General features: G+C 63.9%; 50 protein-coding genes and 2 riboswitches (2 of these 52 only partly in view). Of the genes, 10 read left to right on the top strand and 40 right to left on the bottom strand.

Going from position 1 to position 57,156, the window contains the following annotated elements:
* The 7 genes in view from selD to AB3N21_RS15510 are tightly spaced (at most 7 nt apart) and all read right to left on the bottom strand, a layout consistent with a single transcriptional unit that may run on beyond the window.
* Positions 1-1,831 carry the 5' portion of a selenide, water dikinase SelD gene (gene selD, locus AB3N21_RS15540; protein WP_367936062.1) on the bottom strand. Its footprint begins 329 nt before the window's first position, so the window shows 1,831 of its 2,160 coding nt (coding positions 1-1,831); its start codon is at positions 1,829-1,831; its stop codon lies beyond the left edge, outside the window.
* Between the two features lie 6 nt (positions 1,832-1,837).
* Complete coding sequence (locus AB3N21_RS15535) at positions 1,838-2,224, bottom strand: Na+/H+ antiporter subunit G (protein ID WP_367936061.1); 387 nt, start codon at positions 2,222-2,224, stop codon at positions 1,838-1,840.
* A gap of 7 nt (positions 2,225-2,231) precedes the next feature.
* Positions 2,232-2,501 (bottom strand): K+/H+ antiporter subunit F, encoded by a 270-nt coding sequence (locus AB3N21_RS15530; protein WP_171174697.1) that lies wholly within the window; start codon positions 2,499-2,501, stop codon positions 2,232-2,234.
* Positions 2,498-2,995, bottom strand: coding sequence for a Na+/H+ antiporter subunit E (locus AB3N21_RS15525; RefSeq protein ID WP_171174695.1), 498 nt, complete (start codon positions 2,993-2,995; stop codon positions 2,498-2,500). Before AB3N21_RS15525 ends, AB3N21_RS15530 begins: the two co-directional genes overlap by 4 nt.
* Positions 2,992-4,542, bottom strand: a complete 1,551-nt coding sequence (locus tag AB3N21_RS15520) for a monovalent cation/H+ antiporter subunit D (RefSeq protein WP_367936060.1) — start codon at positions 4,540-4,542, stop codon at positions 2,992-2,994. The genes AB3N21_RS15525 and AB3N21_RS15520 overlap by 4 nt, the downstream gene beginning before the upstream one ends.
* Entirely contained in the window at positions 4,539-4,889 is a 351-nt protein-coding gene (locus tag AB3N21_RS15515; RefSeq protein ID WP_367936059.1) for a Na+/H+ antiporter subunit C, read from the bottom strand. The genes AB3N21_RS15520 and AB3N21_RS15515 overlap by 4 nt, the downstream gene beginning before the upstream one ends.
* 1 nt (position 4,890) lies before the next feature.
* Entirely contained in the window at positions 4,891-7,767 is a 2,877-nt protein-coding gene (locus AB3N21_RS15510; protein WP_367936058.1) for a monovalent cation/H+ antiporter subunit A, read from the bottom strand.
* Positions 7,768-8,002: 235 nt separating this feature from the next.
* On the opposite strand from AB3N21_RS15510, the gene AB3N21_RS15505 reads away from it, so the two are divergent.
* On the top strand, positions 8,003-8,485 hold the full coding sequence (locus AB3N21_RS15505; RefSeq protein WP_367936057.1) for a rhodanese-like domain-containing protein: 483 nt from the start codon (positions 8,003-8,005) through the stop codon (positions 8,483-8,485).
* On the top strand, positions 8,482-9,303 hold the full coding sequence (locus tag AB3N21_RS15500; protein WP_367936056.1) for a PHB depolymerase family esterase: 822 nt from the start codon (positions 8,482-8,484) through the stop codon (positions 9,301-9,303). Before AB3N21_RS15505 ends, AB3N21_RS15500 begins: the two co-directional genes overlap by 4 nt.
* On the opposite strand, the gene mdoH is transcribed toward AB3N21_RS15500, so the two are convergent.
* The 9 genes from mdoH to AB3N21_RS15455 form a co-directional block, all read right to left on the bottom strand.
* Entirely contained in the window at positions 9,304-11,175 is a 1,872-nt protein-coding gene (mdoH, locus tag AB3N21_RS15495) for a glucans biosynthesis glucosyltransferase MdoH (protein WP_367936055.1), read from the bottom strand. It lies immediately after the preceding gene.
* A complete protein-coding gene (locus AB3N21_RS15490; RefSeq protein WP_367936054.1) occupies positions 11,172-12,674 on the bottom strand; it encodes a glucan biosynthesis protein in 1,503 nt (500 codons plus the stop codon). Before AB3N21_RS15490 ends, mdoH begins: the two co-directional genes overlap by 4 nt.
* Entirely contained in the window at positions 12,671-13,843 is a 1,173-nt protein-coding gene (locus AB3N21_RS15485; RefSeq protein ID WP_367936053.1) for an OpgC family protein, read from the bottom strand. Before AB3N21_RS15485 ends, AB3N21_RS15490 begins: the two co-directional genes overlap by 4 nt.
* Before the next feature lie 71 nt (positions 13,844-13,914).
* On the bottom strand, positions 13,915-15,285 hold the full coding sequence (locus AB3N21_RS15480) for a tetratricopeptide repeat protein (protein WP_367936052.1): 1,371 nt from the start codon (positions 15,283-15,285) through the stop codon (positions 13,915-13,917).
* A 181-nt stretch (positions 15,286-15,466) separates the two neighbouring features.
* Positions 15,467-16,651: a CaiB/BaiF CoA transferase family protein gene (locus tag AB3N21_RS15475; protein ID WP_367936051.1), complete on the bottom strand. Its 1,185-nt coding sequence runs from the start codon at positions 16,649-16,651 to the stop codon at positions 15,467-15,469.
* On the bottom strand, positions 16,638-18,257 hold the full coding sequence (locus AB3N21_RS15470) for a thiamine pyrophosphate-binding protein (protein WP_367936147.1): 1,620 nt from the start codon (positions 18,255-18,257) through the stop codon (positions 16,638-16,640). Before AB3N21_RS15470 ends, AB3N21_RS15475 begins: the two co-directional genes overlap by 14 nt.
* Positions 18,258-18,327: 70 nt before the next feature.
* Positions 18,328-18,810, bottom strand: a complete 483-nt coding sequence (locus tag AB3N21_RS15465) for a DUF302 domain-containing protein (protein ID WP_367936050.1) — start codon at positions 18,808-18,810, stop codon at positions 18,328-18,330.
* A gap of 257 nt (positions 18,811-19,067) precedes the next feature.
* Positions 19,068-20,021 (bottom strand): dihydrodipicolinate synthase family protein, encoded by a 954-nt coding sequence (locus AB3N21_RS15460; protein WP_367936049.1) that lies wholly within the window; start codon positions 20,019-20,021, stop codon positions 19,068-19,070.
* Between the two features lie 3 nt (positions 20,022-20,024).
* Complete coding sequence (locus AB3N21_RS15455) at positions 20,025-22,127, bottom strand: xanthine dehydrogenase family protein molybdopterin-binding subunit (RefSeq protein WP_367936048.1); 2,103 nt, start codon at positions 22,125-22,127, stop codon at positions 20,025-20,027.
* A gap of 148 nt (positions 22,128-22,275) precedes the next feature.
* Between AB3N21_RS15455 and AB3N21_RS15450 the strand changes: the two genes are divergently transcribed.
* The 3 genes from AB3N21_RS15450 to AB3N21_RS15440 are packed head-to-tail and all read left to right on the top strand — an operon-like array spanning position 22,276 to position 24,467.
* The gene (locus AB3N21_RS15450; RefSeq protein ID WP_367936146.1) at positions 22,276-23,058 is read left to right on the top strand and encodes an aspartate dehydrogenase; all 783 of its coding nucleotides are present in this window, start codon (positions 22,276-22,278) and stop codon (positions 23,056-23,058) included.
* Between the two features lie 39 nt (positions 23,059-23,097).
* Positions 23,098-24,048: a LysR substrate-binding domain-containing protein gene (locus AB3N21_RS15445; RefSeq protein WP_367936047.1), complete on the top strand. Its 951-nt coding sequence runs from the start codon at positions 23,098-23,100 to the stop codon at positions 24,046-24,048.
* A 59-nt stretch (positions 24,049-24,107) separates the two neighbouring features.
* Entirely contained in the window at positions 24,108-24,467 is a 360-nt protein-coding gene (locus tag AB3N21_RS15440) for a DUF1636 family protein (RefSeq protein WP_367936046.1), read from the top strand.
* Here AB3N21_RS15440 and AB3N21_RS15435 read toward each other — a convergent pair.
* The 9 genes from AB3N21_RS15435 to cbiE all read right to left on the bottom strand — a co-directional run bounded on the left by AB3N21_RS15435 (position 24,455) and on the right by cbiE (position 31,302).
* The gene (locus AB3N21_RS15435) at positions 24,455-24,946 is read right to left on the bottom strand and encodes a hypothetical protein (RefSeq protein WP_367936045.1); all 492 of its coding nucleotides are present in this window, start codon (positions 24,944-24,946) and stop codon (positions 24,455-24,457) included. The two genes, AB3N21_RS15440 and AB3N21_RS15435, sit on opposite strands and share 13 nt — an antisense overlap.
* A 64-nt stretch (positions 24,947-25,010) precedes the next feature.
* Positions 25,011-25,703 (bottom strand): CbtA family protein, encoded by a 693-nt coding sequence (locus AB3N21_RS15430; protein WP_367936044.1) that lies wholly within the window; start codon positions 25,701-25,703, stop codon positions 25,011-25,013.
* Between the two features lie 3 nt (positions 25,704-25,706).
* Positions 25,707-25,874, bottom strand: coding sequence for a CbtB domain-containing protein (locus AB3N21_RS15425; RefSeq protein WP_367936043.1), 168 nt, complete (start codon positions 25,872-25,874; stop codon positions 25,707-25,709).
* Between the two features lie 35 nt (positions 25,875-25,909).
* Positions 25,910-26,121: riboswitch (cobalamin riboswitch) on the bottom strand.
* A gap of 43 nt (positions 26,122-26,164) precedes the next feature.
* On the bottom strand, positions 26,165-26,908 hold the full coding sequence (cobF, locus tag AB3N21_RS15420) for a precorrin-6A synthase (deacetylating) (RefSeq protein WP_367936042.1): 744 nt from the start codon (positions 26,906-26,908) through the stop codon (positions 26,165-26,167).
* On the bottom strand, positions 26,901-27,629 hold the full coding sequence (gene cobA / locus AB3N21_RS15415) for a uroporphyrinogen-III C-methyltransferase (protein ID WP_367936041.1): 729 nt from the start codon (positions 27,627-27,629) through the stop codon (positions 26,901-26,903). The genes cobF and cobA overlap by 8 nt, the downstream gene beginning before the upstream one ends.
* Positions 27,626-28,954 carry a cobyrinate a,c-diamide synthase gene (locus tag AB3N21_RS15410; protein ID WP_367936040.1) on the bottom strand — a complete coding sequence of 443 codons (1,329 nt, stop codon included), beginning with the start codon at positions 28,952-28,954 and terminating at the stop codon, positions 27,626-27,628. The genes cobA and AB3N21_RS15410 overlap by 4 nt, the downstream gene beginning before the upstream one ends.
* Positions 28,947-29,741, bottom strand: a complete 795-nt coding sequence (gene cobM / locus AB3N21_RS15405; protein WP_367936039.1) for a precorrin-4 C(11)-methyltransferase — start codon at positions 29,739-29,741, stop codon at positions 28,947-28,949. Before cobM ends, AB3N21_RS15410 begins: the two co-directional genes overlap by 8 nt.
* Complete coding sequence (locus AB3N21_RS15400) at positions 29,738-30,106, bottom strand: cobalamin biosynthesis protein (RefSeq protein WP_367936038.1); 369 nt, start codon at positions 30,104-30,106, stop codon at positions 29,738-29,740. Before AB3N21_RS15400 ends, cobM begins: the two co-directional genes overlap by 4 nt.
* Positions 30,103-31,302 carry a precorrin-6y C5,15-methyltransferase (decarboxylating) subunit CbiE gene (gene cbiE, locus AB3N21_RS15395; RefSeq protein ID WP_367936037.1) on the bottom strand — a complete coding sequence of 400 codons (1,200 nt, stop codon included), beginning with the start codon at positions 31,300-31,302 and terminating at the stop codon, positions 30,103-30,105. Before cbiE ends, AB3N21_RS15400 begins: the two co-directional genes overlap by 4 nt.
* Between cbiE and AB3N21_RS15390 the strand changes: the two genes are divergently transcribed.
* Positions 31,301-32,032, top strand: coding sequence for a cobalt-precorrin-6A reductase (locus tag AB3N21_RS15390; RefSeq protein WP_367936036.1), 732 nt, complete (start codon positions 31,301-31,303; stop codon positions 32,030-32,032). The genes cbiE and AB3N21_RS15390 overlap by 2 nt on opposite strands.
* On the opposite strand, the gene cobJ is transcribed toward AB3N21_RS15390, so the two are convergent.
* The 8 genes from cobJ to AB3N21_RS15350 form a co-directional block, all read right to left on the bottom strand.
* Complete coding sequence (gene cobJ / locus AB3N21_RS15385) at positions 32,023-32,787, bottom strand: precorrin-3B C(17)-methyltransferase (protein WP_367936035.1); 765 nt, start codon at positions 32,785-32,787, stop codon at positions 32,023-32,025. The two genes, AB3N21_RS15390 and cobJ, sit on opposite strands and share 10 nt — an antisense overlap.
* Positions 32,784-33,512 carry a precorrin-2 C(20)-methyltransferase gene (locus tag AB3N21_RS15380; RefSeq protein ID WP_367936034.1) on the bottom strand — a complete coding sequence of 243 codons (729 nt, stop codon included), beginning with the start codon at positions 33,510-33,512 and terminating at the stop codon, positions 32,784-32,786. The genes cobJ and AB3N21_RS15380 overlap by 4 nt, the downstream gene beginning before the upstream one ends.
* A complete protein-coding gene (locus AB3N21_RS15375) occupies positions 33,509-34,138 on the bottom strand; it encodes a precorrin-8X methylmutase (protein WP_367936033.1) in 630 nt (209 codons plus the stop codon). Before AB3N21_RS15375 ends, AB3N21_RS15380 begins: the two co-directional genes overlap by 4 nt.
* Positions 34,138-35,277 (bottom strand): cobalamin biosynthesis protein CobG, encoded by a 1,140-nt coding sequence (locus tag AB3N21_RS15370; RefSeq protein ID WP_367936032.1) that lies wholly within the window; start codon positions 35,275-35,277, stop codon positions 34,138-34,140. Before AB3N21_RS15370 ends, AB3N21_RS15375 begins: the two co-directional genes overlap by 1 nt.
* Entirely contained in the window at positions 35,274-38,567 is a 3,294-nt protein-coding gene (gene cobN, locus AB3N21_RS15365; RefSeq protein WP_367936031.1) for a cobaltochelatase subunit CobN, read from the bottom strand. Before cobN ends, AB3N21_RS15370 begins: the two co-directional genes overlap by 4 nt.
* Positions 38,568-38,582: 15 nt before the next feature.
* On the bottom strand, positions 38,583-39,638 hold the full coding sequence (cobW, locus tag AB3N21_RS15360) for a cobalamin biosynthesis protein CobW (protein ID WP_367936030.1): 1,056 nt from the start codon (positions 39,636-39,638) through the stop codon (positions 38,583-38,585).
* A gap of 2 nt (positions 39,639-39,640) precedes the next feature.
* Positions 39,641-40,024 carry a DUF1636 family protein gene (locus AB3N21_RS15355; RefSeq protein WP_367936029.1) on the bottom strand — a complete coding sequence of 128 codons (384 nt, stop codon included), beginning with the start codon at positions 40,022-40,024 and terminating at the stop codon, positions 39,641-39,643.
* Positions 40,025-40,105: 81 nt separating this feature from the next.
* A riboswitch (cobalamin riboswitch) is annotated at positions 40,106-40,328 on the bottom strand.
* Positions 40,329-40,400: 72 nt separating this feature from the next.
* Positions 40,401-41,285: a LysR substrate-binding domain-containing protein gene (locus AB3N21_RS15350; RefSeq protein ID WP_367936028.1), complete on the bottom strand. Its 885-nt coding sequence runs from the start codon at positions 41,283-41,285 to the stop codon at positions 40,401-40,403.
* Positions 41,286-41,517: 232 nt separating this feature from the next.
* Between AB3N21_RS15350 and AB3N21_RS15345 the strand changes: the two genes are divergently transcribed.
* Positions 41,518-42,471 (top strand): NAD(P)-dependent oxidoreductase, encoded by a 954-nt coding sequence (locus AB3N21_RS15345; protein ID WP_367936027.1) that lies wholly within the window; start codon positions 41,518-41,520, stop codon positions 42,469-42,471.
* On the opposite strand, the gene AB3N21_RS15340 is transcribed toward AB3N21_RS15345, so the two are convergent.
* From AB3N21_RS15340 to AB3N21_RS15310, 7 genes are all read right to left on the bottom strand, one after another.
* A complete protein-coding gene (locus AB3N21_RS15340; protein WP_367936026.1) occupies positions 42,468-42,872 on the bottom strand; it encodes a hypothetical protein in 405 nt (134 codons plus the stop codon). The genes AB3N21_RS15345 and AB3N21_RS15340 overlap by 4 nt on opposite strands.
* Before the next feature lie 11 nt (positions 42,873-42,883).
* Positions 42,884-43,585, bottom strand: a complete 702-nt coding sequence (locus tag AB3N21_RS15335) for a hypothetical protein (RefSeq protein ID WP_367936025.1) — start codon at positions 43,583-43,585, stop codon at positions 42,884-42,886.
* Positions 43,555-45,123, bottom strand: a complete 1,569-nt coding sequence (locus AB3N21_RS15330; protein ID WP_367936024.1) for a caspase domain-containing protein — start codon at positions 45,121-45,123, stop codon at positions 43,555-43,557. The genes AB3N21_RS15335 and AB3N21_RS15330 overlap by 31 nt, the downstream gene beginning before the upstream one ends.
* Positions 45,124-45,229: 106 nt before the next feature.
* Positions 45,230-47,695, bottom strand: coding sequence for a VWA domain-containing protein (locus AB3N21_RS15325; protein WP_367936023.1), 2,466 nt, complete (start codon positions 47,693-47,695; stop codon positions 45,230-45,232).
* A gap of 300 nt (positions 47,696-47,995) precedes the next feature.
* Positions 47,996-49,315 carry an aspartate aminotransferase family protein gene (locus AB3N21_RS15320; protein ID WP_367936022.1) on the bottom strand — a complete coding sequence of 440 codons (1,320 nt, stop codon included), beginning with the start codon at positions 49,313-49,315 and terminating at the stop codon, positions 47,996-47,998.
* Positions 49,312-50,844 (bottom strand): trimethylamine methyltransferase family protein, encoded by a 1,533-nt coding sequence (locus AB3N21_RS15315; RefSeq protein WP_367936021.1) that lies wholly within the window; start codon positions 50,842-50,844, stop codon positions 49,312-49,314. Before AB3N21_RS15315 ends, AB3N21_RS15320 begins: the two co-directional genes overlap by 4 nt.
* Positions 50,845-50,938: 94 nt before the next feature.
* Positions 50,939-51,904: a LysR family transcriptional regulator gene (locus AB3N21_RS15310; RefSeq protein ID WP_367936020.1), complete on the bottom strand. Its 966-nt coding sequence runs from the start codon at positions 51,902-51,904 to the stop codon at positions 50,939-50,941.
* A gap of 100 nt (positions 51,905-52,004) precedes the next feature.
* On the opposite strand from AB3N21_RS15310, the gene AB3N21_RS15305 reads away from it, so the two are divergent.
* The 3 genes from AB3N21_RS15305 to AB3N21_RS15295 form a co-directional block, all read left to right on the top strand.
* A complete protein-coding gene (locus tag AB3N21_RS15305) occupies positions 52,005-54,392 on the top strand; it encodes an FAD-dependent oxidoreductase (protein ID WP_367936019.1) in 2,388 nt (795 codons plus the stop codon).
* Positions 54,389-56,803, top strand: a complete 2,415-nt coding sequence (locus AB3N21_RS15300; RefSeq protein ID WP_367936018.1) for an FAD-dependent oxidoreductase — start codon at positions 54,389-54,391, stop codon at positions 56,801-56,803. The genes AB3N21_RS15305 and AB3N21_RS15300 overlap by 4 nt, the downstream gene beginning before the upstream one ends.
* 190 nt (positions 56,804-56,993) lie before the next feature.
* On the top strand, positions 56,994-57,156 hold the beginning of the coding sequence (locus AB3N21_RS15295) for a DeoR/GlpR family DNA-binding transcription regulator (RefSeq protein WP_367936017.1). The gene runs 641 nt beyond the window's last position; only the first 163 of its 804 coding nucleotides appear in the window; it begins with the start codon at positions 56,994-56,996; its stop codon lies off the right edge, out of view.

Raw genomic sequence — 57,156 nt, 5'->3', positions numbered from 1 at the left:
GTCCGAATCCGGTCACATCCGTCATTGCATGGGCGCGGTGCAGTATCAGCGCGGCCTGACCCTGCGGCTGGGTCATAAGATCATAAGCGGCGGCAACGCAGGCGCCCTGTGCCTTGCCCGCCATTTCGGCCGCCATCAGCACGCCGCTGCCCAATGGTTTCGTCAGGATCAGCGTATGCCCCGGCTGTCCACCCGCCAGCGTGATCGGGTCAGCGTCACACAGACCTGTCACGGTAAACCCGATCGTCATCTCGTCACCCATCGAGCTGTGTCCGCCGACGATCTCGGCACCGGCGCCACGCATGATTTCGTTTGCGGTCGCCATGATCTCGGCCATCGTGCGTTGCTGCAACTCGGGCGACAGGCGCGGCAGGATGAGCGTGGCGGTGGCGGCCTGCGGGCAGGCGCCCATCGCCCAAATATCGCCTAGGGCGTGCACGGCGGCGATCCGGGTCATCAGCACCGGATCATCCGTCACGCTGCGCAGATGGTCCGAGGTGATCACCTGACGCGCGCCGCCGGTGCTGAGCAGCGCTGCATCATCACCGGGCAGGGGCGTGATGTCCTCGCGTGGCGCATCCGGCAGCGCCGCCAGCGCTGTGCGCAACGCCCCGCGCCCGACCTTGGCGCCGCAGCCGCCGCACATGGGTTTGTCGCCCAGAGCCTCGACCAGCCCAGCGGCATGGACGCGGTGCAGCGGAGCCGGTTTCATCTGCGGCAGGTCGCGAAACCTGTTCATGAATTTCTGGTCGATATGATCCTTCCACCGCCACATCAGCCCGCCGCTCAGCGCGGTTCCAAACCGCTCGGCCAGCGCCGACTTGCCGCCCAGAGACACCAGCTTTAGGTAATCCTTCTGTGGCACATACCGGCGCATCTGGCCTGCGCCGAGCGCCGCCCTGAGATTGTCAAACAGCACCGGTGCCTCGCGCACCGCATAGACACCTGCCTTGGGGCGCGGATCATCGTTCAGATGCGCGCAATCCCCGGCGGCGAACACATGCGGGTCGCTCGACTGCAGATGCCCGTTCACCGCGATATAACCGTCCTGCAAGGCCAGCCCGGTCTTGGCAATCCAGCGATAGGGCCGGGCGCCGGCGGCGCCGGTCACGAACTCGGCCTCGATCCGGCGCCCGCCGGCCAGTTGCAGGTGATCAGGGGCGATATAGTCGATCTGTGCCCGTTCAATCAGATCGACCCCCAGCCCCGCCATCGCGCGCCGGATCGAAGCGGCGGCCTTGGGGCCGGTCGCGCTCAGTGCGGTGGCGCTGTCGATCAGCGTGACCTTTGCGGATCGCCCGCGCGCCTTCAAGGCATGGGCCATGGCCATAACCAACTCGGCCCCGGCAACCCCACCACCGATCACCGCGACCGAGGCGGGACCGTCACCGGCCAAGTATTCAGCCCAGTGCGCCGCAAAAGGCCCCAGAGGTTTGGCCGGCACCGCGTGGTCGGCAAAGCCCGGCAGCGCCGGCATGTCTGAAGTGATGCCCACATTAACCGAGGCCACGTCGAAACCCACCGGCGGACGGCCCGGCACATGCACCTCGCGCCGGTCGAGGTCGATCCCGTCGACCCCGCCAAGGATCACCCTCGCCCCGGCGAAACGCGCCAGCCGCACCAGGTCGATGTTAAGTTCCCACCGCTCATAGTGACCGGCGACAAAGCCCGGCAGCATCCCGGAATACGGCGCCGTCGGGCCGGGATTGATCACGGTGACACGTGCGCCCGGCAGAGGGTTCATGCCCCATTTTCGCAGCACCAGTGCATGGGTGTGTCCCCCGCCGATCAACACCAGATCACGGGTCAGGGGCAGGGGAGGTGTGTGCATGGGGCCTCAGGTTGCAGTATGGTCCGGTACGTCTTCGTCCTGCTCGACCGCATGGGTGGCCCACAGCTCATCCTCGCCGGCGTCCGGTAGATTTTCGGGCGTTTCATGGCGGTGAATGTGCCATTTGGCAATGAACAGCGCCGTGATCGGAGCGGTGAGGAACAGAAATAGGGTGATCAGCAACTCATGCAGCGACACGTGCTGTTCAAGCAGGATCGAGTGGAAGATCGACGCCAGCAGCACCCCGCCCACGCCCAGCGTCGTCGCCTTGGTCGGTGCGTGCAGGCGCGACATCGGGTCCTTGAGCTTGATCATCCCGAAGGACCCGACAAAGCCGAAGATGCCGGAAACGATCAGGAAGAAGGCGATCAGGAGTTCGAACAGATACTGCATGGCTGCCTCACTCGATAATGTTGCCGCGCAGCATGAAGCGCGCATAGGCGACGGTTGAGACAAAGCCCAGCATGGCAATGATCATCGCGGATTCGAAAAAGATCTCGGTGCCAAGGTTCAGCCCGTAGAGGATCAGGAGTGCGATTGTGTTGATCACCATCGTATCCAGCGCCAGGACGCGGGTTCCCACGCCCTCGGCGGTGATGATCCGCCACAGACACATCATGATCGCCGCGCCGAAACAGGCGAAGGTGAAATAGAGCGCATAGGTGATCATTCGAAAATCTCCTTCAGGCGGCGTTCGTAGCGGGATTTGATCTGGTCGCGCACGGCGTCCGGATCGGGTGCGTCAAGGCAGTGAACCAGCAGGTTGTGGCCTTGGGCCGACAGATCACAGCTGACCGTGCCCGGGGTCATGGTGATGGTTCCGGCCAGAACCGTGATCGCCTCGGGCGTGCGCAGTTCAAGCGGTACGCAGATCCAGTTCGGCTCGCGATCCTCGTCCCGCTTGAACAGGATGATCCGCGCAACCGTGATGTTCGCCATGATGATGTCCCAGAGCACGACGAGAATGTACTCGACCACCATTGGCCAGTTGTGCAGCTTGGGCCGGTCCGGCCAGTAGGGTTGGGTGATGAACGGGATCACGATGCCAAGCAGCAGGCCGAACAACAGCGAATTGAGCGAGGGTTCATTTGCCAGAAGCTGCCAGACCAGCGTGAGCAGTACGGTCAGGTGCGGGTGGGGGAAGATGCGACGCAGAAGTTTCATTCCTTCTCCCCTTTCAGAACGGCCGTGATGTAATCCTGCGGCGCGAAGAGCTGCGCGGCAATCCCACCGGTATATTTCGTGGCTGGCCCGGCAAAGATCGTCAGCGCGGCAAGCCCGGCCACCAGCACGAAGACCGAAGCGAATGCCAGCCCGGGATAGGGTTCGGGCGCGGCAGGAGCGGGTGCCTCCTCAGGTTCTTCATTCACGACCTCAGCTTGCACATAGGCGGGATCGTGACTTTTCCAGAAAATCAGTGAACCCGCCCGGGCAAGGCCCACGATGGTGACGAAGGAGCCTCCGAGGATCACAGCCCAGATCGTGGCATAGTGATCCACATGCCGTGCGGCGTCCATGACCAGCAGCTTGCCGACGAAACCCGAAAGCGGCGGCATTCCCGCCATCGCGATGGCACTGACAAAGAAGATCGAGGCAATCAGACCCGTTTGCGCCATCGGGCTTTGCGGTATGATCGCGCCGCCGCGCCGCTCCATCACCATGTCCGCGATCAGGAACAGCAGGGCGGCGGCAAAGGTCGAATGCGCGGTGTAATAGAGCGCGGCCGCCGTCGCCTCGGGCGTGAACAGCGACACGGCGATCAGCAGTGTGCCCATCGAAGCGATGGCCCCGAACGCCGCCAGCCGCCCGATCTGCCGCGCGCCCAGAATGCCGATGGCACCCACGGCCAGCGTCAGCATCGCCGCAGGCAGCAGCCAGTCGCCCACCAGCCCCTCGGTCGTGGCAACATCGGGTCCGAAGATCAGCGTATAGACCCGCAGGATCGAATAGGCCCCCACCTTGGTCATGATGGCAAACAGTGCAGCGACCGGCAAAGGTGCGTTGGCATAGCTCGCAGGCAGCCAGAAATGCAGCGGCAAAACGGCGGCCTTGATGGCAAAGACCAGCAGCAGCAGCACCGCGCCCACACGCAGCAGGGCTGTGTCCTCGGGCGGGATCTCGGCCACGCGCACCGCCAGATCGGCCATGTTCAGCGTACCGGTCACCGCGTAAAGCGTGCCGAGCGCGAACAGGAACAGGGTCGAGCCCAGCAGATTGAAGGTCACGTATTGCACACCCGCCTTCAGCCGCACCGCACCGCCGCCATGGGTCATCAGCCCGTATGAGGCAATCAGCAGCACCTCGAAAAAGACGAACAGATTGAAGGCGTCGCCGGTCAGAAAGGCGCCCGTAACTCCCATCAACTGGAACTGAAACAGCGCATGGAAATGCTGCCCCCTTGTGTCCCAGCCCGATCCAATGGCGTAGAGAACCACCGGCAGGGCCAGCATCGCTGTCAACCCCACCATCAGCGCCGACAGTCGGTCGAGCACCAGCACAATGCCGAAAGGCGCAGGCCAGTTGCCCAGCTCATAGGTTTGAATCTCACCGGTCGAGGCCTGCGCCAGCAGGGTGGCGGCAATCGCCAGCAGGCCAACGCTGCCCGCCACCGAAAAGACCCGCTGCAGGTCCAGATGGTGACGCAGCACCATGATGATGAAGGGCGCAAGGATCGCGGGCAGGACAATCGGCGCAATGATCCAGTGGTTCATTCGTCTTCTCCTGCCTCTTCTGCCAGCGGCAGGTCGATATGATCGGTCTTCGAGGACAGATACGCGCTGAGCGCGATCATCACGATCACCGCCGTCATTCCGAACGAGATCACGATGGCGGTCAGCACCAGCGCTTGCGGCAGCGGGTCGGTATAAGCGACCTCCTTGTAGTTGTTCAGCACCGGCGGGGCGTTCAGCGCCAGCCGCCCGGTGGCAAACAGAAAGGCGTTCACCGCATAGGTCAGCAGCGACAGGCCAAGGATGACCGGAAAGGTCCGGCGGCGCAGGATCAGAAAAATGCCTGCAGCGGTCAACACGCCCACGGCGGATGCAAACAGCGCTTCCATATCAGGCCTCCTCCCTTTCTTGCTCGTCTTCCGGTTCAGGAGGGTCGTCCCGCTGCGGATTAATATCCATTGCGTGTTCCTGCACCATTCCCGGCTGCCAGGCAAAGCGCGACAGGCTGTCGAGGGCCAGCATCACCGCCCCCAGCACCGCCAGGAATACCCCTGTGTCGAACAGGATCGCGGTGGCCCATTCAAACTCTTCCAGCGGAGGCCAGTGAATGTAGCCGAAATCGCTGGTCAGGAAGGGGCGTTCGTTGAACCACGCGCCCACGCCGGTGGCCGCCGCGATCAGGACGCCCCAGCCAATGCTGCCGTGATAGTAGAAACGCTGCCGCTCGATGGCCCAGGTGTAGCCGCTCGCCATGTATTGCATCAGATAAGCGATGGCGACGACCAGACCCGCGATGAACCCGCCGCCCGGCTGGTTGTGACCGCGGAAAAAGATATAGGCGCCGACCATCAGCGCGATGGGCATCATCACGCGGGTCGCAACAACCATCATCAGCGGATGCGCGTCACCCGATTGCGGCCAGTGCGGCTTGCGGTTCAGCAGATAGGCGCGCACTTTGGTGCCCAGAACGCTCTCGGTCAGGGCAAAGATCACCAGCGCGGCGATGCCCAGCACGATGATCTCGCCAAAGGTATCAAAGCCGCGGAAATCCACCAGGATCACGTTCACCACATTGGTGCCGCCGCCGCCTTTGTAGGAATTGGCCAGATGGAAATCCGAGATCGTCGGCAGGGCAAAGTCGCGCAGCATCAGCGCATAGATCAGGCCGCCGGCGCCCAACCCGGCAAAGACCGAGATCACCGCATCGCGGACCTTGCGCGCATTGGTGCTGTCCACCGGCGTCACCGTTGGCATGAAGTTCAGCGACAGCAGCAGCAGGATCATCGTCACCACCTCGACCGAGATCTGGGTCAGCGCCAGGTCCGGGGCCGAGAGATAGTTGAACGCCATCGACACGATCAGACCCACGACTCCGATCAGCACCAGCGACAGCAGGCGGTTGCGGTGGAAATACATGATCGCAACCGTCGCGCCGACCAGGCAAATCCAGCCGATGATCGGAATGATCGTGGCGGGCAGTGGCACGCGCGTCGGAACGCCAATGGTGCCCGTGGAATATGCGTAGTAGCCCAGTCCCACCGTGAAGGCGACCATGATCGCGGCATAGCGGCTGATGACGCCATTGTGCAGCGTGTCCGAGAGTGTCCGACTGGCCCATGTCGCAGCGCCGATAACAGCGTCAAAGATCACCTTGGCCTCGGGCCGTGGTGCGGCGTTCCACAGGCGTTCAGCATGGCGGTGCAGCGCAAGCAGGATCAGGCCGCCGATGGTGGCGGCAATGGACATGTAGAGCGCGGGGGTGAAGCCATGCCAAAGCTTGAGCGAGTAGTACGGCAGCTTGTCCCCGCCGATCACAGCGGTCGAGGCGATTGCCACCAGCGGCCCCGCAATGGCCTTGGAAAAGAAGCCAATGGCAACCACCAGCACCACCAGAAATGCGGGCGCCAGCCACATGCCCACGCCCGGATCATGCGGGTGCGCCGGATAGTCGTCGCGCTTGGGACCAAGGAAAACATGCGCGATGTAGCGGAACGAATAAGCGGCTGAGAACAGTGCCCCGATCAGCGCCAGCCCCGGCACCAGCAGGTGTGAGCCGTTCCAGACGGTGTGCACGGTCTCCTCCAGCATCATCTCCTTGCTGAGGAAGCCGTTGAGCGGTGGTAGGCCGGCCATGGACAGGGCGGCGATCAGGGCGATGGTGAAGGTCACCGGCATCAGGTGGCGCAGCCCGCCCAGACGTTTGATGTCGCGGGTATGCGCCTCGTGATCGACGATACCGGCGGTCATGAAGAGCGCCGCCTTGAACGTGGCGTGGTTGATGATGTGGAACACGGCGGCCACGGCGGCGATCTTGGTGCCAAAGCCCAAGAGCATGGTGATCAGGCCCAGATGGCTGACCGTCGAGAATGCCAGCAGCGCCTTGAGGTCATCCTTGAACAGCGCAATCGCGGCGCCGATTACCATGGTGACCAGGCCGGTTGTGGCGACGATATAGAACCATTCCGGCGTGCCCGCCAGAACCGGCCACATCCGTGCCATCAGGAACAGACCTGCCTTTACCATAGTGGCCGAGTGCAGATAGGCCGAAACCGGTGTCGGCGCCGCCATCGCGTGCGGCAGCCAGAAATGGAACGGGAACTGCGCCGATTTGGTGAAACAGCCCAACAGGATCAGGATCAGTGCAGGCAGGTAGAACGGCGAGGCCTGGATCAGTTCCTTGTTCTGCAGGATCACGCTCAGGTCGTAAGACCCGACGATATTGCCCAAAATCAGCATGCCCCCGATCATCGCCAGCCCGCCCGAGCCGGTGACCGCCAGCGCCATGCGCGCGCCCTGCCGCCCTGCGGGCAGATGCTTCCAATAACCGATCAGCAGAAAGGAACTGAGCGAGGTCAGCTCCCAGAAAATCAGCAAAAGCAGGATGTTGTCGCTGAGCACGATCCCCACCATCGCGCCCTGAAACAGCAGCAGATAGGTGTAGAACTGCCCCATCGGGTCCTCGCGCGAGAGGTAAAATCGCGCATAGAGGATAATCAGCAACCCGATCCCGAGGATCAGCGAGGCAAAGAGCAGGCCCAGCCCGTCCAGCATGAAATTGGTGTTCAGCCCAAGCAGCGGGATCCAGTCGAACCGGGCAGTGACCAGTTCTCCGCGCATCACGGCGGGCGCGTTTATCAGCAACCCCACCAGCGCCAGAAAGCTTGTCAGCCCGGCAGCCGAGGCAGCCGCGTTGCGCCCTGCGCGGATCAGAAGGGCGGGAAAAACAGCTCCGAGAAAGGGAAGGGCCGCGATGAGAAATAGGGACACCAGCAGGACTCCGGGTTTGACGGGCAAATGATGTAATCTCAGTAAAGATATTTTCCGGGCTGTCCAGCTATTGCAAGTTTGCATTGATTTCCTAGGGCATAAGACTGCGACGTTATGGCCGGGCGAACACGTCCCGCCGCTGACGCGAACTTGATCACCTTGGGCTTTCGACAGGGCGGCGCGTCGGTTCCGTTTGTGCTAAGCCGGTGTGGAACCACTTGGATGAGGTGCGCGAATGAGTGTCAGTCAGGCCATTTCCCGATCTCCCACGCGCCGCTGGGTTCTGCTGGGCGCGGCGGCGGTTGCCGGGACTTGGGCGGTGCGTGAATACCGCCTGACGCCTCCGGATTACGCGGGCGGCAAGCTGAGCGTCGCGGATGCGCATCGGAGTGCCATGGCCGGTGAGGTCGTGTTGGTCGACATTCGTACCCCGCGCGAATGGCGGGCCTCCGGCATCGGCGAGGGCGCGCATCCCATCGACATGCGGCGTGAGGATTTCGTTCAGGCGTTGACGGCGGTGGTGGGCCCCGACCGAAGCCAACCAATCGCGCTGATCTGCGCGCGTGGCGTGCGCTCGGCCCGGCTGAGCCTGCACCTGACCGAGGCGGGTTTCACCAATATCATCGACGTGCCCGAAGGCATGCTCGGCTCGCGCGCCGGGTCGGGCTGGGTGCGGGCCGGGCTGCCGGTACGCAACTACGAAGGAGACGCGGGATGATCCGGGCGCTGTGGCTGGCCGCAGGGCTGGGACTGGCGGGGCAGGCGGCGCAAGCGGGCTGCGCGGATGCGCCCGAGCCCTGTGAGATCGAAACCGGTATCTACCATATCGAACTGCCGCAGGCGGAAAACCCGCCGCTGGTGGTGTTCCTGCACGGCTATGGCAGCAGCGGCGCCAATGTCATGAAGAACCGGGGCATGGTCGATCGCCTGCTGGCACGCGGCTATGCGGTGATGGCACCTGCCGGGGCCGAGCGTGTCGGGCGGCGCGGGCGCAGTTGGAACTTCTATCCCGGATGGGAGGGCCGGGATGAAACCGCGTTCCTGACCGCTGTCGTCAGCGATGCCGCCGCGCGCTTTGGCGTCGATGATGACCGCGTGGTGCTGAGTGGCTTTTCTGCCGGCGGGTTTATGGTGAACTATTTGGCCTGCGACGCGCCGGACACGTTCTCGGCTTATGCGCCGGTTTCAGGCGGCTTCTGGCGCCCGCACCCCGTAAGCTGCGAGGGGCCGGTCCGGATGTTCCACACTCATGGCTGGACCGACAATGTGGTGCCCCTGGAAGGGCGTCAGCTAGGTGGCGGGCGCTTCATTCAGGGCGACATCTTTGCCGGGCTGGAGATCTGGCGCGCTGCCAATGAATGCCTCGACAACCGCCCCGATGGATTCTCGAAGACCGACCAGTTCATGCGCCGCAAATGGACCCGCTGTGCCGAGGGCAGTGCGCTGGAATTCGCGCTGTTTCCCGGTGGACATATGGTGCCCAAAGGCTGGGCCGACATGATGCTGGATTGGTATGAAGGGCTGCCGGGCGGCTGATCATTCCGCCGGGGTGAACTTGCCCTTACCTTCGAGTAATGCCCGCAACTCGCTGCGATAAGCGCGTGCCGAGCGGGTGATTGCGGGTTCGCTGAAATCCTCGCGCATCCCCAGCAGCCGCCGGGCCGAGCCCGCAGACACCCCGCTGAGCGCCGACAGCGGCACCGCCAGCGCCAGGCTGATCGCGATGGGCGCCAGCCAGATCGAGACCAGACCGGCGAGGATACCCACGCTCAGCACCAGCCCGCTGACCGTTTCCAGCGCGTGGCAGAGCATCAGCGTGCCCAGACCATACCGCCCGCCGTCGCGCGTCTGCGGCGACCAGCCCTTTTGCAGGCCCAGAGCGGTGCGGAACACGGCGATCATCTGCTGCACCATCAGGATCGGGGCGTAGAGGATCGACAGGACCACCTCGGACAGGAACGACAGCGCAAAGCGCCAGCCGCCGCCGAAATCCGCGTAACGCGCTCCGCTCAGCGGCAGGGCGGCGATGCCCAGCAGTTTCGGCGCCAGCAACATCGCGTACATCACCAGAATGATCAGCACGTGGCGGCCTTCGGTCATCTCCGGCCATTGCGGGAACAGCGGATTGTCGGGGCTGAAATAGTGCAGGACGGAGGCATCCTTGCCCTGACCGATCAGCGCCCACATCACCAGCAGCGCAAACCAGAGCGGCGACAGCAGATACCCGACCGCGCCATGGAACATGTGAAAGCGCGAGATCGGGCGGAATCCGCGCGAGCCCAGCAGTTTCAGGTGCTGCAGATTGCCCTGGCACCAGCGCCGGTCACGCAGCACGTGGTCGATCAGGGTGGGGGGTGTTTCCTCGTAGGAGCCGCGGATGCGTGGCAGAAACCGCACGCTCCACCCGGCGCGGCGCAGCAGGCCCGCCTCGACAAAATCGTGGCTCATGATCAGCCGTTCTTGCCCGTTCAGCGCGCGCAGCCGGGGCAGGCCGGCACAATTGGCAAAGGCGGCTGTACGGATGATGGCGTTGTGACCCCAGTAGTTGCCTTCCTGCCCGCACCAGCGCGCGAGGCCCTCGGCAAAGGATACGCCATAGACGCCGTTTGCGAATTGCTGCATCCGGGCAAAGACCGACTGGGCGCCGATCAGTTGCGGGTAGCTCTGGATCAGGCCCGCGCCGGGATCGCGCGACAGCGCGTCGGTCAGCCGGGCGATGGCGCGGCCTGTCATCAGACTGTCGGCATCCAGCACCAGCATCGCGTCCCAGGCGCCGCCCCAGCGGCTGACCCAGTCTGCGATATTGCCCACCTTACGGTCGGTGTTCTGTTCCCGGCGGCGGTAATACAGCTCCAGCCCCGGCGCCAGCGTGGTGCGCAGCGCCTCGACACTGGCCTGTTCCTGCGCCGCGATCGCGTCATCACGGGTATCGGACAGGATGAACATGGCATAGTGATGCTGCCCGCCCCGCGCGCGCAGTTCTTCCAGCATCGAGCGGGCATTGCCCAGCACGTACCACGGCACCTCGTTATAAACCGGCATCAGCAGCGCGACCCGCAGCGGTTGCGACCGCGTCTTGCGCTCGGGTCGGGCCTGACGGGATAGCGAGATCATGCCCAGCAGCACAGTGCTGACCGTGAAGGTGATCCAGAAGAAGTTGAACGAGATCAGAGTCAGCAGCACGCCTTCGATCACGCTGATCCCCTCATCCGAGAACCAGTCCTGCATGATCCAGACCAGCGCCAATGTGGCCGCCATCGCGGGCGAAAAGACCAGCACCCGCCACCATGCCACCATGCGCGGCGCCTCGCGCGCGGGCGCGTCCGCGTCCCGGAACCCGGCGCGGAAATCCTGCGCGGGCATCCGCAGCGGCGCCTCGGGCGGCATGATATGCAGCTCGTGGCTCATGCGGTCCACCGGTACAGCCAGACTTCGGAAGCGGGCTGTTTGCCCTTGCGCAGTTGCGCCCGCAGCTCCACGTGATCGCGCTCGCCCGGCTCAAAAGAAAAGGCCAGCCGCAACCCGCCGGTATCGGGGTTGCGTTGCAGCACACCTTTCGAGACCTCAACATGCGGAGACTGCACAAAGATATCCAGCGCGTCGGGGTCATCGAACATGTCGCTGGCCTCGAAATCCACCACCACCAGACGGCCCGAGCCAAAGGTCTTGTCGCCCATCGCGGTGTTGATCACCCGTGGCATGGCAGTACGCTGGGGTTCCTCGCCCCATGTCAGGCGATAGGACAGGTCCACCTGTTCACCCGCCGCATAGGCCTGCGCAGGCCGCCAATAAGCGACGATATTGTCATAGATTTCCTGATCCGCCGGGATCTCGACCAGCCGTACCGTGCCCTTGCCCCAATCGCCCTTGGGCTCGACCCAGAGACCCGGGCGCTTGTGATAAAGCGCTTCGAGATCGGCGAAATCGGAAAACTCGCGCGTCCGCTGCATCAGGCCGAACCCGCGTGGGTTCATGTCGACGAAGGACGACACCTGCAACGTCTTCGGGTTCGCCAGCGGCCTCCACAGTACCTCGCCCGCGCCGTTGCGGATCATCAGGCCGTCGCTGTCATGCACAGCGGGGCGGAAATCGTCGAACCGGGTGCGGTTGGTCTGATCGTAAAGGAACATCGAGGTCAGCGGCCCGATGCCCACATGGTCCAGTTCCTCACGGGGGAACAGCGTCGCTTCGACCTCCATCACGCAATCAGCGCCCGGCGTGATGTCGAACCGGTAGGCGCCGGTCACGCTGGGGCTGTCCATCAGGGCATGCACGATCATGTTGCGCTGGCCGGGGGCGGGGCGCTCCAGCCAGAAGCGGATGAAGTCGGGGAATTCTTCGCCATCCGGATCGCCGGTCTTCAGCGCCAGCCCGCGAGCGGAGAGGCCATAGACCTCGTGCAGACCAATGGCGCGGAAATAGCTCGCCCCCTGAAAGACGCAGAACTCATCCGTCAGGCCGGGCCGGTGCATCTCGGTACGCAGGCGCAGGCCGGAAAAGCCCAGCGTGTCGTCCACCGGCAGGGTCGGGACCTCGTCCGATTTTGTGAACATCGACAGATCGAAGCTCACAGGTGTGGCCATGCCGTTTTCGACGGAGAACACTTTAACCGCGCGCGGGAAGTACAGGCCCGGCGTAAAGAAATCCACGTTGTAGGGGGTTTCGGTCCCGTACCATAGCGCCTTGTCCAGCTTGAAGCGGATCGAGCGGTATTGCTCATAGCTCAGATCACGCCACTCCTGCGGGACGGTGTCGCGCGCGGCATAGGGACGGCTGGCGAGATCACGCGCCTCGGCAATCACCACCTCGTGATCGAACGGCGTGCCCGAGCCGGAGGCAAAGGCTGCGCCGGGGGTCAGCGCCAAGGCCGATGTCGAGGCCAGAAATGTGCGGCGGGTCAGTTTCATTTCTTGGACTTCCACGGATGTGCTTTGAACCAGGCGGCCAGATAGGCCACGCCGATGATCATGGCAAAGCCGATCAGGTTTGCCGCCAGAACACTGGCAGGATTCCGCCCGGCCTGATCCAGCCCGACGCCGATGAGCCGCGCCGCCGCCATCGAAAAGACGAAGACTGCCAGCGACTGTTGCCCGACCTTGGTGATGACCGCCAGCAACCACTGCCAGATCTGTGCACCGATCCCGTGGCCCGTGGCCACCAGCCGCGATCCCCGTTCACCTGCCACGACCCAGCCCAGATAGGCCAGCGCCAGGAAGTGCATATAGCGCAGCAGCCCGAACTCGGTCTTGGAGCGAAACTCTTTGGTCAGCGGCCAGATCTTGCGGATCTCTTCCGCCAGATCGGCGTTCCAGGCCTCAACCCATAGGAACACTTTCCACGAACCGAACGGCGCCGACAGCACCAGAAACAGGGCGCTGGCCCAGATCAGCACCTTGGACACCGGCGGGGCCGGCAGCCAGCCGCGCATGAAGGCGAAACCAGTGAAGAACAGCAATTGCCAGCCGAACGGGTTGAAGAACCACTGCCGGTCCGACCAGGGTTCGGCGGGCAGGGCCAGCGCACCGGTCTGTGCCACCACCCAGATCGCGACCGAGGTCAGTGCAACCGCCCAGAACCCGATCTGCGACAGCCCCATGAACAGAGGCATCATCGCCAGCACCACCAGATACATCGGTAGGATGTCGAAATAGTTGGGCACATAGGTCAGGGTGAACATCCCCACCAACTGCGGCATCGGATTGTTGAAGAAATGCTGTAGGTTCAGGGACGAGATATAGCTTTTCTCGAACAGACCCGAGAGGTCCAGCGCCGCCATCGACATGGCGACGAAGAAGAAAAGCCCGATATGGGCCCAGTAGACCTGCCAGATGCGGAAAGCGACGCGCGCCGTGCCCATCCACCAGCCCCGGCGCATGAAGGCACCGCCAAAGGCAATGGCCGAAGCCATGCCCGAACAGAACACGAAGATCTCGGTCGCGTCCGAGAACCCGAACCGGGCCGGAATCCACCGTGCCCAGGGATCGTTCGGAATATGGGCAATCAGGATGATGAACATCGCAATGCCGCGATAGAAATCCAGCCGCGGGTCGCGCGTGCGGGCAGGGGCCGCGGTCATGTTCGCGGCCGGGGCAAAATCAGTGGCGGGCGAAACAGTCGCCATGCGTTTTCTGTCCTTCTTGGTCTTTATTATTCGGCGGGTACGCTTTGCGCATCATCCTCGCCGCGCGCCGTCGCGATCAACTCACGACGCGCGATGGCGTAATTGTCCTCGCCACCCGCCCGCTTGGCACGGCGGTCGTCCAGAATGCGCTCGACGGCGTCCAGACGGCCTGCGCGCAGGCCTGAGTCGATGGTGATGCGCTCGAATACGTCGCGCTGGGCATGGCTGCCGCCCGCCAGCTGCATCGACCCGCGCGCGGCCAGCAGACGGTCAAAGGCCTGACCATAGAGTCCATCGCCAAAGGCTTCGAGCCCCTGCGCCGCCTCGACCCCGGGATCGGCCATGCGGCGGGTGGTGTCGTCATTGGCGCGCTCGGCATCGCGGTGGATGCGTTGCAACATCTTGGCGGTGGCGTCCTCGCGCTTGTCGCCGGTGAGCGCCAGCAGATAGTGCAGATCGGCAAAGATCAGGCAGCCATCCTCGGTGCGCGCGGCACTCAGGTCGGCCATCTCTTCCCAGCGGTTGCCGACATCGACGCCCTCAAGCTCAAGCCGCATCAGCAGTGAAGTACCGTTCGAAATGTCGCGATAGTCGTCCGTCTTGTCCTTGCGGACTTCGGCATCATAAAGCTCGAGCACCTGATCGATCTGACCGAGGTCCAGATGCATCAGCGCCTTGTGCCACCAGACATGGTAGCGGAAGTTGTTGCAATGGGCCCAGGCCGCTTCCCGGCCCGCCAGCCATTCCAGACCCTGGGCGGCATTGCCGGTCATGTCGTGAACATGCGCCACCGCATGCAGGCCCCAGGCATCGTCCGAGACCATCCACAGCGCCTGACGGCCCGCGATCTCGGCCTTTTCATAGGCGCCGGTTTCCTCAAGCGCGAAGGCGTGACAGCCCAGCAGATAGCCGCGTCCAGCATGATCGGGGGCATAAGCCGGCATCACCCGCTCGATCGAGCGGCGCATGCCGTCGGGATCGCCCAGCACGAACCGGGTGGCGTGGCTGAGTTTCATCGCCAGCGTGTCCTCGGGGTACTCGCGCAGCACGGCCTCGAATTTCTGTATCGAGTGTGAGGGGTTGCCAGCCAGCCAGAGGCGCAGCGCGTCCACATAATGACGCTCACGGGGAGATATCGGATGCGCCTTCATCGCGGCTTCCGCAGTCGCCAGCGCCTCGGCCGCGACCGGCAAAAGCTCCCGGCGGCCCAGCAACACGGTGAACAGCCCCTTGACCGCGTGACCCAGCGCGAACCCGGGCTCAAGCTCCAGAACCTTGGCCAGATGCTGGGGGGTGATCACAGCATGGGCCATGAACCCCAGCAGAACGCCGTCCCACGCCTCGGCACTGTCCGCGCGGGTCAAGCTGTTCATCTGTCCGAAAATGTCTTGTTTCATGCCAGGGTCCAATCCGATTTCGTTTTGTGGCTACCATTGCAATAGCAAACTGTATTGGTGCGCCGTATCAGTATCGACGTCGCTCGCGAATTGGTGAAAACCCGTGTGCGAAGAATCTGAGAAATCCCGCCGATTCAAGGGCATGTTTCAGCGATTTGCCGCGCATGACCCCGGGGATGTTTCAGTCTTCAAACGGGTTTTCAGAGCTCAGCACCGCCTCGGTATCGGCGCCGAAGGTGGGCGGGGCGTGGCGATAGGTGACCGGCGTGCGCGACAGGTTGAGCGGATTGCCGATCAGTTGCACCTCGCCCGGAGCGGCCCGCATCGCGATCTGCATCTGCCGTGCTGCAACCTGATCCGAGGCGAAAACCTGATCCAGCGTCCGCACCGGTCCGACCGGCACCCGGAGCGTTTCGAGCCCTTCGATCACCTCTGCCGTTACGCGCGTCCGCATGGCCGGGCGCAACTCGGCATTCAGCGCGTCGCGATGCTCTAGCCGCGCTGGGTTGGTAGCGAAACGGGCATCCTCGGACAGGTGGAAAAGATCAAGATAGTCGCAGAACCGTTTGAACTGGCTGTCATTCCCAACAGCAAGGATCACATGACCGTCGGCGGTTTCATAGACGTCATAGGGCACGATATTGGGGTGCCCGTTGCCGCGCCGCTGCGGCACCTGTCCGCTGGTCAGGTAATTCACGCCCTCGTTGATCAGCCAAGCCACCTGCGCATCGACCAGCGCCAGATCGATCTGCTGGCCCTCGCCGGTCAGGTCCCGGTGGCGCAGCGCGGCCAGGATGCCCACGGCAGCGTACATCCCGCACATCACGTCGGCGATGCCCACGCCCACCTTCATCGGTGCGCCTTCGGGTTCACCGGTCAGCGACATGATCCCGCCATAGCCTTGCGCCATCAGGTCATAACCGGGCTTGGCGGAATTCGGTCCGGTTTGCCCGTAGCCGGAGATCGAGCAATAGACGAGCCCCGGCAGATCGCCGCGCAGGCTGTCATAATCCAGCCCGTATTTCGCCAACCCGCCGGGTTTGAAATTCTCGATCAGGATATCCGCATGTCCCGCCAGCCGTCTGATCGCAGCCTGCCCCTCGGGCGTCGCGATATCCACTGCCACCGATTTCTTGTTTCGGTTGGCGGACATGAAATAGGCGCTCAGATCGGATCGGTTGCCTTCGGAATCCTCGACGTAAGGCGGCCCCCACTGGCGGGTGTCGTCGCCGCCGGTTGCCGGGTTTTCGATCTTGATCACGTTGGCGCCCAGATCGCCCAGCAACTGCGTGCAGGTCGGTCCGGCCAGAATGCGACTGAGATCCAGAACCTTGACGCCTTTCAGCGGTCCGTCAGATGCGGCCATCGTAGCCTCCCCGGTCGATCTCGGCGGCAATGACGGTAAAGCTGTCGGCTTGCATCGCCGCCTCCAGCGCCGCGCGCAGCTCGGCCCGGTTGCGGACGGTGTGGCCGTGGCCGCCAAAGGCACGCCCTATGGCGGCAAAGTCGTGGCGGTCGAAATCCACGCCCCGGTTCGCCATCTGGCGCCCGCGCTGTTTCAATTCGATCAGCGCCAGCGATGCGTCGACAAAGACCAGAAAGATCGGGTTTCCGCCCATTTCCACGGCTGTCGACAGTTCTCCGGCTACCATCAGGAACCCGGCGTCGCCGGAAAAGCTGATCACGGGCCGGTCGGGGGCGGCCAGTTTCAGCCCGATCGCCATCGGCACCGCGCATCCCATGGTGCAGAGCGCCGAGCTTTGGATCAGCCCGCGCGGCTCGGTGCATTGCCACATCTGGCTCAGCAGGATGCGATGCGCGCCGCTGTCGGCGGTGGCCAGCGTGTTTGCGGGCAGCACGTCGCGCGCCTCGGCGATGATCCCTGCAGGCCCCCAGTCATCATCCATTGGAAAGGCCCGCGCCAGCGCCTCGCGCACTGCCTGCGGTTCCCCGCCTGGCCAGGTCTCCCGCGCAGGGTTGCCCTTGGCGACGGCCTCCAATGTGGCGCCGGTATCGGCTACAAAGTTGAGTCCGGCTTGGTGCATGTAGTGGTCATTCACCGCCGCCGAGATATCGATCACGCGTTGCGAGTCCGGGTCCCACACCTCGCGCCAGCCGGGGCGCATCTCGATAGGGTCATAGCCCAGACACAGGATCAGGTCGGCCTGTTCGACCAGCGGCAACAGGTGCTTGTCCGCCAGTGGCGACAGCCCCGCGCCGCCCAGGCACAGCGGGTGCTCCTCGGGTACGACCCCCTTGGCCTTGTAGGTGGTGACGAAGGGAATGCGGAAATGCTCAAGAAATGCCTGCAGGACGCGGTTGGAATTTCCCTCCAGCAGGTCCAGGCCAACGACAGCCAACGGGCGCTCCGCCTCGGCCACCCATTTCCGCGCCTTCTCCAGACAGGTGCCTTCGGGTGAAACCGGAGCTGCCTGCTTGAGGCGGCGGCGTTTCGGGTCTCGCACACGGGTGTCGGCGACCGAAATCGGCACGTCGATATGCACCGGGCCCGGGCGGGCCTGCGTGGCCAGCGACACCGCCTTGTCGGCGATGATATCCGCGCCCTCGGGCGTCATGCGAAAGGTGCCCTTGGTGATCGAGCGATAGATCTGTTGGTGGTCCATCACCTGATGGGTATAGGTCAGCGCCTCATCCGCATCGACGCAGCCAGTCAGCACGATCATCGGCACCCGGTCCTGCAGGGCGTTGGCCACAACGTTGATCCCGTTCATGGCCCCGGGCCCTAGCGTCGCCACCAGAATCGCGGGCGCGCCGTCCCGGTGATGCACGCCTTCGGCCATGAAACCGGCGGCGTTTTCGTGCTTGGCCAGATGAAAGGTGATGCCCGCCTGCTCAAGCGCGTCCACCAGCGTCAGAACCTCGCCGCCCGGCATTCCGAAAGCATGGCGGCATCCGGCCTCGTAGAGCCGTTTGGCCAGAAGATCCGCGGCGCGGGGCATGAGGTCCTGCATCATTTGTGCTCCGTTTCAGTCCTGAGACCGCAGATTGCGGAGGCAGCGGGCAGGCGCAAGCCGGATCACGTCAGTGTGACTGTTTGGCGGCCGTTTCGGCGATCACCCGAAACGTTTTGTCCAATTCCTGGGCAATCCCCTCCAGCACTGCGCCACCTTCTTCCATGTAGGGTGCGAAGACGTGGCTGGGGAGTTTATAGGACAGCGTGGCGGTGCCGTCCTCGTTTTCGGTAACATAGAGGCGGATCGGCGCCTCGATCATCGCGGCGGTCGAGGTTTCCAGTACCCGAACGGCGAAGTCGTTGTTGAAGATGCCGATAACCCGGTTGCCCGGGATGGCGATGCCGCGCGCGGCGGCGGCTTTGGTGGGCCCAGCCTGCGTCACCGCGATCAACCCGTTCGCTTTTACCGCCGTTTTCACATCCGCCACGAGGGCGTCATAGCTCTTGCCGGTCCGGTGTACAGCCCAGCCGTCACGCGGGTTAAGATCGGAGGCCCAGCCGGGCAGGGTGGCGAGGATAAGGGCGAAGAAGGCGAGGAAAATCCGTTTCATCTGTCCGGCTCCGGTCGTCGTGATGTTGGATTGATGCCAGATATTGCTGCGAAATGCTGTCACAATCGCGTGGTCTGCACCGTCAGATGCCCGACTGAAGTGAACCTGAGGCAGAGATGCTCCCACCGGTCGTTCGACATGCCTAGCGGCACGTCTACTCCCTTTGGGCCCGGCAGCGCGCGGGCCTTGCCCGCGCGCTGCCGGGCTGCCCCGCCGTCCGCAGGACGCAAGGCCGAAGGCCGCGCAGGTTCCATCAATCATAGGCGCAGGCCGCAGGATTCAAAGGCGGCCCGGGCCGCTGCTTTCTCCTCTTCCGTCAACTCCAGCATCGGAAACCGAACCCTGCCGCCGATCTGGCCCAACAGTTCCTGCCAGTATTTGCCATGCGCATGTGGTTTTCCGGCAGGCTTGGTCTCCCGGATAGCCCGCCGCACCGGTTCCAGACTGTCGCGGAGCACGCGGGCCTCGTCGATGCGCCCTTCGAAGGCCAACTGCGTATAGTCATGCATCCGCCGGTCATTGGCTGTCTGCAGCAGGTAGGGTGGAGAGGAGCACAGATAGAGCTTCCATCCCAAATCCACGACATTGTCGAACCACTCCTCTTCGGACGCAGTCGAGACCTGTATCCGGTTCCCGGCCAGTTCCGTCAGCCGCACATACATCTCACGCGGGACCGAGTATTTTATCGCCACCACGTTGGGCAGGTCGGCGATACGGGCGCACAGCTCAGGGCTCATCAGATACCCGCTGTCAGGATGGCTCCACATGGCGATGCCGATATCGATCGCATCGCTGATCGCTTTGTAATAGCGATAAACCGTCTCGTCCTGATCCTTGACGAAGTTCAGAACCGGCGTGTGCACGACGATGTAATCCGCCCCGCAATCCTGCGCATGGCGAGCCAGTTCCATCACCGTGTCGAAATTCTGGTCCGAGACCGACATGATCGTGCCGGCCTTGCCATCGGTTTCTTCTATCGCGATCTCCAGATTGCGCTTGCGCTCTTCGACCGACATCGAAAAGAACTCGCCCTGCTTGCCGGCGATGAACAGGCCCGCGATACCCAGATCGCCGATCCAGTGACGAATATTGTGGCGAAAGCCCGCCTCGTCAAAGCTCAGATCGGGCCGGAACGGATTGAGCGCTGCTGCCCAGATGCCACGCATGTGTTCGCGGGCGTGGTCCTTGGCGTCGAGCTTGCTGTATTTCATCTGTCATTTCTCCGTTTCGGCGGCGCGGATCGCCTGCCACAGGGGCAGGCTGGTCAGCGGCATCTGCAGGTCAGTCACGCCCAGCGGGCTGAGCGCGTCGATGGCGGCGTTCAGGAGGGCGGCGGGTGCACCGATGGTCCCGGCTTCGCCCACACCCTTGGTCCCCAGTGCATTGGCATCGGTCGGCGTTTCCATCTTGTGGATCGCCAGCGGCGGCAGATCGGCGGCGCGGGGCAGGGCGTAATCCATCAGCGATCCGGTCAGAAGCTGACCGTCTTCGTAGTGTAGCGCCTCCATCATCGCCTCGCCGAACCCCTGCGCGAAGCCGCCCCGGATCTGACCCTCGACCATCATTGGGTTGATCAGGCGCCCGGCGTCGTCCATGCACGAGACGTGGTGGACCGTGGGCGCGCCGGTCTCGCGGTCGATGCTCATCGCGGCCAGATAGCAGCCATAGCCCCAGGCTTCGTGCGGCGCGTCATAGCGCAGTTCGGCGGTCAGGGGCAGGGCTTCACCTTTCACCCTGCGGGACAGTATCTCGGCGCAGGCGGCCTGCACCGCACTCGCCCCGATGGGCGTGCTGCGGCTGGCCAGCGCGCCGATGCCGGGCGGGCAACTTTCGGTGTCGCCGTGCCGGACGGTGACCTGCTCCGGGTTCAGGCCAAGCGTGTCTGCGGCCACCTGAGCCAGCGCCGTTTCGCGCCCGTGCCCCTGCGTGCTGCCACCTGTTGCCACGACCGCGCCACTCTCGGTCAGGGTAACTCGCGCGCTTTCCCAGCCGGTGCCCGAAGGTTCCACATAGAAGGCCAGCCCCAAACCGAACAGTTTTCCTTCGGCCCGGCGCTTTTTCCGCTCGGCAAGCAATGGGGCATAATCCGCCGAGGCGAGCAGCCGGTCCAGCGCCTCGGCATAGCGCCCGGAATCCAGCCGGTATCCTGTGGGAGTGCCACAGGGCAGAGTTTCGGGCGGCAATAGGTTGCGTCTCCGGATCTCAGCCGGGTCCAGCCCGGTGGCCCGCGCCGCCTTGTCCACCAGCCGCTCCATCAGCGTGCAGGCCTCGGGCCGTCCCGCGCCGCGATAGATGCCGACCGGCGCGGTGTTGTCCATGCGGGCGATGGTCGAGACCTCAACCGCATCCACCCGGTATCCGCCGGGAAGGATGCGTGCTGCGTTCCAGGCTGGGATCAGAGCCGAGTTTGGCAGCCAATGGCCCAGCGGGGCCGCCGCCTCGGCCCGGAGACCGAGGAACCTGCCCGTGCCATCCACAGCCAGGTCCCCGCGCATGCGCAGGCCGCGCCCGTGGGTGGCGGACAGAAAATCCTCGCTGCGGGTCGCGGTCCAGCGCACCGGGCGCTGCAACCGCCGGGCCGCCCAGACTGCTACGACCTCTTCGGGATAGAGCGAGGCCTTCATCCCGAACGCGCCGCCCACATCCGGGGCGATCACCCGTAGTCGTTCCGGGGACAAGTTCAGAATGCGCGCCAGTTCGGACCGGGCCCGGTGCGGGGTCTGGGTCGAGAGCCAGACCGTCAGGACGTCGTCCTTCGGCGCCACCGCAATCGCGCGCGGCTCGAGCGGTGAGGGAGCGAGCCGGGGGTGGTGGAGGTCCACCGAAACCACATGTGCGGCCTGCGCAAATGCCGCTTCGGTATCGCCGCTGGTCCAGCTTTGCCCGGCGGCAGGTTGGTCGAGCGAAATGTCGTCTTCGTCGATATCCAGCCAAATCGCTTCTACTGCGTCCTGCGCCTGCTCTGCCGTCTCTGCCAGCACAGCGGCCACTGGTTGCCCGACCGCCTCGACCCGTTCGGCGGCAAGCAGCGGGTATGGCGGCTCCAATTGCAGCGGCAAGATCGGATTCACGTTCAGAGCGTCCATTCTCCCAAGGTCTTCCATCCGGAAAATGGACACGATACCCGGCAGTTCGGCCGCGTCCTTCACGTCGCACTCCACGATCCGGCCGCGGGGCAGAGGGCTGCGCAGGAAGGCCAGATGCAGCGCTCCGGACAACTGGATATCGTCCACGAAGCACCCTTCGCCGCGTAGCAAGCGCGGGTCTTCGCGGCGACGTATGGGGCGGCCGATATGGGCTTGTGGGGCATCGCGCAAGGATACGATCTCCGCTGGGTCGCGTCCGATCCTGCGGGGGCAGTGCCTGCCGGGCAAATCAGGAAATTCTATCTGGATATCGGAAAAGCGGATAGCACTGAGGCGTGGATATGTGAAAACCGTGAGGGCAGCGGGAGGAAACATCATGATGCCCATCGCTTTCATCGGACATGGCGCCATCGCCAGTTATGCGGCCCGTCGCTGCCCGGACGGTGCCGAGATCATCGCCGTTATCTGCCGGCTGGGGCGCGAGGCTGCAGCGCGTCAGGTGATGGGCGCACCTGCCATAACTGAGGTTGCCGATCTTCCGAAACGTCCCGATCTGCTGATCGACTGCGCCGGGCATGCGGGGCTCAGGGCGCATGGCGTGGCCGCCTTGCGGGCGGGGATCGACGTGCTGACGGTCTCGGTCGGTGCGCTGGCGGACGCGGAGCTGCACTCCGAACTGGTCGAAGCGGCACAGGCGGGACATGCGCAGCTCAGCGTCGCGTCAGGAGCCATCGGCTCGCTTGATGCTCTGTCTGCCGCTGCCGAGGGTGGGGCGCTGAGCGTGACCTATACCGGACGCAAACCACCGCGCGGCTGGCGTGGATCGCGGGCCGAGGAGGTGCTGGACCTCGATAACCTGACCGCAGCGGCCACCCATTTCGAAGGCTCGGCACGCGAGGCCGCGCGGCTTTATCCAAAGAACGCGAACGTGGCCGCTGCCGTGGCACTGGCAGGGGCTGGGCTGGACGACACCCGCGCCGTTCTGATCGCTGACCCGAAAGCCACCCGCAACATCCACGAGGTACAGGCCGAGGGCGCCTTTGGCCGGTTCCGCTTTGAAATCCAGGGCAACACGCTGCCGGACAATCCAAGATCCTCGGCCCTGACGGCGATGAGCGTGGTGCGTGAGATCCACAGACGTATCTCTCCGATCCAGATATAGCTTTGACGGATATCTGGATGCGGTGCTATTTGGAAACCCATGAGCCATTCCCAGATCCGCATCGTCGAACGGGTTCTGACCCGGCTGAAGCTCAAGCAACTGCGCCTGCTGGTGGCCGTGGGCGAGCAGCACTCGATCCTGCACGCCGCGCAGTCGCTGCATATCTCGCAACCCGCCGCCACCAAGCTGATCAAGGATCTGGAACTGGACTTTGGCGTGCAGCTCTTCGATCGCACCAATCGCGGCATGGTGCCCACCGTGTTCGGCAAGGCGCTGATCCGGCATGGCAAGCTGATCCTGGCGCAGATTTCCCATGCCGCGCAGGAGTTGGATGATCTGAACGAGGGTAATGGCGGGCGCGTGGTGGTGGGCACGTTGCTGGCCGCCTCGGCTGAGTTTCTGCCCCGGGTGATGCAGCGCCTGCTGACCGAAAAGCCCGAACTGGTGGTCAAGCTGGTCGAAGGGACGAACGAGGTGCTGATGCCTGCCTTACGCGCAGGTGAGGTCGATCTGGTTGTGGGCCGCCTGCCGGTGCACCGCCACCGCAGCGAAATCGTGCAGGAACGGCTGTTCGACGAGCAGGTGATCTGCGTCGCCCGGGCCGGACATTCGGCGCATGATCTGCCTGCGCCGGAACTGACCGACCTGATGGCATATCCGTGGATTCTGCCGCCCGCCGAGACCACGCTGCGCCGCCAGCTGGATCAGATCTTTGTCGGAGCGGGGGGCGATGCGCCCCGGTTTCCGGTCGAGTCGGTGTCGTATCTGACCAATCGCAGCCTGTTGGTGTCCTCGGACATGCTGGCCATCATGCCCGCCCATGTGCCGACCCGTGATATCGAGGCCGGTCTCCTCCGGCAGGTGAACTGGACCGTGCCCATTCCCATCGGTCCAGTGGGCGTGTCGATGCGGAAATCGGTGGCGCTGTCGCCGCCGGTCGACGGGTTCCTCGCAGCGTTGCGGCGTGAGGCGGCGGAGATGATGGGCTGAGCTTGCGCTTCGCCTCTGAAGCGGTCACAACACAGGGCTAACAGAGGAACTGGCCCGGAATGCCCAACCCCAGAATTCGACTGCTTTTGTGCTCAAGCTGCACCGGCACGCGGGACCGCGGTGCCGAGCGGCAGGTGGTGACCGAAGCGCTGGCCGAGGCCGGGCTGGCTGGACAGGTCGAACTGGGGGATCACGCTTGTTTCAGTGCCTGCGCCGGGCCGGTCTCGTTGGCGCTGCAGGGGCAGGGTATGGCTTCATATGTGTTTTCAGGTCTCGATCCGGTGGCTGATGCTACCGACATTGCGGCGACCTGCCGGACCTACATTGATGCTCCGAAAGGCTGGATCGAAGACGCCCGGCCATGCGGGCGGCTTCGGGAGTGTCTGCGGGCGAGGGTACCCGCGCTTCAGTCCACCTGAATCGTGGTCGAGACCGCAACAGGCACATTGTCCACCATCAGCGGGCTATGGCTGTTGGCGTTCAGCGAAACCTCGATCTCGACCTCGCCCTTGGGCAGGTTGGTCAGGTGATACCAGTTGCTGTAGAGGCGGCCCAGCTTGGTGCCGTTGACATAGATATGCGCATGGCCTTCGCCGGGGATATCGGTGCTGGAGGCATTCTCGGGCGAGAACCGGAAATTCTGCGGCATCACGTGCAGGTTCCATCCGGCCATCGGGTCCTTGATCACGTCGATTTTCAGGCCCGGCGCATCCTCGCCCGCGGGCAGGTTGACGGCGGTGGAGTGGTCGTGGGCGGCGGCTTCGGCGCTGCCGCCGTGCTGGGACGGGTCGGAGTGGTCATGGCCATCGAAGGTGACGCCATTGCCTGCGGCGATCACGAAACCGGTGCCGCCGCCGAAGACGAGGCCGATGGCGAAGAGTGCGAGTGAGCGGGACATATCTGTTCCTTGGACAAAGAAAGACCCCGCCGGGACGGGCCCGGCGGGGATCATGCAAGTCGGATCAGGCGGCGGCTTCGGCCCGGGCGCTTTCGGATTGCCAGAAATATCCGGCAAATGTGCCCAGCAGAATCCAGGCCGCCATGCCGATGCCGAAGGCACGCGCGGCAAACAGGGCACCGATCTCGGTCGGTACCGGGCCCGAGAAGCTGTCGGGCTCGGGCGCGCCGATCAGATGCGGGGCCAGCAGCAGCGCGGCGGCGATCAGGTAGCTTACCAGATTGCCGCCAAAGGCGATCAGCCACATGGCGATTCCGGCGGCGGCCACCGTTGCGGTCCACCAGATCTGGCGCACGGCCACATCGGCGGCGGCGACACCCGGCACCTCGGGCGCCAGCGACAGGCCGGGCGCGAAGTGGAAGGTGACGAACCCGGCCAGCCCCCAGAGCAGGCCCGAGCGTGCGTTAACCGCGTGGCCCTGACGTTCGGCCATCGACATCAGCGCCACCATGACCAGCGAATAGCCGGTATAGGTCAGCATGGTGAAGACGATGCTCAGCCCGTCGCGCATGGCGTCGAACCCGGGCAGCTCGGGATGAGCGCTGACCGCCTCACCTCCGAAATGCACCAGCTCGCCGGACTCATAAAGCTCGGCGTGAAGCAGAACGGGCTGCACAAAAACCAGCTGCAGCAGGGCGGCAATCAACCCCGCTGCAGCGCCAGCGAACAACGCGCTGGTCAGAATGCGACTGAACATGGGTCAGTGGCAGGGGAAGCCGGTTGCGTGGCGCACGTCGTGAGCGGCGTCATGCAGGGCGGATGCCTGAACATGGCCGGTCAGGGTGATGATCCCCAGACCCAGAACCACAGCAAACAGAACAGGAGCAAAGGTACCTGCCGCAGATGCCTTGATCGTTTTGGTCGTCATTTCATGTCCTCCTAAGCCGCCGCACCCGACGGCCGGTGTTTCATTTTATGCCTGGCAGGTCTCCTGGCTCGCGGGTCGGTGCCTCTGTTCGCCTTCCCCCCGGACAGGTCCGGGAGTGGCTGGTTGAACAGGGGCTCACCGCTTACAGTCGCGGGGGCGGCTTGGGCTTTGAACGCTTGCGCGCCCGCACCCAATTCCCTCTTAGCATCCGGATTGCTCCGGCAGGACCAGACCCGCCCATTTAGCCGCGATGGGCGCCCCGGCGCAATCGTCATTTGCGACCTCTTAGGTCAATTCCCGCGCTTTTTGAGCAGGTAGATATCCATGATCCACCCGTGGTCGGCCCGTGCCTGTGCCCGGGTGTCGAGAATCCGTTTAGCCACATCCGCCAGTGGGCCGTGGATCAGAATCTCTTCCTTCATGCCCACATACGCACCCCACCAGATGTCGTAATCGCACATCTCAAGGCTTCGGAACGAGCATTCGCCATCCAGCATCACCGCGACTTTTTCGACACCCTCAGGCCAGCCCTCATCCCGGATACGCCGCCCGGTGGTCACCAGATAAGGCGCGCCGATCTCGTTGATCGGGATCGCGTGCGCCGCCGTCAGCGCCTGCAACGCGGTAATGCCAGGGATCACCTTCGTCTTTGGCTGCGGCTCCAGCCGCGAGGCGATTCGCAGAGAGCTGTCATAGAGCGACGGATCGCCCCAGATCAGAAGCGCCACCTGTTTCGCCTGGCTTTGCGTTGCAATCGCCTCCTGCCAGCGCAGCGCGATGGCGTCGTGCCATTCGTCCACGCCACGCAGATAGCCATCTTCGGCGCGGCGCCTGGGGATATCGAAATAAGCGATCTGCGGCGCAGTCTCGGTCACCTGAGCGATGATCTCCTCACGCAGCCCCGCCAGATCCGCCTTGTTCTCGCCCTTGCGCGGGATCAGGATCAGGTCCGCCGCCCGGATCGCCTGCGCGCCCTGAAAGGTCACGTGATCCGGGTTGCCGGTGCCGATGCCGATCAGGTTCAGTTCATACATCCCCAAACTCCGCCAACGGGCCATAGAGGATCAGGGCCGGGGCGGTGCCAATCTCGTCGCTCAGCTTCTCGGCCAACGCCCCGACGGTAGCACGGTGCAAGGTCTGGTCGGGGGTCGAGACCGATTCCGCCATCAGCGCCGGAGTGTCGATCGGCAGGCCATGGGCGTGCAGCGCCTCGACCAATAGCGGAAAGGTGCGCTTGCCCATGAACACAACAGTGGTGGCGCCGGGATCGGCCAGCGCGGGCAGGTTCAGATCCTCGGGCAGTTTGCCGCTGATGTCGTGGCCGGTGACGAACTGCACCCGCCGCGCGGTCAGCCGCCGGGTCAGCGGAATGCCCGCCGCCGCCGCTGCCGCAACCGCCGAGGGGATGCCGGGGATGATCTCATACCCGATCCCGGCGTCGCGCAGCGCCACCAGTTCCTCCTCCAGCCGCCCGAACAGCCCGCCATCGCCGGATTTCAGCCGCACCACATGCGCACCGGTCTGCGCATAGTCCACCAGCAACCGGCTCACGTGGTCCTGCTTGGGCGAGGGGCGGCCCGCGCGCTTGCCGACGCCCACCAGATCGGCCTCTTCCCGCGCATGGGTCAGGATCGGTCCGCTGCTCAGGTCGTCGAACAGCACCGCATCGGCCTTTTGCAGCCGATCCACCGCCTTGAGCGTCAGCAGTTCCGGATCGCCCGGACCAGAGCCGATAAACGAAACGAACCCGCTCACTGGCTGGCCTCGGCGATCAGGTGAAAGAAGGTGCCGGTCACATTGCCACGCACCGATCCTGTTTGCGGTCCTTCAGCCCCTTCGGCGTCGAAGACCCGCGCGAGCGGCGCGTCCGGCTGTTCGATGATCGAGGAATAGTGGAACTCGTGCCCGCGCAGAGCCGTACCCGAATCGAACCCCGGCATCGGCGCGGTCAGATGCGCCTTACGATAGCCAAGATTGAACTTGCGCTTCTCATACGACGTCACCAGCCCCAGCAACCCGGCCATCTTGTGTCGGGTCCCGTCCTTGTCGATCAGCACATCGCCCAAAGCCATGTAGCCGCCGCATTCCCCATGAACCGTCCGGGTTTCGGCATGTTTGCGCAAGCCGTTCAGAAAAGTCTCGGCCGCGGCCAGAGTACCCGCATGCAGTTCCGGATATCCGCCAGGCAACCAGACCAGATCGGCATCTGCCGCCGGGGCCTCATCTGCCAGCGGTGAAAACGGCAGGATTTCCGCCCCTGCCGCACGCCAGCCCTCCAGCAGATGCGGATAGGTAAAGGAAAACGCCGCGTCCTGCGCCAATGCGATCCGCTGGGCCGGTGGCCGCGGCAGCGCGACCGACGACGGTCCCTTGGGGCTTGAGGAGGCCGCCAGCCTGATCGCTTCCAGATCCACATGCTCACGCAGAAACGCCGCATACCCGGCAATCGCAGTTTCCAGATCTGGATGCTCGACCGCCTGGATCAGACCCAGATGCCGCTCGGGCAGTGTCAGATCGCCCCGGCGCGGCAGCACGCCCAGCACCGGCAGACCCGCGCGCTCCATCCCTAGCCGGGTCAGCCGCTCATGCCGCGGGCTGGCGCAGCGGTTCAGGATCACCCCAGCAAAGGGCAGGTCCGGGTTGTACATCCGGAATCCCAGCGCCGTGGCCGCCGCCGACTGCGCCTGACCGCCCACATCCAGCACGAGCACCACCGGCCAGCCCATGCGCAGCGCGGTCTCGGCGCTCGACCCGCGACCCAGCTCGCCCGGCTTGGCGACCCCGTCGAACAGGCCCATCGACCCCTCAGCCACCACGATATCCGCGCCGTCTGCCTTCGCCGAGATCGCGCCCAGCAGCGGCTCACTCATCGCCCAGCTGTCGAGGTTGAACGACGCCCGCCCCGCCGCCGCGCTGTGAAAGGCTGGATCGATATAGTCCGGCCCGCTCTTGAAGGGTTGCACGGCCAGTCCGTCCTCGGCCAGCGCCCGCAACAGCCCCAGCATCACTGTGGTCTTGCCGGTGCCCGAAGACGGCGCCGAAATCAAAAGGCCCGGCGGATTAGTCATCGCCTCAGTCATCTCCGGGGCTCCAACTCGACCATGGGCTGTCCACATTCTGCGGGCGGTAGCGGCGGTCGTAGGTTTTGGAATAGAGGCAGCTTTCGTCGAAGCCTTCGCCCGCAAGCGTCGGCCCCACCAGGATTAGCGCAGTGCGCGAGATGCTCTCGTCCAACGCGTCCTTCAGCGTGGCCAGCGTCGCGCGGATGATCCGCTCATCCGGCCAACTAGCGCGATAGGCCACCGCGACCGGGCAATCGGCGCCGTAATGCGGTGTCAGGTCCGCGATCACCTTGTCCAGATTGCCGATCGACAGGTGAATGGCCAGTGTCGCACCGGTACGGGCAAAGTTCTCCAGCGTCTCACCCTCGGGCATCGACGACGCACGACCCGGCGTGCGGGTCAGCACCACCGATTGTGCCAAACCGGGCAGGGTCAGTTCGGTGCCAAGCGCCGCCGCGGCGGCGGCAAAGGAGGGCACGCCGGGCGTCACGCTGACCGGGATGCCCATTGCCTTCAGGCGCCGGATCTGTTCACCCATCGCCGACCAGACCGACAGATCGCCCGAATGCAGCCGCGCCACGTCGTGACCTGCCTCATGCGCGGCCTCGATCTCAGCCATGATCTGATCCAGATCCATCGGAGCGGTGTTCACGATCTTTGCGCCCTCGGGGCAGTGGCCCAGAATTTCCTCGGGCACCAGCGAGCCAGCATAGAGGCAGACCGGACAGGACGCGATGATGTCGCGCCCGCGCAGGGTCAGCAGGTCGGCGGCACCCGGTCCGGCGCCGATGAAATGAACGGTCATGTCTGTTCTCCTGTGGCGACCGCGCAGGTGGCAAGGCGGTCGGTCGAGATACGTCGGGTGGAAACCAGCCGCGCACTCGGTCCGGCTGCGGCAAGAGCAGCGGCTTCGGCGACGCTTCCGGTGTTGCGTTCGGTGAGGCTGCGCTGGGATCGGGTCACGGGCTCCACGGCTTCAAGCGCGGCCTCGGAAACGGGACGAACGGTTAGGCCAAGCCGGGTGGCCAGATCGGTGAAGGCCGGGTGGGCGGCCTTGTCCTCGGCCGTGGCCAGCGCCGTCACGGGATGCCCGCCCGCTGCTGCGTGATAGGCGTCGATCAGGCTTGCCGCCGTGGCGGCGGACGAAAACCCGAATCCTGCAACGATCATAGCGTCACGCTCCACTGCACCACCGGGTAGGCGGACTTCCACCCTCGGCGTGGACCCAACGGGGCGGCCTGCGCCAGTTCGATCCGCAGCAACTCTCCGCCCAGCTTTTCCTGCCACAGCGCCAGCAGTGCCTCGCTCTCCAACGTTACCGAGTTGGCCACAACGCGTGTTCCTGCGGGCAGGTGTTCCCTCAGCCAGTTCAACAGAGCTTCGCTCAGCCCACCGCCGATGAATACCACATCCGGCAGTGCCAGCCCGTCCAGGACCTCCGGCGCGGTGCCATGGATCACCTCCAGCCGGTCCTGCCCAAGCGCATCGGCATTGCGCCGGATGCGTTCTGCCCGTTCTGCAAGCGGCTCGATGCTGGTTGCGGTCAGGCTGGGATCGCTCATTAGCCACTCGATGCTGATCGAGCCGGTACCGCCGCCGATGTCCCACAGGTGCTCCCCCCGATGCGGCGCCAGCGCCGAGAGCGTCAGAGCCCGCACCGGGCGTTTGGTGATCTGGCCGTCGGTTTCAAAGATCTCGTCCGGCTTCCCGGACGCCTTTGGGACCGCCTGACCCGGGCCAGCAACCTCCAGCCCGACGCAGATCGGATGCGCGAAGGACCCCAGCAGAGCTTCGGTCAGCGATATTTTCTGTGTGCGTTCGCGCGGCCCACCGAGCGCCTCCAGAATGTGTAAGGAGCTGTCGGCAAAGCCGGTCTCGTTCAGATACGTCGCCAGCTCGGCCACCGCGGCCCCGTTGCGCAGCAAGAGGATGGCGCGCAAACCCCGGGCCAGATGCGGACGCAGGCGGGTCAGGGGGGCGGCGTGCAGCCCGAAGGTCAGGATATCTTCCAGCGGCCAGGCCAGACGCGCAGCTGCTAGCGAAAAAGTCGATTGGCCGGGTAGGGCGGTCCATTCGCCGGCCTTGAAATGCCGCGCGATGACCGAACCTGCGCCGAACCAGAACGGATCGCCCGAGGCCAGGACGACCGTATGGCGCCCCCGGAAACCGGTCAGGATCGGAATGCCTTCCGAAAACGGAACCGGCCATTCCACCCGCTCGGCGCCGGTTTCGGGCAGCAGGGACAGATGGCGTGGTGGCCCCATGATCACCTCGGCCCGGTCCAGCACTTGACGGCTTGCAGGGGACAAGCCATCCAGTCCATCTTCACCCAACCCGACGACGGTCAGCCACGGAGCTTCAGTCATGTTTCACCTCCTGATCCTTGGCGGCACGACCGAGGCCAACATTTTGGCCAAAGCCGTTTCCGATCAAGGGGTAGCGGCGACCTATTCCTACGCGGGCCGCGTCGACAATCCCCGTCCGCAACCCCTGCCGACCCGCGTGGGCGGCTTTGGCGGCGCTCAGGGGCTGGCGCGCTACATCCGCGATCACGGCATCAGCCATGTGGTGGACGCCACCCATCCGTTTGCCGCGCAGATGAGCCGCAACGCCGCCACGGCCTGCGCCGAGACTGGCACGCCGCTCGCCGCGCTGACCCGCCCAGCTTGGGGCGCGCAAGAGGGCGACCGCTGGCACCATGTGCCCGACATCCCGGCGGCGGTTGCGGCGCTGTCCGGCCCCCCCAAGCGCGTCTTCCTTGCCGTAGGCCGCATGCATCTTGAGGACTTCTCCGCCCAGCCCCAGCACCATTACCTGCTGCGGCTGGTGGACGCGCCCACCGCGCTGCCGTTGCCGGACTGCGACGTGGTGGTCTCGCGCGGCCCCTTCACTGTTGAGGGAGACACGGCCCTGATGGAGCGCCACGGAACCGAGCTGGTCGTGTCCAAGAACGCAGGCGGCACCGGGGCGCGGGCCAAGCTGGACGCGGCGCGCGCGTTGGGCTTGGCCGTTCTGATGATCGACCGCCCGGCAATGCCGGAGCGGGTCGAACTGGCAACGGTGCCACAGGTTCTGAACTGGCTGGCTCATGCCTGATCCCCGGTGGGCGTGAACCTCGGCGTGTAAACGATCGGCGCGCCGGAGCGCTCGATCACCCGTGTCCGCGACGAGCCCACGATCACCACGGTCTGCATATCCGCCATTTCGGGCGTCGCCTCGGCCAGCGTCGAGATGCGGATGGCCTCATCCGGGCGCGAGACGGCGCGGGCAAACAGGATCAGCCGTTCCGGCTCGCATTCCTCACGCAGGATTTCCAGCGTTTTTACAAAGCCTTCGGGCCGTGACTTCGAGCGCGGATTGTAGAATGCCATGGCGAAGTCCCCCTGCGCAGCGAGCCGCAGACGCTTCTCGATCAGCTCCCACGGCTTGAGGTTGTCGCTGAGATTGATGGCGCAGAAATCGTGGCCCAGCGGTGCACCCGCCCGGGCCGAGGCCGCGAGCATCGCGGTGATGCCCGGCAGCACCGAAATCTCCAGATCGCACCATTCGGCGGGGCCGTTTTCCAGCGCCTCATAAACGGCAGACGCCATGGCAAACACGCCCGGATCGCCCGAGGATACTACGACCACACGTTTGCCCTCAGCCGCCATTTGCAGCGCATGCTGCGAGCGGTCGATCTCAACCCGGTTGTCGCTGGCGTGCAGAGTCAGTCCCTCACGCTCGGCAACCCGCGCCACATAGGGGATATATCCCACCACATCGGTTGCCTCAGCCAGCGCTTCGGTCACCTCGGGCGTGATCAGCGCATCGTCGCCCGGCCCGAGGCCTGCGATCCTGATCCAACCGCTCATGGCCGCCGCCCCTGACCGTGCACGATGATGATCGAGAAATAGGGGGTGACCTTGCCACAGGCCTCGGTCAGTTTCGTCACCGTCTGGTTCGACATCTGCGCGTATTCCACGATCCAGGCCCGGTCATACAGTCCAGCGGTCTTCAGCGCCCGCTTCACTTTGTCGATATTGCGCCCGATCTTCATCACCACCAGCGCGTCGGTCTGCGCCATTCGGGTGGCCAGCAGATCCTCTGGCAGGGTGCCGACCAGCACGGTCAGCACATCGTCGCCCCAGGTGATCGGATCGCCGGTCGCCGTCCAGGCACCGGACATACCGGTGATGGCAGGCACCACTTCCACCGGAGCTTCGTTGCGCAAGCGGCTGTAAAGATGCATGAAAGAGCCATAGAAGAACGGATCGCCCTCACACAGCACAACCACATCCTTGCCCTGATCCGACAGCTCTTTCAGCCGTTTTGTGCAATCCTTGTAGAACGCGGCCAGCAGTTCATTGTAACGCGGGTCGGTCACCGGGATTTCCGTGGTGACTGGGTATTCCATCGGGAACTCGACGGCATCACCGGGGATCATACCGTTGACGATCTTGCGCGCCTGTCCGGTGCGGCCCGGTTTGCGGAAATAGGCCACGTGCCGGGCACCGCGCAGCAGCCGGTCGGCGCGGACACTCATCAGATCCGGATCGCCGGGGCCGAGGCCCACGCCATATATGGTTCCCATCTTCATTCCGCCCGGCTTGCGATGGCGTTGATGGCGGCCACGGTAATGGCGCTGCCGCCCAGACGGCCCTTGACGATGCAGGACGGCACCGGTTGTGCCTCCCACAGAGCGTCTTTCGACTCGACCGCACCAACGAACCCGACCGGGCAGCCGATGATGGCGGCGGGGCGGGGACAGGCGGGATCTTCGAGCATATTGAGCAGGTGGAAGAGCGCCGTGGGCGCGTTGCCGACGGCCACCAGCGCACCCTCCAGCCGGGGCCGCCACAATTCCAGCGCCGCCGCTGAGCGGGTGTTGCCCATCTCCGCCGCCAGCGGCCGCACACGCTCGTCATGCAGCGTGCAGATCACCTCGTTATCGGCAGGCAGGCGAAAGCGGGTGACGCCTTCGGAGACCATGCGCGCATCGCATAGGATTGGCGCCCCTCCTTCCAGAGCGTTGCGGGCGGCCTGTACGAAGCCGGGCGAGAAATGCACGTATTTCTCAAGGCCTACCATCCCGGCGGCGTGTATCATCCGGACGGCAACCTGCTCCTCATCGGCGTCGAACCGGGCCAGATTGGCCTCGGACCGGATGGTGGCAAAGCTCTGTTTGTAGATCGCCGCGCCGTCGGTTTCGTATTCGTAGGGCATCAGGTGAGGTCCATGGTCGTCAGTGTTGCGGGGCTCAGGCCGCGTTGGCAGGGCTCATCCCCCGCGCGGCCGTCTTTTACAAGATCAAATCGTCCGGCATTGCCCACCAGCGCTACATCTGCCTTGCCCATGCGAGCGCAGCCCTTGGGGCAGCCCGAGACATGCAGTGATCCGTTGATGCGCGGAGCCAAAGCGCGAGCGATATCGCGCGTCTCCACCTGCGCCTGCGGGCAGAACGGTGCCCCGGGGCAGGCGTCGGTGGTCAGGAGCGGGTCGGTGCCGTCGGTGACAAATGCCGGAGCGGGTATCGCCGCCCCGCCTTCCAGCAGGATCAGCCGCCAGGGGGTGACCCGCAGGGCCACGGCGCCACTCTCGGCGATCAACTGCGCCAAATCTGCAGCGGGCAATTGTCCGAACGCGGCGCCATAGAGCGGGCCGAGCGGCGTTATCCCCGGTTGCGGCGGCTTACCTATGGGTCCAGGGACCGCGCCCTGCCAGTCCTGCGGCAGCGGCTTGGCCCGGACCAGCCGCGCCATGCGGCGGGTGTCCTGTGTGTAGTTCTCCGAGAACCAACGGGCGAGGTCGAGCAGCCGGTCGATGGCTTCATCCTCGCGCACCACCCGTCCGGTTTCCACATCATCGGCACGCAGGATCAGGCCTTCCGCGCCCGCCTCTAAACGGATATCGGCGGAGTCGCCGCTTAACAGCCGCTCGGGTCCCGCATCCACAGCAAAACCGAACTTCGCAGGCAGGGGTGGCAGTTCGCCAAGGCGGTTGATCAGTTCCTGAACCAGCCGTGCCGTCAGATCTCCTGCCTGGTAGAGTGGCGTGACGAGAATGTTGCGCCGTACCTCGATGCCCGGTTCTGCGTCCAGCAGATCCATAGCCGCCAGTTCGGCCAGCAGCGGCTGGTGGTCCGCCTCGGCCACGCCGCGCAGTTGCAGGTTGGCGCGGTTGGTCAGGTCGATGGTGCCGTTGCCGAACCGTTCCGCCGCCGCGCAAAGGCCCAGTACCTGATTTGCCGTCAGCCGCGCCAGTCGAGGCCGCACCCGCACCACCAGACCGTCGCCGGACATCATGGGGCGGTGGGCGCCGGGGCACCAGCCCTGAACAATCGGTTTTGCGGTAAGTGCGCTCATAGCAACCCTTCCATCCCGGCGCGGATCGAGTTCCGGCGGGTGTCCCACAGACCCGCCTTGTAGAGTGCGCGGAACTTGTCCTGCATCGCCTCACGCGCCTGCGGGTTGGCCTCGGCCAAGAATGCATCCACCTCCGGATCGCCCAGCGTGGCGTCGTGATAGAGGTCAAAGAGATGTGGTGCGACGGTACCCGACAGATGCGCGAAACTCGCCATGTGGTCGAGCGTCGCCGCGATTTCAGCCGCCCCCCGGAACCCGTGCCGCTGCATGCCTGCGATCCAGCCCGGATTTGCGGCGCGGGCATGGACGACGCGGCTGATTTCCTCGGGCAGGGTCCGGGCGCGTGGCGTCTCGGGATTGGTGTTGTCCAGATGATAAAGCTGCGCGGTGCCGCCGGTGACCTGCTTAGCCGCCGCAAACCCGGCCTCATGGGTGGCGTAGTCATTGGCCAGCAACAGGTCGGTTTCGCTGAGGTCCTGCAAATGCACGAAACTGTCGGCATTGGCGACACGCTCGGTGATGCCTTGGGCGTCGCGAGCAATATGCTCGCCCTCCAGTGCAAAGGAGCTTGCGTCCAGCCAAGCCTGACCGGCGGCGGTGCGGGCATCTTCAGTATAGGTCTCGGAGAGATGCTGCATCCCCAACCCGTAGCTGCCCGGCGCCGGGCCATAGACGCGCGCGGTGGATTCCTGCCCGGCATAGGGGTTCCAATCGATCGCTTCATCCCGGGCGCATAGTGCGCGGATCGCCTGCCCATAAAGCGCCGATAGCGTCGGGAACACGTCTCGGAAAAGGCCCGACACCCGCAGCGTCACGTCCAGACGCGGGCGGTCCAGATCGGTGATCGGCAGCACTTCGATGCCTGAGACCCGCTCGGACCCGGCATCCCAGATCGGTTTCACTCCGAGCAGATGCAGTGCCATGGCGAACTCCTCGCCGGCGGTGCGCATGGTGGCCGAGCCCCAGAGATCCACGATCAGCCCATTGGGATAGTCGCCTTCCTCCTGCAGATGCCGCCGCACCAGTTCCTCGGCCAGCTTCACCCCCTGCGCATAGGCCGCGCGCGTTGGGACCGAGCGCGGATCGGTGGTGTAGAGGTTGCGCCCGGTTGGCAGCACATCCGAGCGTCCACGATAGGGTGAGCCGGAGGGGCCAGCCTCGATCCGTTTGCCTGCCAGTGCGTCCAGCAGGGCGGCGCGTTCGGCGCGGGCCGAAGGGGCCGCGTCGAACTTGCCGGTCACTTCCGGAATGCGGCCAAACACATGCAGCCCGTCGCCGAACTGGCTCTCCTTGATGTCGCAGACGAAGCGGTCGATGCGGGTGATCGCCTCGGCAGTCGAGGTGGCGCGGTCGAGGCCCAGATCGTCCTCCAGCCCGATGGCCTGCGCCTCGTCGCGGATATGGGCCTGCAGCCGGTCGCGGCGTTTCGGGTCCAGCCCGTCAGCGTTCGAGAACTCGTCCAGCGCCGCCTCGAGCCGTACCATCCGGTCCGGCGTGCCGCTCGCCCGCAGGGGCGGCGGGATGTGGCCCAGCGTGACGGCGCCGATACGACGCTTGGCCTGCGCGGCCTCGCCGGGGTCGTTGACGATGAACGGATAGATCACAGGCAGATCGCCGATCAGCGCTTTGGGCCAGCATTCATCCGACAGGGCGACCGACTTGCCGGGCAGCCACTCCAGCGTGCCATGCGCGCCGATATGGATCAGCGCGTCGGCCTGCGCCGCGTGCCGCAGCCAGAGGTAGAAGGCGACATAGCCGTGGCGGGGGGTGCGCGAGAGGTCATGGTACTCGTCATTGCGCAGCTCGGGCGTGCCGCGTTCAGGTTGCAGGGCAACTATGGCCATGCCACGCCGCAGGGCGGTGAAATGCAGGGCGCCGTCCGCATAGGCCGGATCATCTTCGGGCTGTCCCCAGACGGTCTTCAGGTCCTGCCGCAAGCTATCGGGCAGGGTGGCGAGGGCCTTGCGATACTCCGCAAGCGGCCAGATCATCCGCGCACCTTGCAGTGTTTTGGCAATTGGTTCCGCAGGTGCTGCGTCATAACCCTCGGTGGCCATGTCCCCCAGCATCGCCTCAGCCGAGGCCAGTGCATCCAGACCCACTGCATGGGCCATCTGCCAATCCTTTCCGGGATAGGTCGATAGAACCAGAACCGGCAATTGTTCCGCCTTTGGCCTGGCCGCCAGCCGCACCCAGCCGCTGACCCGGTCCACCAGCGCTGCGATCTGGTCAGGCTCGGGCGTGTGCAGGGCGCGGGCGAATTGCAGATGCTCGTCGCGCTGGCCGAGTTCCTTGAACGAGACAACGCTGCCGGTGATGCGGCCATCGACCTCCGGCAGCACCACATGCATGGCCAGATCGGCGGGCGACAGGCCGCGTTCCGCCTCATCCCACGCCTTGCGGTTCGAGGTGGCGAGCATGGCCTGAAACACCGGCACGCCCGCGGCATCGAGCGGCGAGGTGCCGCTGTCGCCCTTGCCCGAAAATGCGGTGGCATTGACGATGGCGGCCGGGCTCAGCGCGGCGGTCTGTTCTGCCAGCCACTTGGCCGATGCGGGCGCTTTCAGAGATGGCGCGAACAGCCCCACCGCATTGAAATCGCGCGCGCGGAGGGCGCGGATCAGGGCGGCGATGGGGGCTGTGTCGGCAGCAGTCAGATAGGCGCGATAGAAGGTGATGAGGACGCGTGGCTTGTCGCCCTCGAACGCAGTCTCGATCGGGATCACACCCCGGTCCGGGCACCACGCGCCGCATTCGGGTAGTACCTTCGATCCCATCACCGGCCCGGCATAAAGCCCGGTGGCGAGCGCCATCTGTGCCAGCGCGGCCTGTGCCGCCACCTCGCCGCCGGTATCGCAGAGATGCGCCAGACGGCGGAGGGTCGAGACGGGCAGGGTGGAATACGCATCCAGCCGCGTATCCTCGCGCCCATCGGCGGGCAGGACGGCCAGCGCCAGCCCTCTGGCCTGCGCCAGCGCGTAAACCTGCTGCAGCCCGTAGGGCCAATAGGGCACCCCGCCGATCAGGCGGATCAGGATGCCCGCGGCGCCCTCTAGCGTCTGCTCGACATAGATATCGACCGAAAGCGGATGTTTCAGCGCCGCCAGATTGGCCAGCCGCAGGGTCGGCATCCGCCCCTCGGGCCCGCCGCCACGATGCCAGCCCGCCGCGAAAGCGCCAAGGTCACTGTCCGAGAAGGACAGCACCACCAGATCACCCGGGCTCTGGCCCAGATCGGTCGGGGTCTCGTTCTCTTCGAGCCCATGGCTTTCGCGGAAGACGACATGCATCGGCGGGCAGTTCCCTTACTCGGCGGCCTCGGTGGCAGCGGCGAGGATGTCACGGATCGCCCCCTCGTTGATGTCATCATGTTCGGCGATGACCACCAGTCGGCTTTGGCGGGCCTCATCCGGTTGCCACGGGCGGTCATACTGATGCCGCACCCGGGCGCCCACAGCCTGCACCAGCAGGCGCATCGGTTTACCGGTGACGGCGGCATAGCCCTTGACGCGCAGGATGTTCAGATCTTTGGCGAGACGCTCGATCCTGGCGACCAACTCTACAGGATCGCTCTGTTCCGGCAGGTCGATCACCACGCTTTCGAAATCGTCATGCTCGTGATCGTCGGCGCCGTCGTGGTGCGAGGGACGGGCGTCCATGTCATCCTCGGCGGCAGCTTCCAGACCGAGTACCACGCGCGCATCCACCGCACCTTCGGCGACCTCGACCACTGGCAGCGCGCGCGGGGCCTCTGCAGCGATGATCTCCTTCGCCTTGGCCACACCCTCGGGTCCGGCCAGATCGGGCTTGGTGAGCAGGATGATATCGGCGCAGGAGATCTGATCCTCGAACACCTCGGACAGAGGTGTTTCATGGTCAATCGAGTCATCCGCCAAGCGCTGGGCATCCACCGCCGCCACGTTCGGCGCGAAGCGACCGGCAGCCACAGCCTCGGCGTCAGCCAGAGCGATCACGCCATCCACAGTGATTTTCGAACGGATATCCGGCCAGTCGAACGCCTTCAGCAGCGGCTTGGGCAGAGCCAGACCCGAGGTTTCGATCAGGATGTGATCCGGGCGCGGCTCCAGCGCCATCAGCGCTTCGATGGTCGGAATAAAGTCATCGGCCACGGTGCAGCAGATGCAGCCATTGGCCAGTTCCATGATGTTCTCGGCAGGGCAATCCGGGATGGCACAGGATTTCAGGATCTCGCCATCGACGCCCACATCGCCGAATTCATTAACCACAACGGCCAAACGCTTGCCCTGCGGGTTCTGCATCAGATGACGGACCAGCGTGGTCTTTCCCGAGCCGAGAAAGCCGGTGATCACAGTGACGGGAAGTTTTTCGAGGGTACTCATTCTCAGGCTCCAATCGGGGGAATACGGGCGGCGCAGTTCTTGCGGAAATGTTCGGGGCGGTCGCGCCATTTCACCAGACCATCGGTGGTGGCCAGGTACTTGGTGGCGCCTTCGACGATGATTTCCACATCGTCGGCTTCGTTCAGGTTCTCATAGACAAAGGTCCAGCGCGACGGCCCGCCGCGCAGCACGATGGAACAGCCCTGATCGCAGTTCGACAGACACTCGACCGGTCTCAACCGAATACCCTCGGGCAGTTCGGCCTGTGTCAGCGCCCTGTGCAGCAGGGTGCCCGGGCGCAGGTCATCTTCCTCGATGGGCAGGCCACGGCGGCAGGTGGTGCAGACCAGCAGTTCGACTGGTGCGGTCTCGGTCACGTCTCTCATCCCCCCATACAGGTTTCGGGGGACGGGGTCTGCGCGGGCCACGCTCTGAGACATGGGCCCGACACCGGAACACCCCGTCCGGTCTGGTCTTCGGACGCTGGCAGGTCTCCCGGCTTGCGGATGTCAGAGGAGGCCCTCTGTCGGGTGTCCCGCCTTCCCGGCCTTTTGGCCAGTGGCTTTGGGCACCCTCTCCGGTCACGGTCGCGGGGGCGGCTGCGTTTGACGGCCCGTTCCTTGGTTCCGGCCGCCGACGCATTCCCTTTTCATCCGTCTTGCGACGGACACCAACGGATGGGACATGCGGCATGGCACGGGGCCTTGTCAAGCGCGCCGGATACGTGGAGCGGGACGAGGGCGGAAAAGCGACCCGCCTGGGTCAGGGAGCGGCATCGCGCGCCAGCCGCTCACGCAGCCACGCGGTATAGAGCTGGGCCAGGGCGGATGGCGGCGCGGCGCCGTCCGAGCGGATCAGGTAATGCGACTGGGCGAAGGGAATCGGTGGACCGGCGATTTTCAGCGGTGCGCCTTGCGCGATGGCGTTCCGGGCAAAGCGGGTGAGGATGGTGGCATAGCCCGCGCCCGCCATCACCAGTTGCAGCGCCGCGACGGTAGTGTCCACCGAATGGCGCACTGCTGCTTCGTTGGGCAATTGGTCATGAGCCTCGAAATAGCGCGCCCAGTTGTCTTCATAACCCAGAACGTGAATCAGCGGCCCTTGCCGCATTTTCTCAAGCGCGGGCAGGGGCGCATTCGCTGGGCAGACCGGCACGATGGTCTCGTCGCACAGCTTCTCGGCCCGCAGCCCCGGCCAGTCGCCATATCCCAGCCGGATTTCCACATCTACTTCCCCCGGTGCGGCGCTGTCGGCCCAGATGTTCGAGACCAGCCGCACTGGCACCTCCGGATAAAGCGCCGAGAACTCCGGCAGTTCAGCGGCCAGCCAGTAGGTCGCAGTGGAAATCGGCGCCCGCAGCGTCAGCGTCTGCCGTGTGGCCAGACCAAACAGGCTGTTGGTGGACAGCGCGATATCGGACAGCGCCCGCCGCACGGTCAGGGCGTAGGACTGTCCCAACTCAGTCAGGTCCAGCCTGCGGGCCGAGCGGGTGAACAGTTTTTCACCCAGTTCCACCTCCAGCGATCGGATGTGCAGCGACACGGCGGTCTGGGTCAATCCCAGTTCGCGCGCGGCCTCGGTGAAGTTCAGATGCCGCGCGGCGGCTTCGAAACTGCGCAGCCAGACGGGGTTGGGCAGGCGGTCCATATCAGAATCCCGTCTGCGCCCGGAACGGTGCGTGACCAAGAAAATTCGAATTTTCTTGGTCAAAATTCTTTGAAGAATTTTGGTCGCACAGTGGGGAGAATTTCGGCATTTATCACCAAAAATTTTTGAGTATTGATGGCATCATTATTCGTTTCTCTTGGGGAATGTCACGCGGAATACTGACCGCAGGAATCGTATGCGCGGGTACACACCCGCCAGGGAGGATTGAGACATGAAAGTCGGCTTCATCGGTCTGGGTAATGTGGGCGGCAAGCTCTCGGGCTCGCTTCTGAGGAATGGCATCGACCTGACCGTGCATGACCTGAGCAAGGACCTGGTCGCGGATTTCGTCGCGCGCGGCGCCAAGGCTGCGACGGGCCCGGCGCAGTTGATGCGCGAGTGCGATGCGGTGATCACCTGCCTACCGTCGCCCGCCGCCTCGGACGCGGTGATGCAGGAGATGCTGCCTGAGGTGACGAAGGGCAAGATCTGGATGGAGATGTCCACCACCGACGAGGCCGAAGTCAAGCGGCTGGGCGCCATGGTGATGGAACGCGGCGGCGCTGCGGTGGATTGCCCCGTCTCGGGCGGCTGCCACCGGGCTGCAACGGGCAACATCTCGATCTTCGCGGGCTGTGACCGCGCGACATTCGAGCGTATCGCGCCGTTCCTGAAAACTATGGGCCGCCGCATCCTGCATACCGGCGATCTGGGCTCGGCCTCGGTCCTGAAAGTGGTGACCAACTATCTGGCCACCGCCAATCTGGTCACCTGCTGCGAGGCTCTGGTGGTGGCCAAGGCCGCCGGCATGGACCTGAACACCGCTTATGAAGCCATGAAGATCTCGTCCGGCACTTCCTTCGTGCATGAAACCGAAAGCCAGGTGATCCTGAACGGCTCGCGCGATATCTCCTTCACCATGGACCTGGTGAAAAAGGATATCGGCCTGTTTCAGGAGGTCGCCGACCGCGCAAAAGTCCCGCTTGAGGTCAGCCCGATGCTGATCGACATCTTCAACGACGGCATCGCCCGCTATGGCGACCGCGAGCTGTCGCCCAACATCATCAAGCGGCTAGAAGAGGCCACCGGCCTCGACATCCGTGCGCCCGGCTTCCCGCCGGAAATGCTGGACGATGAGCCGGAGGAACCCGGCTATGAGGTGATTCCGCAGGGCACGACGCGTTAACCCGACAGCCGTGCCAGATCGGCGCTGAGCGCGCGGGCATCGGCAATACTGCGCTGCAGGGCCGCCAACCGCGCTTCAGGTGTCGAACCGGTCGGGTTCGAGTTCAGAACCTGGTCGATACGGGCGGCGGTGGCAGCATCGCCGCCGCCTATGCTGTCGCGCTGTTGCAGGATTTTCAGCTTTAGTTGCGCCAGTTCCGATTCCGAGGAGCGGATCTGCGCCGCCAGCGCCTCGTTTCGGGCCTCGGCAGCGGCCACATCGGCCTCGGCGGTTTCGATCCGTTCATCGTAGGCGCCGGTGGTGATGCCGAACACTCCGGAAAAGAACCCGCCCTCGGCAGGATCGGTGGTTGTCTCGCAGGCGGCGAGCAGCAGACAGGGCAGGGCGATCAGACGGTTCATGACATCCCCCTTCACAGCGACGCCGCCAGATCGTTGGCGATTCCGCGCATCTGCGCGATCTGGCTCGAGAGCGCGGCCAGATCGCCGTCGATGGGGGACGCGGCCTGACCCCGGGCAATGGTCAACCCGCGCGCCTCGTTGAACTCTGCCTGCCGCTTGGTGGCGCCGTCGATGGCGATCTGCATCTGCGACAGGTTGCCATTGGCCTCGGCCAGTTCTCGCTGCAATTGCGCTTGGTCCGAAGCACCTGCTGCTGCACTTGCGCGCAGTGCCGTTAGCTCTGCCTTCTGTGCGGCCAGAACCTGGTTCATCACATTGATCGTCGTCTGCATTTCAGCGGCGTTGCGGTCCAGATCGCTCTTGATCTGGTTCAGCCGCGCCTCGCGCCGCGCATATTTGCGCTGAACGAAGGCCACATAGGTCCCGGCCAACGCCCCGGCGCCCAGCCCGATCGAGACCCCGGTGCCGACATCGTCGCTGCCGCCCAATCCAAATCCGATCAGACCGCCCGCCGCTCCGCCGGCTGCAGCGCCTTGCAGAATGGTTTTCTGCATCGCGGCGGCCTGTTTGGCCAGATCCGCCTCGGCCTGCGTGGTGCCGCCGCTACCCGTGGCCGGCGCCGTGGTCTGGCGGGTCTCGCCGCAGGCCGACAGGGCCAGTGACACCGAGATCAGCGCGGCGCTCAGCCGGGTGGAATGAGGTCTGCCAGCCATTGGTAACTCCCTTTCTTGCTGTCATCCGCCTGCGCCACGTGCCGCAGGAACAGGGCGGCGTTTTCGGTCAGTTGCGCCCCGGCATGGCCCAGGTCCCGCACGCGGGTTTCGCCACCGACCAGCACTTTGCTCGCGTCAGGCGGAAAGAAGACCACCGCGCGGCCCAACAGTTCGTCATAGTAACTGCGGCTCTGGTCCAGACGGCGCAGGATAACGCCGCGCGAGCGATGGATGTCGTAGATATCGTTGCGCGCCTGTTGCAGTACCGGCAAGGCGTCGGGGTTCGAACGCGCAATCTCCTCGATCTGCCCCAGCGCGTCTTCGGCAACGGTCAGCGTGCGCTCGACACTGCGCAAAGCGACGATATCGGTGCGCAGTCGTTGCAACGTCGTTGCTGCCAGAAACACCGACACTTGTGCTGCGTCCTGATAGAGCCGCTCGGCGGTGGCGGTTTCGTTCGCGGGCAGCCAGCGGCGGTAGCCCTCAAGCGCCGGACCAAGATCGCGGGCGGGACCATCGCTCAGCAAGCCCAATGCCACCAGCGCCGCGGCCAGCTTGTCGGGCTCGGCGGCGGCCAGCGTTGCCGCAACCGGTGCGGCGGCCGGGGCCGTGCGGGATGTCAGCCGGTCAATCCGGTCCCGGGCGAAAGGCGCGAACAGCCCCTCGGGGTAGCTGCGCAGATAGGATTCGAAATCGCTTGCGTTACTGCTCGAGGCAACGTCGCGCCATAGGGCAAGTTCGGCAGCGGTCTCGTCCTGTGGTGCGCTGGTGGGCAGGGTTGGCGCGAAGCTGTGTTCGTCCAGCACGGATTCCTCCACCCAGGGCACCTGGCGGCCATCTGTATCCAGCACGACCTGCTGGCGCACGCGGCCCAGCATCAGCCGCACATCAAGGCCGGGCGTGGCGATATGTTCGAGCAGGCCGGTGGTAAAGATGCTGTTCTCACCGATGCCGTCATAAGCGACATTGCCCGGATCGGTGGCATAGGCGATCAGCAGCCCGGCACCACCGCGCGCCCGGACAAGCCCTTGTTCAACCATGCCTCTTTCCGAGAACGGGTTGTTGCGGCAGGCGTCCAGCAGCAGGATGCCGATCTCGGGTCCCGCCCGGGCGATCACGTCCCGCACCCGCCCCATGGTCAGCGAACTCCGCCGCAGCGCGCCAAGATCGCTGCCCGCGAAATCCGTGCCGATCAGGTGGTTTTCGCCGCCGATCTGCACGCCGTGACCGGCATAGAAGAACACCGCCATCTCGGCCCCCTGCGCCGCCGACCCGAACTGTTCAAGGGCGCGCGTCATCGCTGAGGCATCCTGATCGGTGGTCTCGGTGACCGCAAACCCAAGCTCTCTGAGCGCCTCCGCCAGCGCGGTCACATCATTGACGGGATTGCGCAGCGCCATGTCGGGCGCGTCATAGGCCGAGTTACCGATCAACAGGGCGACGCGCCCCGAGGCTAGCGCCGGCATCGCCAAGAGCGAGAGGATCGACAGCCAGAACAGGATGTAGATCGGCATGAATGGGAGACGCAGGGACCTCATGCCGCCACGTTAGCGCAAAGAAATGATGCGCGCACCATGGATGATGCCGGGATTTTTCCTCGGCACCCCCAAGAGCCCCCGCTGCCACAAGCAACCGGTCCTGACGTCACTCGACCTTGATGACCTTTCTGGAAAGAACGGCCTTGTTTGTCAGGTCCAGCAGCCGGATCTCATAAACACCGGGATCGTCAGGCATGGTGAGCTCAACCGGCGGATCACCGGTGATCTTCTGGGCGGAAATCCATGTGAAAATGGCCTGCTCCCCTCGGGCCAGCGTGATACGTTGATCGGCGCTTTGGCTGTCGGTGGTCCATCCCACGTTGATCGTTGCGCCTGGGGCCGCGGTATCCGGCGCGTCGAGCTGCGCGCCGGTTTCCAGTGCAGCATCCTGCGCCAGAACCTCCACCGTCTGGCGGGCGAGGACGCGGCTGCCCTCGCGCAGGAGATACCGGATTTCATAAAGCCCGGTTTCTTCCGGCGTGTTCAGGTCGAGCTCCGTCTTGTCGCGCACCTGCGAGTACACTCCGAACGCGTCGTCAGGCGTGCCCACCGGAACCAGGTTGACGTAGTCGCTGCTGTTGACGGTTCCGGTCCAAGAGACACGCAGCTTGTCGCCAGCCCGCACTTGGTCTGCGGCGCTGATGGTCACCTCGGGTTCGGCAACTTCCACTGTCGCCGTTGCGACGGTCTTGGAGCCTTCCCTCAGCAGGTACCGGATCTCGTAGAGGCCCGTTTCGGCAGGCGCCTGAAGGTCGTTGCTGGTGACGTCGCGCACAACGATGTAGTTGCCGAACGCTCCTTCCTCGGTGCCCATGGGGACAATGTTGATGTAATCCTGCGAACTGACGGCGCCGGTCCAGGACACTTTGAATTTGCTCCCGGCCAACACGGTTTCGGGCGCGTCGATTGTGACTTGCGGTTCGGTGACCTCGACCGACGAAGTGGCAAGGGTCTTGGACCCTTCGCGTAGGATATAGCGCAGCTCGTAAATTCCGGGATCAGCCGGGGCGGTCAGTACGCCCTTACCTGCATCCCGCACGACGATGTAGTTGCCGAACTCACCCTCATCCGAACCGGCGGGAACGATTGCCACATAGTCCTGTGTGTTGACGGTCCCGGTCCAGGACACGTCGAACTTTTCGCCCGTCACCACCTTTTCGGGGCCCGATACGGTGACCTCCGGCGCGGCGATCTCAATCGTTTCGCTGGCGAGTGTCTTGCCGCCCTCGCGCAGTACATAGCGCACTTCGTACATGCCGGTCTCGGCCGGGGCCTTGAGCAGGTCTTTGGAGTTGTCCCGGACGACGATGTAATTGCCGAATTCCCCTTCGTCAGTGCCCACGGGAACGATGTTGATATAGTCCTGCGTGTTCACCGTGCCCGACCAGCTGACCTCGAACGCCGCGCCGGTCAAAGCCGTTTCCGGCACCTGCAGAACAACCTGCGGATCGGTCACCTCGATCTGTCGCGAGGTGACGGTGCGCTTGTCGACATTCAGGATGTAACGTAGCTCGTACAGCCCGGGATCGGCTGGCGCACTGAGGTTGGTCGCCTCGTTATTGCCAACGTTCTGGTAGTTCCCGAACGTGCCCGCGTCGGAGCCCAGCGGCACAATCGCCACGTAATCCCGTTTGTTGATCGTGGGGGTCCACTCAACCCTGAACTTCGCGCCGGTCTGAACCGTGTCTGCGGCGCTGAGGCTCACTTCCGGTTTGGTAACCTCAACCGTGTCGTGCCCCAGAGTGTCCTTGCTTTGATTGTGCAGATAGCGGATCTCATACAGTCCCTCGCTGCCCGGGACCGGCAAGTTCACTTCGGTGGACTTGCCGATACGCACATAGTTTCCGAAGACGCCGGGGTCGGCGCCCACCGGCACAATGTTGATATAGTCACCCTCGGCGACCGTAGGCGCCCAGGTCACCCGAATGTCCGAACCGCCCACCGCCGTGTCCGGTCCGGCAACGACAACCTCCGGAGCGGCCGGTTCTGGTTCCGGCTCGGGCTCAGGTTCCGGCGCGGCCTGAGCGACAGCCGTTCCAACGGTGCTGAGCGCGGCGCCCAGTTCTTCGGCGCTTCCGGCGGTGATGTACTGCCCGCCGGTGTTTTCGGCGATGCAGGCAAGCGAACTGGCATCCTCATCGCTGGCCAGTCCGAACCCCACGACATGCGCGGTAAAGGCCACGCCGCTGTTCTCCAGCGCCTGCGCCAACGCGCAGGGATCGCGCTGGCAGCTTTCCAGCCCGTCGGAGATCAGGACGACGGTCGCGGGTTGATCGGTGTAAGACAGGGCTTTGGCGGCGGCCTCGACCGCGTCGGTCAGGGGGGTCTTGCCGGTTGGTGTGATCGCATTGATTCGGTCCAGAATGTTCTGCCGTGCCTGCTGGCCGGGCTCAACCAACACCTCGATATCGCTGCAGTCGCCCCGGCGGCGATGGCCATAGGCCATGAGCCCCACGCTGCGCTCTTCGACCCATTCCCCCAACAAGTTTTCCATCACATCGCGGGCAATTTCGATCTTGGCCTGACCTTCGATCTGGCCCCACATCGAGTTGGACCCATCGAAAACGACCATTACGTTTTCATTTGCTGCGGCCGATGAGGCGACGAAAATTGCAGCAGAGAAAACTGCACCGCGAATGGCGTTCATACCCAAGGCTACCCCTCCCAAACAGAATGCGTTCAATAATCCGAATTCAACCACACTATCAGCTTCGGAATCAAAGTCATTGGTTTGGTTGGTTGAGCCTGATGCTGACGCTGGATAGCCGGGGCGCCAGACAGGTTGGAAAAGCCCCGATGAAAATGTCCAACATGGGCCATACGGTTGGTCCGGGGCAGTCAGGTTTGCCGGGGGCTCTGCGGGAAACCCGGTCTAGCCCGTTAACTGGCCAAATGCCCTGTCCAGCCCACCGTGTATCTGATCGACATCTGCCAGAGACAAGCACATCGGTGGCACCAGACGCAGGCAGGACTGGTAAGGGCCGGACTTTGAGAGGACAAGCCCGCTTTCCCGGCAGGCCTCGAACACGGCGGCCGTTGTTTGCGGGTCAGGCTCCTTGGTTTTGCGGTCCTTGACCATTTCGATGGCCAGCATCAGGCCACGCCCCCGAACATCCCCGATGACGGGGTGGTTCTCCTTCAGCACATAAAGACGTTCCAGCAGCGCCGCACCGACGACCCGGGCGTTTTCCTGCACGTTCTCTTCCTTGATCACCTGAAGAACCGCACGGCCTGCAGCGCAGGACGTGGGGTTGGCACCGTAGGTGTGGAACATGAACTTCTCTGCCATAGGCGCGGCAATCTCCTTGCGCGCGACGACGGCGCCAAGAGGAAATCCGTTGCCGATCCCCTTGGCCATGACCACGATATCCGGGATCACACCGTCGGCTTCGAACCCCCACATGTGCTCGCCGGTGCGGCCAAAGCCGGCCTGAACCTCATCCGCGATCAGCAGCCCGCCCCTGGCGCGGACACGCTCGGCGGCGCCGGACATGTACCCTTTGGGCATTTCAATGATGCCGCCGTAACCTTGCACGCTTTCGATGATGATGCCCGCGATCTGACCGGAAGTTGCAGCGTGGATCGTGCGGTCGATCTCATCCAGGTAAGGATCCGCCCCGGCATTTTTCCCGAAGATACCGCGATATTGGTTCGGCTCGGGCACGAAAGCGACATTGCCCGGCATGCCGGGATGTCGCCAGCCAGAGATTCCAGTGATCGACTGGGCGGCGGCGGTTGGGCCGTGATAGGCGGACCGAAGGGCCAGCAGATCGAGATTTCCGGTATAGCCGCGGGCCATGGTCATGGCGAGATCGACCGCCTCGGACCCGGAATTGGTGAAGTGCACCACCCATTCGATATCGTCATTCGGATTGGGCATGGTGGCTGCCAGTTCCTCGGCAAAATGCGCAGGCACGGGGTGATAGAACATGGTGGTGCAATGGGTCAGTTCCTGCGCCTGTTCCATTGCGGCAGCCACGACCTTGGGGTGACTGTGGCCCACGGAAATACAGACGTTCATCCCCAGCAAGTCGATGTATTTGCGGCCTTCCGCGTCCCAGAGGTACTGCATCGACCCCTTTCTGAACACCATTGGCTCTTTGAAGGGGACGAACCTGCGCTGCGAGGCGGCATAGTAGGTGTCGCGCCGCCGTGCGGTCTCGTCTAGCGTCCAGTCTGTTTGCAGGCTCACGTGTTCCCACCTTCGATTTCCCGGCTGCGCCGTGCAACGAAATCATCCAGCGCCTCTCGAATTCCGATATCCATCGGCGGTGTCTCATACTCGTCGATCAGTTGCCGGACCCTTGCGCTGGCGCGGTCATGCTGCCATTGCGCGCCCTCGGCCCGCCACTGTTCAAAGGTCCCGTTGTCAGACATTTCGCCCATCCAGAAGGCAGTTTCAAAATTGTCCCAGGTATGCTGTGCGCCAAGGAAATGGCCGCCGGGCTCAACCTCGAAAAACGCATCCATCGCCTGCGCCGCTTCCGAGAAGTCAACCCCCTGGACAAAACGTTGCATGGCCGAGCAGCGGTCCGCATCCATCACAATCTTTTCGTAACCCGTGGTCAGCAGACCTTCGAGGCAGCCAGTGGCATGGATGATGAAATTCACCCCCGCCATGGCCGCCCCCATCAATTGGGCCTGACTTTCATAGCCGGCCTGCGCGTCAGGCACCTTGGACGCCGTCAGCCCCCCGACCGAGTGGAAGGGCAGGCCCAGCCTGTCGGCCAGCGTTTTGGCGCACATCTGGAACTGCGTCCCTTCCGGGGTGCCAAATGTAGGCGCGCCGGTTCTCAGGCTGATGGGCGAAAAGAATGTACCAAAGGCGGCGGGTGCGCCCGGACGGATCAACTGGATCAGGGCCACCGAGGCCATCACCTCGGCCAGCACCTGCGACAGCGTGGCGGCAACCGTGACCGGTGACATCGCACCACCGAGGACAAAGGGAGACACTACGGTGCATTGCCCGGCCCGCGCATATTCCTTGAGCGCCCAGAGCATGGTTTCATCCATCACCAGCGGGGCGTTGGTGTTGACCACCGAATAGAGCACACAGTTCCGGTCGACGAAGTCTTTGCCCATGGCGATGCGGCACATTTCGATGGTGTCGCGGGCCCTTTCTGGCGCCGTCACCGCCCCCATGAACGGTTTGTCGTTCAGGGTGAGATGGGTATGGGCCATGTGCAGGTGACGTAAAGGGACCGGGATATCCACCGGCTCCACCACAACCCCGCCCGAGTGATTTATGGCGCCAAGCTGATGGTGCAGTTTGGTGATGTTCCTGAAATCCTCAATCGTCGCATAGCGACGGCCGTTTTCCATGTCATGCACAAAGGGCGGGCCGAAACTTGGCGCATAGACCTGTGCATCGCCGCCGATCTGGACCGAGCGTTCCGGGTTGCGTGCGTGCTGCGTGAAAACCGGTGGAGCCGTTCTGATCCGATCACGGCACCAGCCCGGGTCAAAACGCACGCGCTCGCCCGTTACCCGCGCGCCGTGACGTTTGAACAACTCCAGTGTCTCGGCGTCTCCTCTGAACTCCATGCCGATCTCGTCCAGGATGCGGTCGGCGTTGTGTTCGATGATGGCGACGGCGTCCTCGTCTATCAGACTAACCTTGCCGATTTTGCGGGTCGTGTATGGCGCGTAGACGTCGGCCCCGGTTGCGCGGGCGGCCATGCGAGCCCGTCGGCCCGCGCGTCTGGTTTCTCCTGCCGCCATTTTTCCCCGCAGAGACGTAACGAGCGAAACATTGCAGGGAACCCTTTGTTGGAACAGCCAAACCGGGCAACATTAGCACGAATAATGTTCCTGATTAGGGCTGGTAAATGACCTGCTCAGCAACTTGCGGCAGCAGCTTTTCGAAACTCAGACGCAGCAGGCGACCGCTTTCCTCGGCAAGCTGCTGAGGGATGTCTCCCAGATCGTCGCTGCGGTGGACCGCAAGGATCGACCGCTTGAAGCCCGCGAAGGGGAGCGGTTCGATGCGTAGGTTCATCCCCTCGGCAACAGCGTCGATCAACAAGGTGGGGCTGAGGATGGCAAAGCACTTGCCGGTGTTCACGCCCGCAACAACCATCGAGGCGCGGTCGGCCTCCATTGAGCGGGGCAGGTCCAGACGGCAGCGTTGCAGGTGCTGATCGGTACGGCGGCCAACCGGTGCGTCCGAACTAAAACGTACAAAGGACAGGCGTTGAGCGATTCGCTGCACGTCATCCGTCCGGTCGTCGTAACCTTCTGGCAAGACGAGAAAAAAGGGCTCCTCCAGAATCGGGATGCAGTCGTAATCGGTCAGATCGAACTGCGGGTCCGAGGTGATGGCGATGTCGGTCTGACGGGCATCGAGGGCAATCTGGTGGTCCGTCGCCAGACCGGCGGCCAGGCTAAGCTCTGGAATGCTCAGCCGGTCATGCACCAGCTCGTGAATCCCGGTCGTCAGGGTCGTTGCGATGGAGGCCAGCATGGAGACCCTGAGTATCGGCAGCGAACTGGATTGCATATGGCGCAGGTCCGACCGCAAATCCTCGACCTCGTTGAGGATACGAAAGGCACGGCGACGCAGAAGGTCGCCCGCATGAGTCAAGTCCACCGGGCGGTGTGTCCGGTCGAAGAGCTGCGTGTTCAGCGCCCGCTCGAGCTTTTTTATCTGTTGCGACGCTGCCGATTGCGTCATGCCCAACGCCGATGCGGCCAGCGTGATATGGCGCGTGTCGGAAACGGCCATGAAAACTTCAAGCGCCCGGAACAGGTTTATCTCCGTTTCCGACTGCTGTTTCTTCATCTGGTTCTCGCCTTCATTAGTTTTTCTTATTTTTCGCGTGAATTCTTGTGCTTGAGATGAGCCGAAGTCAATCCTGCGCGAAAGACGCAAGGTTTTAGGCATGGTGCAAATCATCATCGTGGGGGGCGGAGCCATTGGGCTCAGCCTGGCCTATCATTTGGCCGGACGCGCGAAAGTCGTGCTTTTGGAGCGCAACCAACTGACCAGTGGGACAAGCTGGCATGCGGCCGGGATCGTCGGGCCGTTGCGGGCCACGCCCGGCATGACCAGACTGGCGATGTATGCGCTTGAGTTGTTTCCCAGGCTAGAACAGGAATCCGGCCACTTGACCGGGTATCGGCGAACCGGCGGGTATTGGCTGGCGCGCGATGTTGCGCGAATGGATGAGCTGCACCGGATAGGGTCCTTGGGCCGGCATCTCGGTCTGACGCCCTCCATTCTGGAGCCCGGGCAGATCGAGGTGCCGGGACTGCATCTGAACGGTGTGGTTTGTGCATTGCATGTCGAAGAGGACGCCAATGTAAATCCGGTAGATCTGTGTATGGCCTATGCCAAGGTGGCCCGGGCCAAGGGGGTCGAGATCCGAGAAAACGCCCAGGTTGCGGAATTGCTGGTCGAGAATGGGTCTGCCAAGGCCGTTCGGATGGCCGACGGGTCCGAGCTTCTGGCCGATCAGGTTGCACTTTGTGCAGGCGCCTGGTCGAAACGTCTGGCTGAAAAAGCGGGCGTCGCGCTGCCGCTGCAAGCGGTCGAGCATATGTACGTGGTCACCGAACCGATGCCAGGCATCCCGTATCCATACCCGGTGTTGCGCGATCTGGATCGCGGCTTTTACGTCAAGGGCGACGCGGGCAAGCTGGTGATCGGCGGCTTTGAGCCCAATGCCAAGATCTGGGACGCTTTCGGCCCAGAAGGCGACCGCCCGTTTCTGGAAATGCCCGAGGACTGGGATCAATTCACGCCGTTCATGGAGGGCGCTCTGGACCTGATCCCGGCCCTGACCGAGACCGGCATTCAGCATTTCATGAACGGGCCCGAGAGTTTTACCGCAGACACCAAACCACTGATCGGTCAGACACCGGAAGTGGACGGGCTGTTTGTGGCGGCGGGCATGAACTCGGTCGGTGTCATGAGTTCGGCGGGGGTAGGGCGCGCCCTGGCCGACTGGATGCTTCTTGGCGAACCGCCGATGGATCTTTGGGAGGTCGATATCGCTCGGGCCGACCCGTTGACTGCAGACAGGGATCATATCGAAACCCGCATGGAAGAAGCCGTCAGCGACGCGTTCGCCCTGCACTGGCCCTTCAAGCAGCCCGGCGCGGGGAGGGGATTGCGCAAATCCGCACTGCATGACCGGTGGCAGGCGGCGGGCGCGCAGTTCGGCCTGACCGCCGGGTGGGAGCGTGGATTGTGGTACGCGCAGAACAAAGACGAGCGCAATCTGTCTTACTCGGTGGGCGACCAGCCCTGGCACCCGATTGCCGTGCGCGAGGCGGCGCAGATGCAGGATGGCATCGCGCTGATCGATCTATCCCCGTTCAGCAAGTTCGACATTCGGGGGCCGGATGCCCTGACGCTCATGCAGTATCTGGCCAACGCCAATTTGGATGTTCCGGTGGGGCAGGCGGTGTACACCCCGTTGACCAATGCAAAAGGTGGGATCGAGGCGGATGTCACCATTGTTCGCGTCGCTGCGGATCGTTTTCGCATGACATCTGGTGCTGCGACCCGGCGCAAGGACCTCGCCTGGCTGCGCCGCCACGCCACCGGTAAGAATGTGAAGATAGAGGATGTGACCGAAGCCGAGGTTGTGATCGGTGTGATGGGGGTGGGGTCTCGGGAATTTCTCAAATCTCTGTCGCCCGATGATTGGGACGCATTCCCGTTCTCGACGTCCCGGGACGTCACTGTTGCCAGCCAGCCGGTCACAGCGACGCGGCTCAGCTTTGTCGGTGAACTAGGCTGGGAACTCTCCATTGACGCCAACCAAGCAGGTCCGGTGTTCGATGCGCTCTATGATCGTGGGGCGCGGCCTTTGGGGCATTTCGCAGCGGACGCCTGCCGGATCGAGAAAGGGTTCCGGCATTGGGGTCACGATTTGGGCCCCGAGATCACCCCGCTGGAGGCGGGGCTCGGTTTTGCCCTCGATCTGGACAAGCAGTTTCTGGGGCGCGAAGCGCTGGCCGCTCAGAAAGCGCAGGGATTAACCCGCAAACTGGTGTTGTTCGATATCCCTTCGCATCCGCTGGTTTTGCATGACGAGCCAATATGGGAGGGCGGGCGCGTTGTTGGGCTGACCACAAGTGGAGCACGCGGTGCGCGAACGGGGCAAACCTTGGCTCTGGGGCTCATCGAGATCGCGCCGGGCGAAGACATCTTGGCCACGTGCGACCGGAGCTTCGAGATTGAAATCGCAGGAACGTTTCACAAGGCTGACGGGTTGATGCGACCTCCATTCGATCCCGCAGGCAAAAGGATGCGCGGATGAGGACGACCGATGCTCAGGTCCTGATTATCGGCGGCGGCGCAATGGGTGTCTCGCTGATGTATCATCTGACCAAGCTCGGCTGGAACGATGTGGTTCTGACCGAAAAGAACGATCTGACTCACGGCTCGACCTGGCATGCCGCCGGGCTGTGCACCCATTTCGCGCATAACCCGACCATTCAAGAACTACGCGCCACATCCGTCAGGCTGTATAGCGACATTCTTCCGGCCGAAACCGGTGATACCTGCGGGTTCCACCGCTCGGGTGCGATGCGGATCACCTCGAACCCTGACCGGATGGATGAATTCGCCCATGTGGCAGGCCTCAGCCGGTTTACCGGCTACGACCTGCAGATGTTAACCGTAGATGACATCGAACGCCTGCATCCGCTGGCGCGGACCGAGGGCCTGCTGGGCGGGATATACGAACCTGATGACGGCCACGTGGACCCTTCGCTGGCGACCAATGCGATGGCCAAAGTTGCGCGCAAAAATGGCGCGACGATCCTGCGGTACAACCCGGTAGCCTCGATTCGGCGCGAAGACGGTATCTGGGTGGTTGAGACCAAGAATGGCACCATTCGCGCAAGGCATATCGTCAATGCTGCCGGAACCTGGGGTTGGGAGGTCGGCCATATGATGGGGTTGAACATCCCCTCTGTGCCGCTCCTGCACCAGTATCTGGTGACGGATACGGTTTCGGCGGTGGTCGAGCGGATCGAGCAGGGCCAGCCTGAGTTGCCGATGATCCGCGACCCGGAAGAAAGCTGGTATGTCCGGCAGGAACGCGACGGGCTGATCCTCGGACCTTATGAAAAAGAGGCGCAACCCTGGGCGGTCGATGGTTGCCCGCCGGATTTCGGCGCCGATCTGATGCCGCTCGATCTGGACCGGGTCGAGCACATCATCATGGCCGCGATGGAGCGCATCCCCGCGCTTGGCACCGGTGGTATCAAGTCGGTCGTGAACGGCCCGATCACCTTCACACCGGACGCCAACCCGCTGATTGGACCGGCGCATGGCCTGCCAAACGCCTGGCTGCTGACCGGCTCCAGCATGGGGGTGATGGAAGGTGGCGGGGCAGGTTGGTTTCTGGCGCATTGGATGACTCAGGACGCCCCGCCCATGGACGCGCTCGCCGTGGACAGCCGTCGTTTCGGCAGTTGGGCGGATCGCGATTATCGTGTGAAAAAGGCCGTCGAATGCTTCGGTCTGCAATTTGGGGTGCATTATCCACACGAAGAACGCCCCGCCGCCCGCAACAAACGCCTATCGCCTTTGCACGATCTGCTGCTGGACAGGGGCGCTGTTATGGGCGCCGCCATTGGCTGGGAACGCCCCAACTGGTTCAGCAACAAGCCTGGCGACGAAGCCGTACCAAGTTTCCGCCGGTCGAACTGGTTCCAACCGGTCGCACAGGAATGCGCGACGGTGACAAACGCCGTTGGACTGGCCGACATGTCCGTCTTCTCGAAATTCGAAGTGAGTGGACCGGACGCGCGCCGCTTTGTCGACGCTCTGGGAACCAATCGCCCACCGGCATTGGGACGCATTGCTTTGACCCATGCGCTTACACCTGCGGGAGGGGTGCGGTCCGAGTTCACGGTCAGCGCTCTGGCCAAGGATCATTTCTATCTCACTTCCGCTGCGGCCTCCGAGGATACGGACGACGACCTTCTGCGCGCCCATGCCAACGCCTTCGACGTGACCCTCTGCCGTGTCACCGAAGATTACGGAGTTCTGAGCCTTATGGGCCCGAAATCCCGCGATGTACTTGCAGCGCTGACAACTGCCGATCTGAACTCCGAGTTTCCCTGGCTCTCGGTGCGCGAAATCACCGTTGCCGGCATCCCCGTCCGGGCTCTGCGCATATCCTATATCGGGGAGTTGGGGTGGGAGCTACACGTCGCCATGGACCGGATGCAGGAGCTGTTTCTGGCCCTTGAGACAGCAGGCAAATCCCACGGGTTGGGGCTGTTCGGAGCATATGCCATGAATGCGATGCGGTTGGAAAAGGGCTACCGGGCCTGGGGGTCGGATCTTACGACCGAGCGCACCCCCGGAGAGGCGGGCGTCGGTTTTCTGATCAGGCTGGATCATGACTTTATCGGGAAAGCAGCGCTGACAAACCGGATGGGTACCGATGACCGCTGGGACATGGTCTTGCTTGAGATAGAGGCAGGCGATGTCGATCCGCACTACGCTCACAGCGTTATGCGGGGCGACCGGATCGTCGGTGTGGTTACATCGGCGGCTTACGGACATCGCACAGACAAAACGCTGGCTTTGGCGTATCTGCGCGACCGAACCGCGCGGGATCAGTTGGAGGTCGAAATTCTCGGGCGCCGGCGGTCGGCGACTATACTAACGCAGGCGCCGTTCGATCCGCTGAACATCCGCCTTAAATCTTGACCGGATCACCGATGACATATGCAGCAGATCAACCTTATTGTTTGAGCGTTTAGATACGCGGGGCCCTCGCGTAGCCCAGTCGCATCTTAGGCCAAAACCCCTGACTGCAGGCAGAATCAGCAAAAATGCTTGATCGTTGACCGATTCCCGTGTCTTCATGTGGGAAGATTTGGATTTTTTGGGGAAAGATGTGAAAAAGCGGGCACCTCATACCCATCGCGAGTTGGAGTTGCTGGATGCGTTGCGCCGTTTGGGCGGCGCTGCGCGGAACTCAGACCTGGCCAAGACACTGGACGTGTCGGAAGAGACTGTGCGCCGCACCATCAAGGCGCTATCGAAATCCGGGGCAATCG

The organism is Ruegeria sp., assembly GCF_040830605.1.
Classification (GTDB): Bacteria; Pseudomonadota; Alphaproteobacteria; order Rhodobacterales; family Rhodobacteraceae; genus Ruegeria.
Note: the sequence above shows the minus strand (reverse complement) of the source record. Positions and strands in the feature narration are given on the sequence as shown.

Excerpts from the sequence above, each read along its gene's own strand:
- AB3N21_RS15425 (WP_367936043.1), bottom strand. The coding sequence starts at position 25,874 with ATGACGACCAAAACGATCAAGGCATCTGCGGCAGGTACCTTTGCTCCT.
- AB3N21_RS15380 (WP_367936034.1), bottom strand. The coding sequence starts at position 33,512 with ATGAAGATGGGAACCATATATGGCGTGGGCCTCGGCCCCGGCGATCCG.
- AB3N21_RS15410 (WP_367936040.1), bottom strand. The coding sequence starts at position 28,954 with ATGACTGAGGCGATGACTAATCCGCCGGGCCTTTTGATTTCGGCGCCG.
- AB3N21_RS15335 (WP_367936025.1), bottom strand. The coding sequence starts at position 43,585 with ATGGCTGGCAGACCTCATTCCACCCGGCTGAGCGCCGCGCTGATCTCG.
- AB3N21_RS15350 (WP_367936028.1), bottom strand. The coding sequence starts at position 41,285 with ATGGACCGCCTGCCCAACCCCGTCTGGCTGCGCAGTTTCGAAGCCGCC.
- cobM (WP_367936039.1), bottom strand. The coding sequence starts at position 29,741 with ATGACCGTTCATTTCATCGGCGCCGGACCGGGTGCCGCCGACCTGCTG.
- AB3N21_RS15440 (WP_367936046.1), top strand. The coding sequence starts at position 24,108 with ATGCCCAACCCCAGAATTCGACTGCTTTTGTGCTCAAGCTGCACCGGC.
- AB3N21_RS15390 (WP_367936036.1), top strand. The coding sequence starts at position 31,301 with ATGTTTCACCTCCTGATCCTTGGCGGCACGACCGAGGCCAACATTTTG.
- AB3N21_RS15475 (WP_367936051.1), bottom strand. The coding sequence starts at position 16,651 with ATGGCCGCATCTGACGGACCGCTGAAAGGCGTCAAGGTTCTGGATCTC.
- AB3N21_RS15535 (WP_367936061.1), bottom strand. The coding sequence starts at position 2,224 with ATGCAGTATCTGTTCGAACTCCTGATCGCCTTCTTCCTGATCGTTTCC.
- AB3N21_RS15470 (WP_367936147.1), bottom strand. The coding sequence starts at position 18,257 with ATGCAGGACCTCATGCCCCGCGCCGCGGATCTTCTGGCCAAACGGCTC.
- AB3N21_RS15345 (WP_367936027.1), top strand. The coding sequence starts at position 41,518 with ATGAAAGTCGGCTTCATCGGTCTGGGTAATGTGGGCGGCAAGCTCTCG.
- AB3N21_RS15300 (WP_367936018.1), top strand. The coding sequence starts at position 54,389 with ATGAGGACGACCGATGCTCAGGTCCTGATTATCGGCGGCGGCGCAATG.
- cbiE (WP_367936037.1), bottom strand. The coding sequence starts at position 31,302 with ATGACTGAAGCTCCGTGGCTGACCGTCGTCGGGTTGGGTGAAGATGGA.
- cobW (WP_367936030.1), bottom strand. The coding sequence starts at position 39,638 with ATGAGTACCCTCGAAAAACTTCCCGTCACTGTGATCACCGGCTTTCTC.
- AB3N21_RS15430 (WP_367936044.1), bottom strand. The coding sequence starts at position 25,703 with ATGTTCAGTCGCATTCTGACCAGCGCGTTGTTCGCTGGCGCTGCAGCG.
- AB3N21_RS15305 (WP_367936019.1), top strand. The coding sequence starts at position 52,005 with ATGGTGCAAATCATCATCGTGGGGGGCGGAGCCATTGGGCTCAGCCTG.
- AB3N21_RS15450 (WP_367936146.1), top strand. The coding sequence starts at position 22,276 with ATGCCCATCGCTTTCATCGGACATGGCGCCATCGCCAGTTATGCGGCC.
- AB3N21_RS15465 (WP_367936050.1), bottom strand. The coding sequence starts at position 18,810 with ATGAAACGGATTTTCCTCGCCTTCTTCGCCCTTATCCTCGCCACCCTG.
- AB3N21_RS15370 (WP_367936032.1), bottom strand. The coding sequence starts at position 35,277 with ATGAGCGCACTTACCGCAAAACCGATTGTTCAGGGCTGGTGCCCCGGC.
- AB3N21_RS15490 (WP_367936054.1), bottom strand. The coding sequence starts at position 12,674 with ATGAAACTGACCCGCCGCACATTTCTGGCCTCGACATCGGCCTTGGCG.
- AB3N21_RS15400 (WP_367936038.1), bottom strand. The coding sequence starts at position 30,106 with ATGATCGTTGCAGGATTCGGGTTTTCGTCCGCCGCCACGGCGGCAAGC.
- AB3N21_RS15530 (WP_171174697.1), bottom strand. The coding sequence starts at position 2,501 with ATGATCACCTATGCGCTCTATTTCACCTTCGCCTGTTTCGGCGCGGCG.
- AB3N21_RS15505 (WP_367936057.1), top strand. The coding sequence starts at position 8,003 with ATGAGTGTCAGTCAGGCCATTTCCCGATCTCCCACGCGCCGCTGGGTT.
- AB3N21_RS15515 (WP_367936059.1), bottom strand. The coding sequence starts at position 4,889 with ATGGAAGCGCTGTTTGCATCCGCCGTGGGCGTGTTGACCGCTGCAGGC.
- cobJ (WP_367936035.1), bottom strand. The coding sequence starts at position 32,787 with ATGAGCGGTTGGATCAGGATCGCAGGCCTCGGGCCGGGCGACGATGCG.
- AB3N21_RS15445 (WP_367936047.1), top strand. The coding sequence starts at position 23,098 with ATGAGCCATTCCCAGATCCGCATCGTCGAACGGGTTCTGACCCGGCTG.
- AB3N21_RS15460 (WP_367936049.1), bottom strand. The coding sequence starts at position 20,021 with ATGAAATACAGCAAGCTCGACGCCAAGGACCACGCCCGCGAACACATG.
- AB3N21_RS15375 (WP_367936033.1), bottom strand. The coding sequence starts at position 34,138 with ATGCCCTACGAATACGAAACCGACGGCGCGGCGATCTACAAACAGAGC.
- AB3N21_RS15480 (WP_367936052.1), bottom strand. The coding sequence starts at position 15,285 with ATGAAACAAGACATTTTCGGACAGATGAACAGCTTGACCCGCGCGGAC.
- cobN (WP_367936031.1), bottom strand. The coding sequence starts at position 38,567 with ATGCATGTCGTCTTCCGCGAAAGCCATGGGCTCGAAGAGAACGAGACC.
- AB3N21_RS15520 (WP_367936060.1), bottom strand. The coding sequence starts at position 4,542 with ATGAACCACTGGATCATTGCGCCGATTGTCCTGCCCGCGATCCTTGCG.
- AB3N21_RS15325 (WP_367936023.1), bottom strand. The coding sequence starts at position 47,695 with ATGGTCGTTTTCGATGGGTCCAACTCGATGTGGGGCCAGATCGAAGGT.
- AB3N21_RS15435 (WP_367936045.1), bottom strand. The coding sequence starts at position 24,946 with ATGTCCCGCTCACTCGCACTCTTCGCCATCGGCCTCGTCTTCGGCGGC.
- AB3N21_RS15485 (WP_367936053.1), bottom strand. The coding sequence starts at position 13,843 with ATGACCGCGGCCCCTGCCCGCACGCGCGACCCGCGGCTGGATTTCTAT.
- AB3N21_RS15315 (WP_367936021.1), bottom strand. The coding sequence starts at position 50,844 with ATGGCGGCAGGAGAAACCAGACGCGCGGGCCGACGGGCTCGCATGGCC.
- AB3N21_RS15355 (WP_367936029.1), bottom strand. The coding sequence starts at position 40,024 with ATGAGAGACGTGACCGAGACCGCACCAGTCGAACTGCTGGTCTGCACC.
- mdoH (WP_367936055.1), bottom strand. The coding sequence starts at position 11,175 with ATGAGCCACGAGCTGCATATCATGCCGCCCGAGGCGCCGCTGCGGATG.
- cobF (WP_367936042.1), bottom strand. The coding sequence starts at position 26,908 with ATGTATGAACTGAACCTGATCGGCATCGGCACCGGCAACCCGGATCAC.
- AB3N21_RS15310 (WP_367936020.1), bottom strand. The coding sequence starts at position 51,904 with ATGAAGAAACAGCAGTCGGAAACGGAGATAAACCTGTTCCGGGCGCTT.
- AB3N21_RS15500 (WP_367936056.1), top strand. The coding sequence starts at position 8,482 with ATGATCCGGGCGCTGTGGCTGGCCGCAGGGCTGGGACTGGCGGGGCAG.
- AB3N21_RS15340 (WP_367936026.1), bottom strand. The coding sequence starts at position 42,872 with ATGAACCGTCTGATCGCCCTGCCCTGTCTGCTGCTCGCCGCCTGCGAG.
- AB3N21_RS15330 (WP_367936024.1), bottom strand. The coding sequence starts at position 45,123 with ATGAGGTCCCTGCGTCTCCCATTCATGCCGATCTACATCCTGTTCTGG.
- AB3N21_RS15525 (WP_171174695.1), bottom strand. The coding sequence starts at position 2,995 with ATGAAACTTCTGCGTCGCATCTTCCCCCACCCGCACCTGACCGTACTG.